The 57,671-nt window shown below is 53.5% G+C and carries 47 protein-coding genes (2 of these 47 cut by a window edge); 22 read left to right on the forward strand and 25 right to left on the reverse strand.

The genetic code is table 11. The annotated features are described in order from the left end of the window. The 7 genes from ACYVC2_RS25235 to ACYVC2_RS25265 all read right to left on the reverse strand — a co-directional run. A protein-coding gene (locus ACYVC2_RS25235) for a M16 family metallopeptidase (protein ID WP_461107016.1) crosses the window boundary here: on the reverse strand, positions 1 to 291 show its 5' portion. 2,559 nt of this gene lie to the left of the window's left edge; the window shows 291 of its 2,850 coding nt (coding positions 1–291); it begins with the start codon at positions 289 to 291; the stop codon falls past the left edge of the window. A gap of 215 nt (positions 292 to 506) precedes the next feature. Then, the gene (locus ACYVC2_RS25240) at positions 507 to 1,295 is read right to left on the reverse strand and encodes a LytR/AlgR family response regulator transcription factor (RefSeq protein ID WP_461107018.1); all 789 of its coding nucleotides are present in this window, start codon (positions 1,293 to 1,295) and stop codon (positions 507 to 509) included. Between the two features lie 139 nt (positions 1,296 to 1,434). Then, positions 1,435 to 2,484, reverse strand: a complete 1,050-nt coding sequence (locus ACYVC2_RS25245) for a sensor histidine kinase (RefSeq protein ID WP_461107020.1) — start codon at positions 2,482 to 2,484, stop codon at positions 1,435 to 1,437. Next, positions 2,465 to 3,157, reverse strand: coding sequence for an ABC transporter ATP-binding protein (locus ACYVC2_RS25250; RefSeq protein WP_461107023.1), 693 nt, complete (start codon positions 3,155 to 3,157; stop codon positions 2,465 to 2,467). Before ACYVC2_RS25250 ends, ACYVC2_RS25245 begins: the two co-directional genes overlap by 20 nt. A 98-nt stretch (positions 3,158 to 3,255) precedes the next feature. Then, positions 3,256 to 4,506 (reverse strand): ABC transporter permease, encoded by a 1,251-nt coding sequence (locus ACYVC2_RS25255; RefSeq protein WP_461107025.1) that lies wholly within the window; start codon positions 4,504 to 4,506, stop codon positions 3,256 to 3,258. A gap of 158 nt (positions 4,507 to 4,664) precedes the next feature. After that, the gene (locus ACYVC2_RS25260) at positions 4,665 to 5,762 is read right to left on the reverse strand and encodes an efflux RND transporter periplasmic adaptor subunit (protein ID WP_461107027.1); all 1,098 of its coding nucleotides are present in this window, start codon (positions 5,760 to 5,762) and stop codon (positions 4,665 to 4,667) included. 150 nt (positions 5,763 to 5,912) lie between these two features. Continuing rightward, on the reverse strand, positions 5,913 to 7,229 hold the full coding sequence (locus tag ACYVC2_RS25265) for a TolC family protein (RefSeq protein ID WP_461107029.1): 1,317 nt from the start codon (positions 7,227 to 7,229) through the stop codon (positions 5,913 to 5,915). An 836-nt stretch (positions 7,230 to 8,065) separates the two neighbouring features. Here ACYVC2_RS25265 and ACYVC2_RS25270 point away from each other — a divergent pair. Further along, complete coding sequence (locus ACYVC2_RS25270) at positions 8,066 to 8,929, forward strand: sugar phosphate isomerase/epimerase family protein (RefSeq protein WP_461107031.1); 864 nt, start codon at positions 8,066 to 8,068, stop codon at positions 8,927 to 8,929. 34 nt (positions 8,930 to 8,963) lie between these two features. Beyond that, positions 8,964 to 10,307 carry a Gfo/Idh/MocA family protein gene (locus tag ACYVC2_RS25275; RefSeq protein ID WP_461107033.1) on the forward strand — a complete coding sequence of 448 codons (1,344 nt, stop codon included), beginning with the start codon at positions 8,964 to 8,966 and terminating at the stop codon, positions 10,305 to 10,307. Between the two features lie 131 nt (positions 10,308 to 10,438). Here the strand turns inward: ACYVC2_RS25275 and ACYVC2_RS25280 are convergent, their stop codons facing one another. The 4 genes from ACYVC2_RS25280 to ACYVC2_RS25295 form a co-directional block, all read right to left on the reverse strand. After that, a complete protein-coding gene (locus ACYVC2_RS25280) occupies positions 10,439 to 11,251 on the reverse strand; it encodes a class I SAM-dependent methyltransferase (RefSeq protein ID WP_461107035.1) in 813 nt (270 codons plus the stop codon). A 281-nt stretch (positions 11,252 to 11,532) separates the two neighbouring features. Next, entirely contained in the window at positions 11,533 to 11,718 is a 186-nt protein-coding gene (locus ACYVC2_RS25285) for a CsbD family protein (protein WP_461107037.1), read from the reverse strand. Between the two features lie 59 nt (positions 11,719 to 11,777). Continuing rightward, entirely contained in the window at positions 11,778 to 12,920 is a 1,143-nt protein-coding gene (locus tag ACYVC2_RS25290) for a flavin-containing monooxygenase (protein WP_461107039.1), read from the reverse strand. Between the two features lie 57 nt (positions 12,921 to 12,977). Continuing rightward, on the reverse strand, positions 12,978 to 13,424 hold the full coding sequence (locus ACYVC2_RS25295) for a DUF2147 domain-containing protein (protein WP_461107041.1): 447 nt from the start codon (positions 13,422 to 13,424) through the stop codon (positions 12,978 to 12,980). A 170-nt stretch (positions 13,425 to 13,594) separates the two neighbouring features. Here ACYVC2_RS25295 and ACYVC2_RS25300 point away from each other — a divergent pair, with 170 nt between their 5' ends. The 4 genes from ACYVC2_RS25300 to ACYVC2_RS25315 all read left to right on the forward strand — a co-directional run bounded on the left by ACYVC2_RS25300 (position 13,595) and on the right by ACYVC2_RS25315 (position 18,386). Further along, positions 13,595 to 14,122 (forward strand): acyl-CoA thioesterase, encoded by a 528-nt coding sequence (locus ACYVC2_RS25300; protein WP_461107043.1) that lies wholly within the window; start codon positions 13,595 to 13,597, stop codon positions 14,120 to 14,122. Between the two features lie 112 nt (positions 14,123 to 14,234). Continuing rightward, positions 14,235 to 15,506, forward strand: coding sequence for a dicarboxylate/amino acid:cation symporter (locus ACYVC2_RS25305; RefSeq protein WP_461107045.1), 1,272 nt, complete (start codon positions 14,235 to 14,237; stop codon positions 15,504 to 15,506). Positions 15,507 to 15,627: 121 nt separating this feature from the next. Beyond that, a complete protein-coding gene (locus tag ACYVC2_RS25310) occupies positions 15,628 to 16,098 on the forward strand; it encodes a hypothetical protein (protein WP_461107047.1) in 471 nt (156 codons plus the stop codon). A 248-nt stretch (positions 16,099 to 16,346) separates the two neighbouring features. Continuing rightward, positions 16,347 to 18,386: a M3 family metallopeptidase gene (locus ACYVC2_RS25315; RefSeq protein WP_461107241.1), complete on the forward strand. Its 2,040-nt coding sequence runs from the start codon at positions 16,347 to 16,349 to the stop codon at positions 18,384 to 18,386. 93 nt (positions 18,387 to 18,479) lie between these two features. Here the strand turns inward: ACYVC2_RS25315 and ACYVC2_RS25320 are convergent, their stop codons facing one another. Continuing rightward, on the reverse strand, positions 18,480 to 21,152 hold the full coding sequence (locus ACYVC2_RS25320) for an MGH1-like glycoside hydrolase domain-containing protein (protein ID WP_461107049.1): 2,673 nt from the start codon (positions 21,150 to 21,152) through the stop codon (positions 18,480 to 18,482). Positions 21,153 to 21,501: 349 nt separating this feature from the next. Here ACYVC2_RS25320 and ACYVC2_RS25325 point away from each other — a divergent pair, with 349 nt between their 5' ends. Continuing rightward, the gene (locus ACYVC2_RS25325; protein ID WP_461107051.1) at positions 21,502 to 22,026 is read left to right on the forward strand and encodes a GNAT family N-acetyltransferase; all 525 of its coding nucleotides are present in this window, start codon (positions 21,502 to 21,504) and stop codon (positions 22,024 to 22,026) included. Between the two features lie 89 nt (positions 22,027 to 22,115). On the opposite strand, the gene ACYVC2_RS25330 is transcribed toward ACYVC2_RS25325, so the two are convergent. Continuing rightward, a complete protein-coding gene (locus ACYVC2_RS25330) occupies positions 22,116 to 23,291 on the reverse strand; it encodes a serine hydrolase domain-containing protein (protein ID WP_461107053.1) in 1,176 nt (391 codons plus the stop codon). A 318-nt stretch (positions 23,292 to 23,609) separates the two neighbouring features. On the opposite strand from ACYVC2_RS25330, the gene ACYVC2_RS25335 reads away from it, so the two are divergent. After that, positions 23,610 to 24,959 (forward strand): hypothetical protein, encoded by a 1,350-nt coding sequence (locus tag ACYVC2_RS25335; RefSeq protein ID WP_461107055.1) that lies wholly within the window; start codon positions 23,610 to 23,612, stop codon positions 24,957 to 24,959. A gap of 161 nt (positions 24,960 to 25,120) precedes the next feature. Next, positions 25,121 to 25,795 carry a response regulator transcription factor gene (locus ACYVC2_RS25340; RefSeq protein ID WP_461107057.1) on the forward strand — a complete coding sequence of 225 codons (675 nt, stop codon included), beginning with the start codon at positions 25,121 to 25,123 and terminating at the stop codon, positions 25,793 to 25,795. A gap of 215 nt (positions 25,796 to 26,010) precedes the next feature. On the opposite strand, the gene ACYVC2_RS25345 is transcribed toward ACYVC2_RS25340, so the two are convergent. Next, positions 26,011 to 27,522 (reverse strand): M28 family peptidase, encoded by a 1,512-nt coding sequence (locus ACYVC2_RS25345; protein ID WP_461107059.1) that lies wholly within the window; start codon positions 27,520 to 27,522, stop codon positions 26,011 to 26,013. A 96-nt stretch (positions 27,523 to 27,618) separates the two neighbouring features. Between ACYVC2_RS25345 and ACYVC2_RS25350 the strand changes: the two genes are divergently transcribed. From ACYVC2_RS25350 to ACYVC2_RS25370, 5 genes are all read left to right on the forward strand, one after another. Continuing rightward, on the forward strand, positions 27,619 to 29,178 hold the full coding sequence (locus ACYVC2_RS25350) for a serine hydrolase (protein WP_461107061.1): 1,560 nt from the start codon (positions 27,619 to 27,621) through the stop codon (positions 29,176 to 29,178). A gap of 141 nt (positions 29,179 to 29,319) precedes the next feature. Then, positions 29,320 to 30,801 (forward strand): M20/M25/M40 family metallo-hydrolase, encoded by a 1,482-nt coding sequence (locus ACYVC2_RS25355; RefSeq protein WP_461107063.1) that lies wholly within the window; start codon positions 29,320 to 29,322, stop codon positions 30,799 to 30,801. Positions 30,802 to 30,935: 134 nt separating this feature from the next. Continuing rightward, on the forward strand, positions 30,936 to 31,484 hold the full coding sequence (locus ACYVC2_RS25360; protein WP_461107065.1) for a YceI family protein: 549 nt from the start codon (positions 30,936 to 30,938) through the stop codon (positions 31,482 to 31,484). A gap of 251 nt (positions 31,485 to 31,735) precedes the next feature. Next, positions 31,736 to 34,054, forward strand: a complete 2,319-nt coding sequence (locus tag ACYVC2_RS25365) for a tetratricopeptide repeat-containing sensor histidine kinase (RefSeq protein WP_461107067.1) — start codon at positions 31,736 to 31,738, stop codon at positions 34,052 to 34,054. 117 nt (positions 34,055 to 34,171) lie between these two features. Continuing rightward, positions 34,172 to 35,869, forward strand: a complete 1,698-nt coding sequence (locus tag ACYVC2_RS25370) for an N-acyl-D-amino-acid deacylase family protein (protein ID WP_461107069.1) — start codon at positions 34,172 to 34,174, stop codon at positions 35,867 to 35,869. A 6-nt stretch (positions 35,870 to 35,875) separates the two neighbouring features. Here the strand turns inward: ACYVC2_RS25370 and ACYVC2_RS25375 are convergent, their stop codons facing one another. The 8 genes from ACYVC2_RS25375 to ACYVC2_RS25410 form a co-directional block, all read right to left on the reverse strand. After that, a complete protein-coding gene (locus ACYVC2_RS25375; RefSeq protein WP_461107071.1) occupies positions 35,876 to 38,254 on the reverse strand; it encodes a gliding motility-associated C-terminal domain-containing protein in 2,379 nt (792 codons plus the stop codon). 518 nt (positions 38,255 to 38,772) lie between these two features. Next, complete coding sequence (locus tag ACYVC2_RS25380; RefSeq protein WP_461107073.1) at positions 38,773 to 39,477, reverse strand: DUF4956 domain-containing protein; 705 nt, start codon at positions 39,475 to 39,477, stop codon at positions 38,773 to 38,775. A 483-nt stretch (positions 39,478 to 39,960) separates the two neighbouring features. Then, positions 39,961 to 40,392: a hypothetical protein gene (locus ACYVC2_RS25385; protein WP_461107075.1), complete on the reverse strand. Its 432-nt coding sequence runs from the start codon at positions 40,390 to 40,392 to the stop codon at positions 39,961 to 39,963. 19 nt (positions 40,393 to 40,411) lie between these two features. Next, positions 40,412 to 40,675, reverse strand: coding sequence for a hypothetical protein (locus ACYVC2_RS25390; RefSeq protein ID WP_461107077.1), 264 nt, complete (start codon positions 40,673 to 40,675; stop codon positions 40,412 to 40,414). A gap of 326 nt (positions 40,676 to 41,001) precedes the next feature. Then, a complete protein-coding gene (locus ACYVC2_RS25395; RefSeq protein WP_461107079.1) occupies positions 41,002 to 42,330 on the reverse strand; it encodes a DUF4270 family protein in 1,329 nt (442 codons plus the stop codon). A 12-nt stretch (positions 42,331 to 42,342) separates the two neighbouring features. Next, complete coding sequence (locus ACYVC2_RS25400; protein ID WP_461107081.1) at positions 42,343 to 42,687, reverse strand: DUF4907 domain-containing protein; 345 nt, start codon at positions 42,685 to 42,687, stop codon at positions 42,343 to 42,345. A gap of 2 nt (positions 42,688 to 42,689) precedes the next feature. After that, positions 42,690 to 43,784 (reverse strand): Kelch repeat-containing protein, encoded by a 1,095-nt coding sequence (locus tag ACYVC2_RS25405; RefSeq protein WP_461107083.1) that lies wholly within the window; start codon positions 43,782 to 43,784, stop codon positions 42,690 to 42,692. Positions 43,785 to 44,119: 335 nt separating this feature from the next. Next, complete coding sequence (locus ACYVC2_RS25410; protein ID WP_461107085.1) at positions 44,120 to 45,607, reverse strand: S41 family peptidase; 1,488 nt, start codon at positions 45,605 to 45,607, stop codon at positions 44,120 to 44,122. 431 nt (positions 45,608 to 46,038) lie between these two features. Between ACYVC2_RS25410 and ACYVC2_RS25415 the strand changes: the two genes are divergently transcribed. The 4 genes from ACYVC2_RS25415 (at position 46,039) to ACYVC2_RS25430 (ending at position 50,580) form a co-directional block, all read left to right on the forward strand. After that, the gene (locus ACYVC2_RS25415) at positions 46,039 to 46,545 is read left to right on the forward strand and encodes a gluconate 2-dehydrogenase subunit 3 family protein (protein WP_461107243.1); all 507 of its coding nucleotides are present in this window, start codon (positions 46,039 to 46,041) and stop codon (positions 46,543 to 46,545) included. A 64-nt stretch (positions 46,546 to 46,609) separates the two neighbouring features. Further along, on the forward strand, positions 46,610 to 48,322 hold the full coding sequence (locus ACYVC2_RS25420) for a GMC oxidoreductase (RefSeq protein ID WP_461107087.1): 1,713 nt from the start codon (positions 46,610 to 46,612) through the stop codon (positions 48,320 to 48,322). 12 nt (positions 48,323 to 48,334) lie between these two features. Further along, the gene (locus ACYVC2_RS25425; RefSeq protein ID WP_461107089.1) at positions 48,335 to 49,009 is read left to right on the forward strand and encodes a class I SAM-dependent DNA methyltransferase; all 675 of its coding nucleotides are present in this window, start codon (positions 48,335 to 48,337) and stop codon (positions 49,007 to 49,009) included. 248 nt (positions 49,010 to 49,257) lie between these two features. Continuing rightward, the gene (locus ACYVC2_RS25430) at positions 49,258 to 50,580 is read left to right on the forward strand and encodes a PQQ-dependent sugar dehydrogenase (protein WP_461107091.1); all 1,323 of its coding nucleotides are present in this window, start codon (positions 49,258 to 49,260) and stop codon (positions 50,578 to 50,580) included. Between the two features lie 110 nt (positions 50,581 to 50,690). Here the strand turns inward: ACYVC2_RS25430 and ACYVC2_RS25435 are convergent, their stop codons facing one another. Together ACYVC2_RS25435 and ACYVC2_RS25440 are read right to left on the reverse strand one after the other, a co-directional pair. Continuing rightward, entirely contained in the window at positions 50,691 to 52,226 is a 1,536-nt protein-coding gene (locus ACYVC2_RS25435; protein WP_461107093.1) for a DUF1593 domain-containing protein, read from the reverse strand. A gap of 32 nt (positions 52,227 to 52,258) precedes the next feature. Then, positions 52,259 to 53,503, reverse strand: coding sequence for a hypothetical protein (locus ACYVC2_RS25440; protein ID WP_461107095.1), 1,245 nt, complete (start codon positions 53,501 to 53,503; stop codon positions 52,259 to 52,261). 321 nt (positions 53,504 to 53,824) lie between these two features. Here ACYVC2_RS25440 and ACYVC2_RS25445 point away from each other — a divergent pair, with 321 nt between their 5' ends. From ACYVC2_RS25445 to ACYVC2_RS25460, 4 genes are all read left to right on the forward strand, one after another. Further along, positions 53,825 to 54,664: an alpha/beta hydrolase gene (locus ACYVC2_RS25445; protein WP_461107097.1), complete on the forward strand. Its 840-nt coding sequence runs from the start codon at positions 53,825 to 53,827 to the stop codon at positions 54,662 to 54,664. A 97-nt stretch (positions 54,665 to 54,761) separates the two neighbouring features. After that, the gene (locus ACYVC2_RS25450) at positions 54,762 to 55,487 is read left to right on the forward strand and encodes a DUF72 domain-containing protein (RefSeq protein ID WP_461107099.1); all 726 of its coding nucleotides are present in this window, start codon (positions 54,762 to 54,764) and stop codon (positions 55,485 to 55,487) included. A gap of 88 nt (positions 55,488 to 55,575) precedes the next feature. Further along, positions 55,576 to 56,466 (forward strand): sugar phosphate isomerase/epimerase family protein, encoded by an 891-nt coding sequence (locus ACYVC2_RS25455; protein WP_461107101.1) that lies wholly within the window; start codon positions 55,576 to 55,578, stop codon positions 56,464 to 56,466. An 87-nt stretch (positions 56,467 to 56,553) separates the two neighbouring features. Beyond that, complete coding sequence (locus ACYVC2_RS25460; RefSeq protein WP_461107103.1) at positions 56,554 to 57,252, forward strand: hypothetical protein; 699 nt, start codon at positions 56,554 to 56,556, stop codon at positions 57,250 to 57,252. A 94-nt stretch (positions 57,253 to 57,346) separates the two neighbouring features. On the opposite strand, the gene ACYVC2_RS25465 is transcribed toward ACYVC2_RS25460, so the two are convergent. Beyond that, positions 57,347 to 57,671 carry the end of a GH1 family beta-glucosidase gene (locus ACYVC2_RS25465; RefSeq protein ID WP_461107105.1) on the reverse strand. Its footprint extends 1,040 nt past the window's final position, so only the last 325 of its 1,365 coding nucleotides appear in the window; the start codon falls outside the window, past its right edge — the gene reads right to left on this strand; the stop codon is at positions 57,347 to 57,349.

Here is a 57,671-nt window from a genome sequence, read left to right on the forward strand (position 1 = left end):
ACCGGTTTCGCCCAGCCCCTCGTGGCGGGACCCCACCAGGTAAGTGATGTTGACGGTGATGGTGGGTTTGGAGGGATCAGGAAACAGCAGGACTTTGAGCCCGTTTTTGAGATTATACTCCGTAATCCCTTCTACAGAAGCGATTTTAGTAATGCCTTCCGGCAAGGGGGCTGTCGCTGATTTCGTTTGGGCCAGCGTGAGCGCAGCCGGGCTCAGAAGCAAGATAGCGGCCAGTGCAATCAGGCTGCGTCTAAGGGCCACAGTGGGTTTAATAGCCAAGGAATTGAACATAACCATACGAATTAGTTGGGTGAAGGAAACTATTCGTATAGTTACGAAAAAGGAAACCAAGAGCAAGTTTCGTTAGGTATTTTTAACAGCTGTAGGGTGAGTATTTTTTGCCGGTTTTACCTGGTAATCGACCTGGGCCTTCTGGTTAGCCATCCCGTAGGCCTGCTCAGTCTGGTAATGACGTTTGCCGGTTGGTGAGCGAAGGGTCGTACCAATTACCCCTCGAGCCAATGCTTAAAGGCACTGGCTTTCTCCTTGCTGACAATCAGCTCCAACGCGTCGTTCGGACTTTTCAGGCTTACGGACAGCTTAGTCGTTTCATAAGGGCGGTAGCCCGCTACAGCGTCGAGCTGAATCAGACTCTGGCGATTGGCCCGAAAGAAGCAGGCCGGGTCAACCAGTTCTTCCAGTTCATCGAGGGTTCTGTAATCGGTGATCAGTTTTTTTCCGTCGGTGGTATAGAGATAGATCAGTTCATTGCGGAGGAAATAAGCGATCCCTTCCTGAGGGACCGTAACGATTTGGCGGAGGTGATGGCCGGAAAACCGCCGTTTGAAGGCGGGGGCTGTTGCCGGAGCCGCCATGTGGGCCAGGAAATTTCGGAACTGGTCGCCAAAATCGGCCAGGCCGGGCACGGCCCATCGGTGGAATTTGGCCAGAGCCAGTTTGAGCTCGTCGCGATCGATGGGTTTGAGCAGGTAATCGAGGCTGTTCAGTTTGAAAGCCCGAATGGCGTATTCGTCGTAGGCAGTGGTAAAAATTACGGGCGTGCTCAGATTGACGTGCCGGAAGGCTTCGAAGCTGATTCCATCGGATAGCTGAATGTCGGAAATGATCAGGTCGGGATAAGGTTTCGTATCCAGCCGGTGGCTGTCGAAGTAATCACAGATTGCCTGAACACTCGTCAGCGGCCCGTCGATCACGGCGGTTGGCTCCAGCTGATTCACCAGTTTGTGCAGTTGCCGGGCAATGAGGGGCTCGTCCTCGATCAGCAGAATAGTCATTGGTTGTTATCTGAACGGTGGTTTTGTATTTAAGATGGTCTTCATTATCAGTAGCTTATCGCCTGAGGCTGCCAGTTGATGACCATGGATCGCCATAGATGACCACCCATGACGCCCGGCAATTGACCATGAATGACCATTATTGACCCAATACCAACGGTGCTTTTTCACCCGACAGCAAAGGTAAGAGAACTTGAAAATGGGTGCTCGTTTCCTGAATGGTTACGGGGCGGTCGCTCAAAAAACCGTACAGAAGTTTCAGGTTTTCGAGTCCCTGCTGGTTGGATGTTTCGACCTGTCGTTTCCGTTGAAGCGGATTGCTTACCGACAGATACCCATCCTGCGTGCTCAGAGTAACCGTCAGTGGGCGTGCTTCGCTGATGACGTTGTGTTTGATGGCATTTTCAATTAGAATCTGAAGTGTAACGGGCACAATCTGTTCGTCAAGAGCCGCTTCATCGATGTCGCAACGGATAATGAAAGCCCCATCGAACCGGGTATGCAGGAGCGAAACGTAATTTTTGATGAAGGCCAGTTCCGTTTCCAGGGGTACCAGCGCTTTTTCTTTATGCCGGAGCACATACCGGAATACTTTGGACAACTGCTGAAGAAACTGCCGGGCCAGTACCGGATTGTCGTCGATCAGACTATCCAGCGAAGACAGGCTGTTGAACAGAAAATGGGGGCTGACCTGGTTTTTGAGGCTATCGAGCTGCACCTGTACTTTTTCTTTCTCAAGCTGCGCGTTGCGCAGGGCATTTTCCTGCCAGCGTTTTAACAAATGGCTGGCAATGAAACCCAGACAAATGATGGTGTTGACCAGGAAAACCATCATGCCGATGATAATAAAGCCAAATTTGTTCAGCAGCGTTAAAACAGGCGGGAAGTAGCGAAGCGCGATAAAATAACCAGCCACGATAGCCACAGTTTTAACGATGGTCCAGCCGCCCAGGACCTGAACGATGATGCGCCAGCGTACATTTTTTTCGAAGGGCAGGCGCTGATTCAGCCACTCGTTGAATGCGTAATGGAACATCCAGACCAGGTTCAGCATAATGAACGACATGATGAACAGAAAGGTCTGCACCTGCCAGCTAATGCTGGGAACCATCCACTGGCGGGCCACCATCCCGCCCAGCGCAATCCAGAGGAGCAGCAGCTCGACGTACTTATTGAATTTTATTTTCATGGTTGCCAATGATTCTCCCGTCAGACATTTCGATGATTCGGTCGGTACCGGCGGCAAAATCAGGATCGTGCGTCACCGCGATGATCGTCTGTCCGCGTCGGGCAAGATCGCGAAAAATTGCGAAGACGTTTTCCGTATTGGCTTTGTCCAGGTTTCCCGTGGGTTCGTCGCCCATAATGATAGTCGGATCGTTGATGAGCGCCCGCGCAATGGCTACCCGCTGCTGTTGGCCCCCCGACAGTTTACTGGCCGGTTTTCGGGCGAAAGCGTCCATCCCGATCAGGCGTAGTTTTTCTATGGCCCGGTCTTCAATTTCGTTGACCGGGTATTTTCCCAGCTTAAGGCCGGGCAGCATCACATTCTGCAGAGCCGAAAATTCGGGCAGCAGAAAATGAAACTGAAAGACAAACCCCAGGTGCTCATTGCGGAAATGCGCCAGAAAATCCTGACTACGCCCACTGAGTTTCGCCCCAGCCATTTCGATCTGACCTTCATAGTCGGTATCCATGGTCGAGAGCAGATACAGTAGCGTCGACTTACCACAACCTGATTTCCCGACGATCGACAGAAATTCACCCGCCTGCACGTCGAACGTAATGTCGTTCAGGACCTGAAATTTATCCGGATCGTAGAAATATTTGTTCAGATGCTGGGCAGAAAGGACGGTGTTCATAGACTGTATAATGGATAATGTACAATGAATAATGGTTAATGGATGCGTCGATTCATTTATCGTTGTTCATTGTACATTATCCATTTTTCATTAAAAAACTATCCTCGTAAGATCGAAACCGGATCTACCTGGGCGGCTTTGCGGGAAGGGAAAAAGCCCGCCAGAACCGTGGTGATAATACCGAACAGAAGACCCAGTATGTAATATTTACCCGCAAAAATAACCGGAAAGGTCTTGATGCTCAGGAAGTCACCGGCGTCGAACGGGGTAATCGACAGCAGGTAGCTCAAGCCAAAGCCGATGGCCAGTCCCAACAGGCCACCCGTCAGCCCGATGAAAGCGGCCTGTAATAAAAAAATAGCGATGATGTCAGGGCCTTCGAAACCCGTCGCTTTCAGGATGGCAATGTCCTTGATTTTGTTGATGACCGTCATGTTCATGATGTTGTAAATACCGAATCCCGCTACCACCAGCAGCGTGATCGAAACCACGTAGGTGAGCATATTCCGGATTTTTTCACCGGCCAGAATGGCGGTGTTCGCCGTGGCCCAGTCTTCCGTGTAATAGCCGTACATGGCCCGAAGCTGCCTGCCAAAGGGAATGGCCTGCATCGGATCGATCATCTTCACGTGGATATCGGTAATGTAGCTGGGGTCTTTCTGAAGCATCTCCTGCACCGTCGAGAGGTTGGCGTAGCTCTTGGTGTTATCCACCGTTCCCACGCCGAACCCGAACGTCCCGACCACGCGCAGAATGCGGGTTCCGCCTTTAGGCGTGGTCACCGTCACTTTATCGCCCGCCTGTACGTTTAGCTTCCGGGCCAGCACCGCGCCCATGATCAGGCCGTCCGGGTTATTCTGGAGGGTGCGCAGGCTACCCGATTTAAGCCGCGACGTCAGGTTGTACAGCCGATTTTCGCGGTCGATGTTCACTCCCGAAATCGTACCCGAAAGTTGGATCGGTCCGTTGTTGTAAAACACCTGGGTGGCCACCTGGGGCGATACGCCCAATACACCCGGTGCTCGTTCGATGCGTTCGGCGATGGTCATGCCATTTTTGACGCGGGCCTGTTCGTCTTTCGGTTTCTGGTGGTGAATAACGTTGAATTTGCCCGGGTTCAACTGGTCGATCAGCGAAGGGCGCTGCGTGTTGACTTCGTTGTAGAGCCGGATGTGGGGGCTGGCATCCAGGGCTGAATCTTCCAGAAACTGGTTGACGCCCTGCATAAACGAAATCATGGTGATGAACATGGCAATGCCGAACGTAACGCCGAGCATGGCCACGAGTGTCTGGCGTTTCTTGGCCAGCAGGTGCGTTTGGGCGATCTGGGCAGCAATGCGAATATCCATAGTCGATTTTTAGTTTAAATACAGCGGCACAGAGAGCACTGAGAATGTTTTACAGCGGTCACGGGATGGCTTTCTTTTAAATAGCTGATAGTTAGTGTATTATACAGTGGGATAATTAGTTTTTACATAACAACTCTCTGCTCTTCGTACCACCGTGTTTAATCTCCTCCATTGACGACGACTGATTTTTCCGTTAATCCTCCTTTCACCTCCACCAGGTCGAAGTTTTCGGCGCCTTTCCGAAATTTTACTTTTTGGTTTTTACCACCCTCCTCGATCCAGACGCTATCGGCTCCAACGACGTAGGATTTAGGAATGGTCAGCACGTGCGGATTCTGGCTGATGATAATATTGGCTTCGACGGTGAGGCCGTAGTAGGAGGCCGGGCGTTCGCCCGTAAACTCGGCATCTACCCGAAACGACTGATCCGTGCGGTTGAGCTTGGGGTAAATCTTGCTAACCCGCGCTTTGAACACCTTGTCGGGATACACGTCGGCTTTGAGAATAACCGCCTGGCCCACCCGAAGCCGCCCAAAGTCACTTTCATCAACCGCCAGTTGCGCGTATAACTGTTGGCCGCTACCGACCAATGCCAGCTGCTCTCCCGGCTTGATAACCTCTCCCGGCTCTTTATAAACCTCATACACCTTGCCATCCACGAAACTTCGGATGCGCGTGTTTCGCCCCGCAACTTCTGAGGTTACCAACTGGCTGCGGTTGTTGGCCACGTCGAGCCGGATCTGATCGCGGCTGCGCTGGAGGGTGTTCATCTGGGCACGCAGGGTGTTGCGCGAGAGGGTATAATTCAATTCGGCCCGTTCAAGATCGGCTTTCGAGGTGGCGTTCTGGCTGTATAATTCACGGAACCGGCTGTAATTGATCGAATCATTGGCCAGGCGCGTCCGGGCGTTACGGACTTGAGCTTCCAGTTCAGCCAGTACGGGCGAGTTTGCACTCAGGTTGGCCTGCGCCTGCCGGTAGGCGTTCGCGGCTGCCTGCTGACGGGCCTGCTCGGTCGCACTTTCCAGCACGAAGAGTAACTGATTTTTCCGGATGGAGTCGCCTTCGTCGATGAGCCGCTGCTGGATAATGCCCGTGGCATCGGCCGTGACCGTGTATTCGTTGCGTGGGTACACATTGCCCGAAGCATAGACGGCCTCGGTCAGTTCGCGGTAAGCAGGCGACGTTCCCCCGGCATCCCGTTTGCAGGCCGCGCCAATAACGATAATCAGGACTATATAAACGGTGGTTTTCATGTTCCGGCTTTTTGCTTAGACCTAGTCAGTAGGTAGTCATTTTTTGTCATTGGTGGTCATTTTCATTGGTAGTCATTTATGGTCAATAGTTGTCAGAACGAACCTCTTCCCATGAATGACGATTCAATGACTACTTAATGACATTTCCGATTACTGACCGCTTCGAATTTGTAAGAGGGTCTGGTTGATAAATACGTTCGACAGGTTATTGAGGAACCGGTTCTGGGCTGTCAGCGCTTCGTTGAACACGTTCAGATACTGATCATAGGCAAACAAACCCGACCGGTATTTGACCAGGGCAATGTGCAGGTTCTGATCGCTGAGTTCGTAGTTCTGCCGGTTCAGATCCAGCGACCGCACCGCCTGGTTATAGGTATTCCGGACGTCTTCGTCGTCGGTCTGCTGCTTCGATCGTTCGTAGGCCAGTTCCGATTCGGCGAGTTTGAGTTGCAGCCGGGCTCGCGTCAGGTTGCTCGTGCGTAGCCCGCCCAGGTAAATCGGCCAGTTGAACTGTAAGCCGGCCACGCCAATTTCGAACCAGGGCTGGCTGGTATTCAAGAAGTTAAGCTGGCTACGCTGGGCCTGCTCCGTAAACCGTCCATACGCCGAAAGCGTCGGCCAGCGCTGCAGGCGTTCGCGGTTGAGCTGCAGCCGGGCCAGCTCGACCCGCGCCTGTTGAAGCGTTATCTGAGGTCGTTCGACAAATGAGCGCATTGAAGCCGCAAGGCTCATGCCAGCGGGGCGGGTCGTCAATTCTTCGGACAGGAGCAGGCTATCCGTCGGGGTGAGCCCCAGAAGCAGTTTGAGTTGATTCAGATTCCGTACGTAGGCCAGTTCATTCTGATACAGCACATCGGCTGTGGTCAGTTGTACCGACCGAATCCGGTTGTATTCCAGCGGTTCGATTACCCCTTTCTCCAGCCGTTGCCGGGCAATCTGCGTAAGCGTATCAGCCGCCGACAGGTTGCGCTGGGTAATGACAATGGCTGATCGGGTCAGCACCGCGGCATGGTAAACCCTTGCCGTTTGGGTCGACAGTTCATCCTGTAAAACCAGGTTTTGGGTGTCGGTTACGCGCAGGTTTTGTTCAACGATGCCTACGTCTGCCCGTAATGGGCGGTTGACGACCGGAACGGTCACCTCCGCACCGGCCGCCAGCACGTAGGGAAGCCCAAACTGAATCGAGCGGTATTCGCCCGGCCTGCCGCCAAAGAGCTCTGTCGGGACTAACTGCACCGGCAGGGAGTAGTTGTAATCGAAATTCGTGAAGAAACGCGCCTGTGGAAGTAGACTCGCCCGTGTAGCCGATGACTGCTGCCCCTGAATCTGCCGGTTTTGCCGGGCATTGACTAGTTCAGGGTTGCTGCGTCGGGCGAGCGTCAGGGCTTCCTGAACCGACGAGATAACCGTCTGAGCAGAAGCAGAAAGCGGAATAACGAACAGGCCAAAAAGGGCAAACCAATTCATGATATGGGCGAATGGATGCCCAAAAGAACAGGGTTTTCAACAGCCGATTTCGGCGGTTTCTACGAAGCGGCAAAAAGGATATATAAGGCCGCTATTTTCGACGGTAAAAAGCTGGAAACCCCGAGACGGCTAAGGCGTAGGCTTCGACTTTGATCGCGGGCGTTTTAAACCTGGCGGGTAAAAACGGTACGGCTTACTATCCGCATCAAACTTGTAGTATTTCCCTTCGAACCATCATGGTTGTTGGATCAGAATTCCAGTAGGGTTCGTTAATGCCTGGTTCATCATCCAAATAAACGTCGTTTTTTTTCAAGCTGTGCTTCGTACCGTTCGTGAATGTCTTTGTTGTTTGTGGCATAACAGGTGGTGATTATAGCAAACAATTTATCACAATCTTCTCGCTTTTCTAAATAAAAAACGGTGTAATAATATTTCCCCTCGTAATGGGAGACCGCAAAATATTTCTTTTTAGCATCAGCAAATTTCTGAATTAAACCATTTCCCTGACTCAGTACTTTGGCAATCTCGCCGAATGTCAGTCGGTGAAAGCGCTTATCGTCGGGCTTGCCGAGATCCTGAAGGAACCGGGTCAGGTAGTGGTCCAGATTGACCGTCTGGAAAAAGAGTTCAGCGCGGCCTTGCTCCGTATAAATGGTTCTGTTCTTGGGGCGGTGGTTTATGGAGCCGCAAAATAGGCTAATCCAATTATTTTAGCAAATGGTGACAAATTGGCCCGGCCATCAGGCGATAAACGAACCCTCAGGGCTGGGCGGCTGGCAGTAGAAATAGCCCGGTTGTCGGTTTTCTATAGGTGTTTTACCTGTAACAACGTTTTCATGAGTACACGAAGATCGTTTCTAAAACAAGCGGGCGGCAGTATGGCGCTGGCGGGTGTGGGGCCAGCGACTTTCGCGGGCAAACCCGCATTGGGCGGAACCCTGGCCAATGACGATTTATTTAAGCTGGGCATGGCCGGATTCAGCTTTGTGAATTTCAACCTGGATCAGTCGCTGGAGATGATGAAGAAAACCGATGTTCATTATCTGTGCATCAAGGATTTTCACCTGCCCTATACCAGTACTGCCGAACAGATTTCTGCCTTTCATGAAAAACTGAAAAACGCGGGTGTGACGGGCTATGCGGTGGGGCCGATCTACATGAAAACCAAACAGGAAATCGATAATGGCTTCGACTATGCCAAACGGGTGGGCGTGAGCCTGATCGTCGGGATTCCGAATCCGGAAGACCTGCCGTACATCGATAAAAAGGTGAAGGAATACAACATGCGGTATGCTATTCATAACCACGGGCCTGATATTCAGCTGTTTCCCAACGCTAAGTCCGTTTACGATGCGCTGAAAGACTTGGACCCACGCATCGGTCTCTGTTTCGACATGGGCCACGACAAACGGTATGGTGACGATCCCGTTGCTGATCTGGAAAAATATGCCAAACGAATTTTCGATATCCACCTGAAGAATGTTACGGCCGGATCGAAAGAAGGAAAAACCTGTGAACTAGGTAGGGGTGTGATAGATATCCCCGCCTTTGTGGCTATGTTGCGGAAAATCAAATACGACGGCAGTTGCAGCCTCGAATACGAAAAGGACATGAAAGACCCGTTGGCCGGTATTGCCGAGTCGGTTGGGTATTTCAAAGGCGTTTGTGATGCAACGAGGACCGGTAAACGAAAAGCCTAAAAGCAGATGCAGTAATTGAAAATTAAAAGCCTACATGAAAGATTCGCGGAGAGAGTTTATTAAAAAAGCAGCCCTGGGAACGGCAGGTGTAACATTCGGCGGGCTTGCCAACGGGATGTCGGCGAAAAGTTACGTGAAAATTATCGGGTCAAATGAACGGATCAACGTAGCGATTGCCGGACTGGGTCGGCGATTAGGGGCGTACTACGAGCCGATTTCGAAGAAAGAAAGCAACGTCGAGCTGATCTACCTGTGCGACGTGATGAAGAAGCAGCGGGAAGCGGCCGTGCAGAAATTCTCGAAGCACATCACCTATACACCGAAACTGGAAAATGACATCCGGAAGGTCATTGCCGACAAAAATGTCGATGTGCTGATCAACGCCACTCCCGACCACTGGCATGCGCCCGGTACCTGGCTTGCCGTGCAGGGCGGCAAGCACGTGTACGTCGAAAAACCATGTAGCCATAACCCACGCGAAGGCGAGATTTTGGTCGAGCTACAAAAGAAATCCGGCAAAATTATTCAGATGGGCAATCAACAGCGGTCGTCGCTGGAGTCCATCGATATCATCAATCAGATTCATAACGGAGTGATTGGCGCACCATTCAAGGCCGTTGCTTTCTACGCCACTACGCGGGGGGAGGTGCCCCTGCCGAAAAAAGCGCCCGTACCCGACGGACTGGACTGGGAGTTGTTTCAGGGACCGGCTCCGCGCACCGCCTACACCCACGATACCTGGGATTACAACTGGCACTGGTACGGCTGGACGTACGGAACCGCCGAAGCGGGCAACAACGCCACCCATGAGCTGGACGTAGCCCGCTGGGCTCTGGGCGTTGAGTTTCCGGAATACGTGTCGGTCGAAGCGGCTAAACGGTATTTCCCGGAAGATGGTTGGGTGATGTACGACACGATGGATGCTACCTTCCGGTTTCCGGGTAATAAAATCATCAAATGGGACGGAAAAAGCCGCAACGGGCATAAAACCTACGGCAGCGACCGGGGTACCATCATCTACGGAACCAACGGCACGGTGTACGTCGACCGGAACGGATATCAGCTATTCAATCGCGACGGGAAAGTCATCAAAGACAGCAAATCGAAAGGTTCGGAGGCCGGTACTGCCTTGGGTGGCGGTGGCGACATGACGACCCGGCACGTGGTAAATTTCTTCGAAGCCATCCGCGGAAAAGAGAAACAGGCGTCGACGATTGAACAAGGTGCCCGCAGTACGTTACTGTGCCACCTGGCCAATATCGCCTACCGAACAAACAAATCCTTTGCCGTCGATTCGAAAAATGGCCATATCAAAGATGCCGATGCCATGAAGCTCTGGAGCCGTCAGTACGAAAAAGGTTGGGAGCCACCCATGTAACAGTTGCGGTTGTTGCACAAATGATACCTTGACAGGCTGTCGTTTTTAAAGCGCGGTTGTGCCTAACCCAATAAACAAAAACCACTCATCGTACGATGAGTGGTTTTTGTTTATTGGCCGACATTGTATCGTCAGGGCCTGACGGTTACCCGAAGGAAGGTAGCCGGAATTTCAGTCATGTTCTCGCTGGTGCTTTTATTCTGGCTGGCAAACAGGGCTTCCAGTTCGCGTTCCAGATCGGCGGCCTTGCCATTCTTTTCGGCGGCTTCAAACGCATTCATTGTTGGGCCGTAGTAGTGTTTGAACCGGTCCAGAAATTCGGCGGGCGGAAAGGGGGCTTTGAAGGTATACGTATCTTTTTCGAAGGATATTCTCTCCCTGGGGATACCAGCCTGCTCAAAGCGCTCCACTACCTGACTCTCCACTCCCCACAACATGGGGCTGATAAATCCCTCCGGCGGGGCCGGTGTGTAGGCCGAGCTGATTTTCAGAATCTGGGCCACCAGTGTAGGATCGCCCGGTATCCAGTTGCCCATGATGATACGGCCGCCGGGTCGGGTTACCCGCACCAGCTCATGGGCCACATCGAACGGTTTGGGCGCGAACATGGCGCCAAAAATGCTGATAACCAGATCGAATGAGTGATCCTTCAGGTCGCTCAGATTGGTGGCATCGCCTTCCTGAAACGTGCAGTTGGTAAGTCCTTCGCGCTGAGCCCGCTTGTTGCCCGCTTCGACCAGATTCCGGGCGATATCGACGCCCAACACCTGAGCGCCCAGCCTGGCGGCCGGTATGGCCGTCGTGCCGTCGCCACAGCCCAGGTCAAGAATCTGTAAATCACGGGTAATCCCAAGTTTGTTGATTAGTGCGGCACCGCTGTCCCGCATTGTTTCGGCCAAGCGAGTGAAGTCGCCTTTTTCCCATAATGCTTTATTCGGATTCATCAGTTGTTGTTTGTGGTGAACAGTTCGTATTCGATATAAACGTGCACAAAGGTACTGACTTCCAGTTGCTTGCGCGTCACTGAATCCGGTGATTTGTGTGTCACTGAATTCCGTGATATTTGGGGATAGCCAGGGCAGAGCATCACTGGACGATAACTATGGAGCAGCTGTCGATACGCGAACATGGCGGTGACCCTTATGCTCAGTTATTATAAAAATGGGTGTCAACAAAAAAGCCGGAGACGAATGCCCCGGCTTTTGAAACTATACTGCCTGACTGATTACAGATCGGCAATAGCTTTATTTATTTCGTCCTTAGTTTTACCTGTTTTTTGCTGGATTTTGCCCCACATTTCGTCTTCCTGGCCTTCCTGATAAGTCAGGTCGTCGTCGGTCAGGTCGCCGTAGGCTTGTTTGATTTTACCTTTCATTTCGTTCCAGCCGCCTTTAAGTGTTGTCTCGTTCATGACTTTGGTAGTTTAACATTGAGTGATCAGTCGTAATCACCTTGATTACAGAAATAGAACTATGCCGGGGCAAAATTGTTTTCAGCGATGTGTCGGGCAATCCGGTCGGAGTCACTTTTGAGGTCATACAGGGTGCCAGTCGTTGGCGTCCGAAAACCTAGTAGATACAGACCCTGTAAAGACTTGTCGTCGAACCAGAGTTTACGGGAGTAGCCCCGTTCGTTCAGAACCTTCGTTGTCACGTCATCACCCAGCATCGCTGCCAGCGCGGGTCGGTAGCCGGTGGCCAGAATAATGGCGTCGAAGGGAAGTTCGCGCCCATCCGTAAACGAAACGGTTTTGGGATGAACTCGCTCAATGCCCGGAACAACCCCGATGGCGCCTGCTTTGATTTGATCGAGCGTACCAATGTCGATAACCGGCGTTTTGCCCCGGCGGGCGTCGTATGAGGGCGAATGGGCGGATTTACCTAACCCATAGGCCGACACGTCACCGACGGTCACTTTCTGAGAGAGCCCGACGATGAAATCGCAAAGCCAGTTGGGTAGTTTACTCAGCAGAATCGCGGTCGACTGAGCCGGATTCCCAAACACTTCCCGACGAATGATGTTGACCGGGCCACGAACTGAAATAACTGGTTTGGCTCCGTATTCAAGCAAGTCGAGAGCCAGTTCGGCTCCGGTGTTGCCCATGCCCACCACCAGCACATTCTCGTTTCGAAAAGGCGCTCCATTCCGGTATTCGTGGCTGTGCCAGATAATTCCCCGAAACGTTTGCTGACCCGGCAACTCCGGCTTGTAGGGCACCCGGTTGTAGCCCGTCGCCACTACGACCTGGCTGGTCGTGAGCCTATCTGTAGGAGTCTGAACCTGCCAGCTCCCGTCCGATGCGTTTCGGACTATACTGACGACTGGCTGATTGAACCGCGGTTGAATCTGAAAATGTTCGGCGTATCGTTCGAGGTAGTCGACAAACTGCAAGCGGGATGCGTAGGTGGGGTAGTCGGCTGGAAAGGGAAAATGCGGAAGTGCCGAATACGCCTTGACGGTGTGCAAATGAAGCCGGTCGTAATGATTACGCCAGGCGAGCCCAATGTAGTCACTGGCCTCCAGGATCGTAAACGGCAACTTACGATGGGCCAGCTGTCCGGCTATAGCCAGGCCCGCCGGACCCGCTCCGATGATAAGCGTGTGGTTGGCCATTTGCTCAGTTAGTGGTCAAGAGTAGTCATTGGTTGTCATGACAATGACCTTAATTGTTTATTTGATCCGCGTCCAGGTCTGCGTTTTGCCCAGCAGAGAGATACCGACATAACCGCGTACAAGCAGCGTATTAGGGTCCTGAAGGGTCATTTTGCAGTTATACTCTTTGCCATCTTCGGGGTTATAAATTTTACCGTCGCTCCAGACATTGTCGCCATCGTACTTAAAGTTATACATTAACAACATGTTCATCAACGGGCGGGACCGCTTCGACGCGTCGATGTTTTTTTCGTCCGTTCGGGGTTTACCCGTAGCCGGATCGTTGGGCTGACCCAGCCAGACCAGTTTGCCGAAGTAAGTACCGCCCTGTTTGTAGATCAGCACATGGCCTTTTTTGGTTCCGTTCAGCCAGGTGCCCAGTACGGCATCGGAAGTATCGGCTGACACAAAAGCGGTTAACCCGATCATTAGGAAAATCGGAAGCAGATAGCGCGCGGATTTCATATCCATTCAGGAATTGACATAAAATGATGGTTTTGTTATACGAACGTAAAGATTACAGAAAAAGTCTGAACCTGGATTCGCCGGATGAAAATCATTCACCGGATTTTGTTTAACATTGATTGCAGAAATAATTTCTCCTGGAAACAGGTTCCTGGCAACTTACTTACAGCATGTTTAAACGCGACCCCAACCGCAGTTACCCGACCGAAACCGAATCGCGGGTAATTGTCCGATTTCAGGACTGCGACCCCCTGCAGCACCTCAACAACGCTAAATATTTCGACTATTATTTCAACGCCCGCGAAGATCAGGTCGCCAAATTATATGATTTTAACCCCGGCCAGTTGTTTCGGGAGCTAAAAACCAGTTGGGTCGTTTACCAGCATCAGATTGCCTATATACGCCCGGCGCTGGTGAGTGAATGGGTCCGGATCATCTCCCGGCTCATTTATTTCAATGAAGACACCACCGTGACGGAATACATCATGACCGACGATGGCAAAACGCACCTCAAAAACGTGTTGTGGGTCACCTCGAAATACGTAAGCGTTCAGACCGGGAAGCGGATTGCACACGACGAAAGAGTGACGGAGCTTCTCCAGACGACGGTCGTGCCGAACCTCGATTTTCTAAGCATGAACTTCAACGACCGCATCCGCGAGATCAAACACCAGGTGCTGCCCGTGAGCAATTTATAGTGTATAATGAATAATGTACAATGAATAATGAGAGAGCAGGTTGCGCTCCCCATTATACATTATTCATTAAGCATTGTACATTTTCACTCTTCATTCCTGACTCCTCCTTCTCATGAAACTACTTAATAACCTCACCGTCCGCGTCCTGATCGCCATTACCCTGGGTATTTTGACGGGCTACTTTTTCCCCGAAACAGCTGCGAAGCTGAAGCCTCTGGGCGACCTGTTCATCAATCTGATCAAAATGGTCATCGCGCCCATTATTTTCCTGACCATCGTGCTGGGTATCAGCAACATGGGCGATCTGAAAAAGGTCGGTCGGGTAGGTGGTAAGGCGCTGCTGTATTTCGAGATCGTTACGACGGGCGCCCTGGCGATTGGCCTGATCCTGGCGAACGTCATCCGACCGGGGGAGGGTGTGCAGACGGGGGCCGTGAAGGGGGGCGACATCAGTAAGTATACCGAACAGGGGGCAGGCATGGACTGGACCGAATTCTTTCTGCACATCGTTCCAAGCAACGCCATCAAAGCCTTTGCCGAGGGAGATATTCTACAGGTACTCGTTTTTTCGATCCTATTCGGGGTGGGGCTGGCCCGCATGGGCGAAACCGGCAAATCCCTTATCCAGACTTTCGAGCGCTTATCGAAGGTCTTCTTCAATATTCTCGGTGTAGTGATGGTGCTGGCTCCGCTGGGCGCTTTCGGGGGGATGGCTTTTACGATTGGAAAATACGGCCTGAGCACGTTGTTACCCCTGGCTAAACTCATGGGCACCGTTTACGCAACCATGATTCTGTTTATCTTCGTCGTGCTGAACCTGATCCTGCGATACTACAAAATAAGCCTGTGGGCCGTGCTGAAATACATCAAGGAAGAACTGCTGATCGTACTGGGTACCTCGTCGTCGGAGTCGGCCTTGCCGCAGATCATGGAAAAGCTCGAAACACTGGGCTGTGCCCGATCGGTGGTGGGGCTGGTAGTTCCGGCGGGTTACTCGTTCAACCTCGATGGCACCACTATCTACCTGGTTATGGCCACGGTTTTTCTGGCGCAGGTATTTGGCGTCGATCTTTCTCTGGGGCAGGAGCTGACCATCATCGGTATTCTGATGATAACCTCGAAAGGAGCAGCGGGCGTAACGGGCAGCGGGTTTATTGTCCTGGCCAGCACGCTGACGGCCATCCAGGTGATTCCGGTCGAAGGGCTGGCGTTACTGCTGGGAGTTGATCGGTTTATGTCCGAAGCCCGTTCCCTGACCAACATCATCGGCAACACCGTAGCGACCATCTTCATTGCCAATAACGAAAACGAATTCGATCGAACCAAATACGAACGGGTGCTCCGGCAGGAGGCTGATAATCAACAGGCTGAATACAAGTATTGATTTTATACCGAAGGCTTCAGGCCTAGTCAGAAAAATTATAGCCTTTTTCAGGGAATAAATTAAACCATTTCGTGGCCGGTTGTTCCAAGGGACAAATACAACCTGAAAACAACAAACAGTCATGAAAAAAGTATTGCTCACGGCCGCTACCCTGATTACGCTCCTCTCGACCGGTGCTTTCGCTCAACGGTACGATTACCCACCGCAGTATGGCAGTAGCCAACCCGGGTATGATCAGGGGTATGGTCAGCCCAATTACAACTACGATTACGACGACTATCAGTTCGATCGGCACCTGGACTGGTGGGATCGGGAGCTAAACCTGTCGCGTCGGCAGGAGCGCGAAATTCGCCGGGTTCGGGACCGGTTCACCCAACAAACCCAGGGGCTTAATCCCCGCGATCCGCGGCAGCGCGATTTTTTCCGGCAGGCCCGGCAGCGGCAATTTTTCGATATGATGGCGGTGCTGTCGCCCGGCCAGCGCGACCGGGTCATCGAGCGCATGCGCCCATACGAACAACTGGCTGGCCGCGGCCGGGGCTACGGAAATGGGCCCAGCCGTCGGCCCGGATACAGTCCCTATGGCTATTGAGTTGAAGAAGAGAGAGATGGAAACAGCCGATCAGTTTGGTCGGCTGTTTTTTTGTGCCGTCCGTTCTTCCGTCTTGAGGCCCATTCGGCTAACAGAGCGTTGTCGGAATTTTGATAATTTCGTATTTTTCCGGGAAACTGATTGTACAATACGGAATGTTTACCCAGCAGCAGCTCAAATTAACGGGTGCAGTGCTGGCCCTGGTCGCAACGACCGCCGTGGGACAGCCTTTACACAAGCCATCGCCAATGTCGCAGAATCCATTCTTACAGCCGTATGTTACCCCGCATCAGACGGCCCCATTCGACAAAATTCAGACCACCGACTACCTGCCCGCGCTGAAGGAGGGATTGACCCAGGGCCGTAAAGAAATCGATGCCATCGTTACGAATCCGGCTCAGCCGACTTTCGAAAATACGATCGTAGCGCTCGAAAATGCGGGCGATCTGCTCGGTAAAGTTACGTCGGTCATGTTTAATCTGAATAATGCCGAAACGACGCCCGAACTGCAGAAAATCGTAAAAGAAGCGTCGCCGATGCTGAGCGAATACAGCAACGACATTACCCTGAACGAGAAATTGTTTGCCCGGATAAAAACGGTATACGACCAGCGGGCCAGCCTCAGGCTTGATCCTGAAAGCGCGATGCTGCTCGAAAAATCGTATAAGCGCTTCGCCCGAAATGGGGCCAATCTGGCAGCTGCGGGAAAAGAGCGGTTGCGGGCAATCGATAAAGAACTTTCTCAGCTTTCGCTCCAGTTCGGGGAGAACGTACTCCGGGCCACCAATGATTTTACGCTGGAAGTTACGAACGAAGAAGACCTGAGTGGTCTGCCCGACTTCGCCCGGGAAGCGGCCAGGACTACCGCTAAACAAAAAGGAAAAGAAGGCTGGGTGTTTACGTTGCAGGCCCCCAGCTACACGCCTTTTATGCAGTATGCCGACAACCGCGACCTGCGTAAGCAACTTTATATGGCCTATAACGGCCGGGGCTTCCAAGGCGATAAAAGCGACAATTCCGCTATCATTCAGAAACTGGTGAGCCTGCGTTACGAGCGGGCTAACCTGCTGGGCTACAAAACCCATGCCGATTTTGTACTGGAAGAAAGCATGGCGGGCTCGAAAGATAAAGTGCAAACTTTTCTGAATGAGCTGGTTACCTACGCGCGGCCAGCTGCCGAGCGTCAGTTGGCCGAACTGACGACCTATGCCAAAGCGCATGGGTTTACCGACGACCGGCTTCAGGCTTGGGACAACAACTATTACGCCGAGAAACTCAAAAAAGAGAAGTACGACCTCGACGACGAAACGCTAAAGCCTTATTTCAAGCTGGAGAATGTGCTCGAGGGCGTATTTACCGTGGCCAACAAATTATACGGGATCAGCTTTCAGGAGCGTCATGACATTCCGGTGTACAATCCCGAAGTACGAACCTTCGATGTTTTCGACAAAGACGGGAAGTTCCTGGCGGTCTTCTACGGCGATTATTTTCCGCGGGAAGGCAAGCGTAGCGGGGCCTGGATGAACGATGTGCAGGGGCAGAAAGTAGAAAATGGCGAAAATATCAGGCCGCACATCGTCAACGTCTGCAACTTCACCCGCCCAACCGACACCAAACCCTCGTTGCTGACTTTCTACGAAGTGACCACCTTGTTTCATGAGTTCGGGCATGGCCTGCACGGTATACTGGCGAATGGAACCTACGAGAGCCTGAGCGGTACGAGCGTGCCACGCGATTTTGTGGAGCTGCCATCGCAGGTGATGGAAAACTGGTGCTATGATCCCGAAGCGCTGAAGCTCTTTGCAAAGCATTACCAAACTGGTGAGGTGATTCCAAACGAACTGATCGAGAAGATCCGCGCCAGTCAGAATTTCCTGGCAGGTCTGGCCAATTTGCGTCAGCTGCGCTTCGGGCTGGTAGATATGTATTACCATGGGCAAAAACCCACGGGTGAATCCATCACGCAGGTAGAAGGGAAAGTAGATTCAGTAGCAAACCTGTTCCCACGGGTAGAGGGAGTCGCGTTTAGCCCGGCGTTTACGCACATCTTCGCGGGGGGCTACTCGGCCGGCTATTATAGCTACAAATGGAGCGAAGTGCTGGATGCCGATGCTTTCGAATTTTTCAAAGAAAAAGGAGGTCTGGAGAACAAGGCCGTCGCCGACAGCTTCCGGAAGAATGTGCTGGAAAAAGGCGGCAGCGAAAAGCCGATGGAACTCTACAAAAAATTCCGGGGCCGCGAACCATCTCCCAAAGCCATGCTCAGACGGAGTGGCTTACTACTTTAAAACGGCATCGGGGCAACCAGTAGTGGTTGCCCCGATGCCGTTTTAAAGCGGTTTTTATAGGCTAGTCAGTCGAAAATTGGGGCGCGTTGTTTTTTACTTCGCAACGGGCAACGCCAGGCTTTCAGGTTGATATTTATACCAGTATTCGATCAGATCGGCTACCAGACCCGTCCAGCCCGTTTGGTGGCTGGCCCCCAGACCCGCGCCATTGTCGCCATTGAAATATTCGTAAAAAAGGTACAACCCCTGGAAATGAGGGTCGTTTTGTTGCTTTGGGTCCTGACCAAAGGCGGCAATGCGACCACTGGCATCGCGCCGGAAAATATTGATGAGCCGCTCGGCAAGATGCATGGCGGCTGCCTTAAGACTCATCACCTGTCCCGAATGTGTAGGGTATTCCACTTCGAAATCATCGCCATAATACTGATAAAACTTCAGCAGCGAATCGACCAGCGGAAAGTTGAGCGGAAACCAGATCGGTCCGCGCCAGTTCGAATTCCCACCAAACATACTCATCTCCGACTCGGCCGCAACGTAGCGAACCTGAAAGATCTCGCTGTTCAGTTCGAACTGATATGGCATCTTTTCGTGGTATTTCGACAGGGCCCGAATGCCATAGTCGGACAAAAACTCCGATTCGTCGAACATCCGTTTCAGAATCATCTTCATCCGGTGCCCGCGCAGTAAGCTCAGCAGGTGCGTTTCGCCTTTACCCGGTTCGTGCCAGCGCGAAACCAGCGAGGCCAGATCGGGTCGGTTGGTGAGCACCCATTCGACGCGCCGTTTAAAATCCGGGAGTCTGGAAAGGAGAGACTCGTCCAGGATTTCGACGGCAAAGAGTGGGATCAGCCCTACCATCGACCGAATCTTGAGCAAACGGGCGTTGTGGTCGGGCATGTGCAGCACATCGTAATAGAACTGATCGACTTCGTCCCACAGGCTAATGTTCTGCTGACCGAGGTTGTTCATCGCCGATGCGATATGCAGAAAATGCTCGAAAAACTTGCTGGCCATGTCCTGGTAGCTAGGCCGCGTCAGCGAAATCTCACAGGCAATCCGCAGCATGTTGAGCGTATACATGGCCATCCAGCCCGTCCCGTCGGCCTGCTCGATGCGGCCGCCCATCGGCAGCGGCTGGCTTCGGTCAAACACGCCGATGTTGTCCAGCCCCAGGAAGCCCCCGCCGAAGATATTGTTGCCCGATACGTCTTTTCGGTTGACCCACCAGGTAAAATTCAGCAGGAGTTTATGAAAGACCCGCTCCAGAAAATTGACGTCGCCCGTACCGTTCAGGTCCCGGTCTATTTCGTACACTTTCCAGGTGGCCCAGGCATGAACGGGGGGATTCACATCCCCGAAATTCCATTCGTAAGCCGGAATCTGGCCGTTGGGGTGCATGTAATACTCCCGCAGGATAACCGCCAGCTGCCGCTTGGCAAAGTGCGGATCGAGCCGGGCCAGGGTCAGGGTATGGAAAGCCAGATCCCAGGCCGCAAACCAGGGGTACTCCCACTTGTCGGGCATCGACAGGATGTTGGCCGTATACATATGCCGCCAGGTTTCGTTGCGGGCGTAAACGCGCCCCTGAAACGGCACCGGCATCTTGGGGTCGCCCTTCAGCCATTCGTTGACGTTGTAATAATAGAACTGCTTGTTCCAGAGCATACCGGCGTAAGCCTGCCGCTGAATGGCCCGCAGTTCGGGGTCGGTCACGTTTCGCTGCAAATGCGCGTAAAACGCGTTGGCTTCGGCCAGACGCTTGTCCCAGATGCTGTCGAAGTCGGTAAACGGTTGAGTCAGTGTGGTCTGATCGCTGAAGCGAAGGCGGATGCTCATGCTCTCGCCCGCCGGAATCTTTCGGGTATATTGCGCCGAGGCTTTCGTGCCGATCTGATTCGGATTGATGTAGCTTTTCTTACCACCCGAAAGAATATAATTGTTGATGGCGTCTTTCGGATACTTGCTTATGTTGGGCCGACCGTAGAGTCGCTCGGTATTCGTTTCGTTGTCGCAAAAGAGCAGCGCATCGGCCCCTTCGCAGTAGAGCTTGTATTTGCCTAACTGCTTATGGTTTACTTCGATCTGGTTGTTGCCGATCCCATTCAGCATAGGGCGGGCATTGTACTGCTCATAGCCCCACGACCACGTATTCCGGAACCAGATGGTGGGCAGCATGGTCAGCGAAGCAGCCTTCGCTGAGCGGTTATGAGCGGTGATGGTCACCAGCCAGTCGTTCTGGTCAGCTTTGGCGTACTCGATAAAAATGTCGAAATACTCGTCTTTCTCAAAAATACCCGTGTCTGTCAGTTCAAACTCGGGGGTCTGGCGGTCCCGACGGATGGATTCGATCACCAGCCGATTATACGGAAATTCCTGCTGCGGGTATTTGTACAGCATTTTCATGTAGGAGTGCGTCGGGGTGCTGTCCAGGTAATAATACAATTCCTTGACGTCCTCGCCATGATTCCCTTCCGGTCCGGAGAGCCCAAAAAGCCGCTCTTTCAGAATATTGTCTTTATGATTCCAGAAGGCGAGCGCAAAACAGATGTGGCCTTTGTTGTCGGAGATGCCGCCGATGCCTTCTTCACCCCAGCGATAGGCCTTGGACCGGGCCATATCGTGGGAAACGAAATTCCAGGCATCGCCATACGGACTGTAATCTTCGCGGACGGTACCCCAGGCACGTTCGGACAGATAGGGCCCCCATTTCTTCCAGCCTTTGTTATCGGCTCGTTCATAAATGCGTTCGCGTTCAGCTGTACTCATATTCTATAAGAAAAATCTATTTTGCGGTAGGAACGGTAATTAGTATCAGCACCAGGGTCAAATATAGTATGCACGCTGAGGAATGTTGGTAAAAATCACGCATATTTCCCTTATTTTCAGGGGTGAGCGCGTAACGATGGTTTCGAAATTGACCTGGATCGTATCCCTATTAACTTATTCCGACGGACTGCTGTTTAGCCGGATCAGACTTTATTTACTGCCCGACTCGCTCTGTATCGTTGCGCCGTTTTTCGAAATGTCAGCCAGGCAGATGAGGAGAAATTCTGGGATTATTTCCTCAGGCGTCAGGTGATCTACTAACGAATAAACAAGGCCAAAAAACATACGTATGGAAATCGACTGTGGTCTCTGCCAACTCCGAACCTGGCGGCTTACGGACGCCGAAGGGTTGACAAAACATACCGACAACCGGGCCATTTGGATGAACCTCCGCGATCGCTTCCCGCATCCCTACACCCAGACCGATGCCGCCTGGTGGGTGCAGTACGCATCGGAAACGGCCCCTACAACGAATCTGGCCATTGCGGTTGGTGGCGAAGCGGTTGGCAGCATTGGTCTGGAACTACATACGGATATCGAGCGATGTTCGGCTGAAATCGGGTATTGGCTCAGTGAACAGTACTGGGGCCGGGGGATCATGACCGCGGCATTGCGGACCTTCACCACCTATGCGTTTGCGCAGTTCGGGCTGACACGTCTGTATGCCGTCCCGTTCGTGCGCAACGAAGCGTCGATCCGAATTCTGGAAAAAGTCGGTTATCTACGCGAAGGGCGAATGCGATGCAGTGCGATTAAAGAAGGGATCGTGTTGGATCAGTATCTCTACGCGATCATTGGTCAGTTGTGTCATTAAGTAGTCATTGATCGTCTGTACGAATGCACCCTACGCGCGATGAATGGCTACTTAATGACCACCAATGACAAAGAATAACCACTCAATGACTACTCTTTTACCGCAGCCAGGACCCGTTTGATCAGTTCGTTGGGGTTTCCGTTGTGCCAGCGCCAGACAATGACGATGTCGTGTTCCGGGTCGACCCAGATGGTGTTCGAGCCGGCACCGATGGCGGCAAAACTCGTCGCCGGGGCATCAGTCCAGGCTTTTTTGCCCGTTGAGCTTGTTCCCGTATTCAGCCACCACAAGTAGCCGTAATCAGGACCGACGGGGCTCGGGCTGGTCGCTTTTTTTACCCAGTTCGACGACACGATCTGCCGGTTTTCCCACCGCCCCTGACGCAGGAACAGGTAGCCAAAGCGCGCTTCGTCGCGGGCGCTGATCCACAAGCCCCCGCCCCAGCGCGTGCCCCCGCTAACCGATGGCATTTGTTTCCCGTCGATATCCGCCACGGCATTGGGGTAAGGAATGTATTTCCAGGTATCCGATGCACCGATGGGGTTCATGATTTCGTCGCGGACCACTTCCGGCAACGGTTTCTTCCACAGGCGCAGCAGCGACAGCGCCATTCGATTGATCCGCACGTCGTTGTATTCGTAAAAGCTACCGGGTTTCTGAAGTGCCCGGGGTTTGCGCTCGCCCCGACCGAACGCTTCCTTACCGACAAAATCGCTGTTTTTGCCCCATAATGAACCTTCCCACTCGCTGGTCTGCTGGGCGTGATGTTCCCAGGTAATCGCGCGGTTCTGTTCAGAATCGTAGCCTCCGTCGTGAATGAGTTTCGCCACCGGGTCGTGAATATCCGGAATCATACCTCGTTCGATGGTAATCCCCAGAACCGTCGACAATACACTTTTAGCGACGCTATAAGTTGGATCGACGGCCCTGGTATCGCCCCACTCGGCCACGATATAGCCATGACGAAGCACAATTCCGTTTGTTGCCGCCCGGCGGGTAGGCATCGGGCCGAGCAGTTTCCCGAAAATTTCTTCCTGCGTCGAAAAGTTAGGGGTCATCTGGCTGGTTTCCTGCGTTTTGGCGAAGGCAACGGCCTGGTCGAGCAGAGCCGCATCCATGCCTGCTTTCTCGGGAGATTTGTGCGCCCAGTTGTCGCCCCTGGGTGGAAAATAAACTGTGGTGGCGGTGGGCTGCCGATGGCAGGCGGTCAGGGTCGCCAGCAGTAACGTATAGTGGGTAAGTTTACGCAGGAAAAATGGCCTCATAAGTCGTCGATGTTGTGATTGAACCGACGGCGAAGCGTTTGCGCAATCGGCGGTCCGAAGTTAAGCCATTACGGGAGAAAATCCATTTTCAGGCCGTACAAGCCTGTTTTTCGAACCGAAAACTTTATTTTTTAACCTACCCTTAACCCGTCCTTTATCTACCTTTCAGGTTGTCTGACGACGTTTGTATAGCCAGCAGGGGCAGCATCCGATGGGGACCTCCTCGTCGCTTTTGCGAACCGGAGCTGGCGAAAACTCAACCTGATTGTAAACTGATGGTCTCTGTTACAGAGCCATTTATTTGCTACGTGATCAATCATGAAAACGCTCATTCACTCAATTCCGGCCAAACCACTGCTGCTCGCTCTCGGGTTGTTGGCTGGCGGCTGGCAATCGACGATTGCGCAGACCGCAACACCTGAGCAGCAAACGGCTCCCGCTGATGATCAGACGATTGTATCGGCCATTGCACCCTACCGGGAGGATGTCCGCCAGTCGATTCTGTTAGCCAGTGTACAACCACAGATTCTGACGAGTCTGGCTCAGCAACGCGCCAATACACAGCAGGTGTTCAATAGCATCATTCAGACGTACGGACAAACCAAGCAGGGCTGGTTTTACGACCTGTCGCGGTTTCCCGATATACTGCACGCGCTGGCTACGCTGCCCGTCAATGCCGATGAAGCATCGGTCACTGCCCTGACCAAGAATCTGGCGCCGGATCTGCAGCAGTCGGCCTGGAAACTGTACCGACACCACCATGCCGATCTGGTCCGGGTCGACAACCTGAATCAGCAGGCGCAGCAGGGGTTCGATACCCTGATCAGCCCGCTGGATGCCCCGACGAAGAAAGCATTTCGGCAACTGATCGAAATGCCCGACGTGCTGACGCAGCTTACCGACCAGATCGACAAAACGGCCCAACTGGGCGAAGCCTACCGGACCAATCCCGACCAGGTGGTTAAAGACCTGACGGCGCTGCATGACAGCCTGCAGGTTCAGAATCAGCAGGAACTGGCCGATTATCAGAATGAATTGAACAACGACCCACAAGCCCGCCAGGAACTGCAACAGGCCGGACAAGCCTACGCCCAAGCGAACGGTTACTCGACCAACGGAATCAACCCGAATCCGGCCTGGGTCAATAGTTCGTATTATTATCAGAATCCGTATCCGTTCTGGTTTGGCTACCCATACTGGTACACCTCAGCGATGTGGTATCCGTCGGCCTGGTGGTATGGTACCGGTTTCTATTCCGGACTCGGGGGCAACATGGTCCTGTTTGGTTTGCCGTCGATTGGTTTTTCGAACTGGTTCTTTACAACGGGCTACCGCACCTACCCGCACCTGTACAACCGCTTTAATACCTACTATCAGCGCAATATCGGCGAACACCGCATCTGGACTCCTGGTAATGCTGGCTTTATGACCGCGGCTCACCGCACGTTTAGCCCGACTGCTGGGCGCGCGAACTGGCTGACCAATGCCCGTCAGTACAGCCGTCCAAACACCTGGACCAACACGGGCCGTGGTGCCACGGGCCGGTATCTGGATGCGACTGCGGGGAGCTATCATACCCAGGCATGGGGCGGAGGCCGTTCGTTCGGCGGTGGTAGCTTCGGCGGATTCCACGGTGGGGGCGGTTTCCACGGGGGCGGCCGCCGGTAAATCCGACGGGTGCTGTATGATCAACTGAATCCGGTATTTCCGGAAGGACAAAGCCTCGATTTACGCCGAATCGAGGCTTTGTCGTATATTTCGGACTACTATCCTGTCGTTCGTTTACTGCACGCGCGGTTGTGACTGAGCGACGTGCTGAATACAATCTTATGCATATACTCATCGTAGAAGATGAAGCGTCGATTGCCGCATTTTTGCGGAAAGGACTGGAAGCTACGGGCTTTCAGGTTCAGGTTGCCTCCGATGGGTTGATAGGGCAGAACATGGCCCTCGACCATCCGTATGATCTGATCATTGCCGACATCAACATGCCCCGTCAGAACGGCCTGGATATGGTAGCTACCTTACGAAAGCAGGGTGTCGACACGCCGATTCTGGTACTGACCGCCTTCGGTACGACTCCCGATATTGTAGCCGGACTGGATGTAGGAGCCGACGATTATCTGGTCAAGCCAGTGCCTTTCGAGATTCTGCTCGCGCGTATTCGGGCTTTGACCCGTCGGCATACGGGCCATTTGAATGCAGAAACCATTCTCACAGTGGCCGATCTGGAATTGAACCTCGATCAGCGGACGGTCCGGCGCGGCAACCGGACGATTAATTTAACGGCGAAGGAGTTTCAGTTGCTGGAATACCTGATGCGTAACAAAGGGCACGTGGTGTCGAAAGCGGCCATCGCCGAGCAGGTCTGGGATATGCAATACACCATGAGCAGCAACTCCATTGAGGTGTATGTAGCGCTCCTGCGAAAAAAAATCGATCAGGACGGCGCTCCCCGCCTGATTCATACGGTCGTTGGCGAAGGGTACGTGCTGCGGGAGTAGTCAGTGAATAGTCATTCAGTGGTCATTATTGGTCCTTAGATCGTCAGCCCTGCAGAAAAGCAGAACAGGACTGGTATAACCCCGCCGGTTTCAACTATTTATAGTCAGAGTATCTTCCTGCAAATAGTTAAATCGAGCGGAGTCATGCTGCGGAAATTCTATTGTATGACTATAAAACGACGAGCCATGACCACTGAATGACTATTCACTGATGACTAGCGCTCCAACTTAAACCCTTCATCCAGCCTGACTCGCTGAGGCCGGTTAGCGACATCCCACCCAGTCAGGTAAATCCATTTCGCGATGCGAGTCACCTTGGCCGTATTGATCCGATCCGGCTCGTCTTTGGGTGTATGGTAATCGGCATGAAGCAGGGTCGTAAACGCAATAGCGGGCACGTTAGCGCGGGCGTAGGGAAGGTGGTCCGAGCGAAAATACCAGCCTTCCGGATGCTCAGGTTTGTCCCAGAGCGTGTCCAGCTTGAAATGCGCTTCCGACTGATTGACCGCCAGGGCGGCATTTACCAGATCCGTCGAGTTGCGGTGTGGCGGTTGCTGCCCTAGAATGCAGGCGCTGTCGGGCGCATTTCGTCCGATCATTTCTGCATTCAGGACCGCCACGATGGAATTCTTTGGGACCGTCGGTTTGTCGACGTAATAGCGTGAGCCTAACAACCCGCGTTCTTCGGCCCCATGGAAGACAAACAGAGCCGACCGCTTGCCCGGCTGCTTGACAAACGCCCGACCGATAGCCATCGTCGCTACGCAGCCGCTCGCGTTGTCGTCGGCTCCGTTCCAGATGGAATCGCCCGCCACGGCCCGCCGGACTCCGTCGTGATCCTGGTGGGTGCTGAACAGCACGTACTCATTCTTGAGCGTCGGATCGGTACCGGGCACTTTGGCGACGATATTGACCGACGGATAACTGAAACTTTCGACGTTGACGACGTTCGTAAACTGCTGACCCGGTTGTTTGATCCAGTCGAGCGCGCTGGCTGGCAACCAGACCGTGGGTGCCTGCGAAAACACCCGGGTGTTGGCCCCACCGGGTAGGTCGTAGCGGCCCCGTTCCAGGCCCGTCGTCCAGCGGTCGAAATAAAACTGCGCATCGGCATTCGAGATCCAGATCACCGCCAGGGCTCCCGCTTTGACCAGTTCTGCGGCCCGGCGGTTCATGGTTCCGGTCAGAAACCGGCGATAGCTCAACTCCGCCGGGGGCGTTCCCGAAAATTCAAGCGCTACCGCCTTGCCTTTGATATCGACCTTGGCCAGTTCTTCGGGGGTACCTTTGCCCACAAAAACCAGGGGGGCATCGACCGACGCGATGGCGGGCGCCAGAATAAACGCGTCCTGGCCGTGGGTCAGCTGGTGCGTGCCGATGGTCAGACGGCTTGTTTCGGTGATGCGCGTGCGCTGTATGTGAAAAAACTGAAAGAACGTGCCATCGTCGCCCGCCGGTTGCAACCCCATCGCCCGAAGCTGGTCGGCAATCCAGGCCGACGCTTTCAGCTCATCCAGTGAACCGCCCTCCCGACCCCGGAAATGGTCGCCCGCCAGCGCGAACAGATCCCGTTTGATGTCGCTTTCCTGAATAGCCGATAGCGCGGCAGGCGTTTTTGTGGCGGTTCCTTTCGACTGGCCGTGGCTATGAACTGGCCCGAGCAGGAGGGAAAAGCCGATCGCCGGCACAAGCCAGTGCCGAACGCTTTGTCTGTTGATGAAATTCATGGTTGTCTGGTCAAGAAATTGTCCCGAACAAATCTACGGAGCAGATAGGCGTCAACAAAGCGAGAAAATACTATCTTGGGGAAACATACAACCTCTATGAACCAAACAACTCTACGCTTCCTCTGCCTGCTCGTCGTTTGCTTCTCGTCGACGCGGTCGCTTCAGGCCCAGTCGAAAAAAACCAATCCTGACCCGGTCGGGCGCTACGACGCCTATGTGCAGCAGGCTGTTCGGGACTGGCGCATACCAGGGTTGACGGTGACCGTGGTCAAAGACGGCAAGATTCTCCTGAAAAAAGGCTACGGCATCCGTGAACTCGGCAAAACCGATCCCGTCGATACGCAGACGCTGTTCGCCATGGCGTCGACAACCAAGGCGATGACGGCTGCTTGCCTGGGTATGCTGGTCGATGAAGGAAAACTGCATTGGGACGATCCCGTAACTACTTATCTGCCCGGGTTTCAGCTCTATGATCCGGCCGTTACGCGTGAGGTACGGGTGCGCGATCTGCTGATTCACAATACCGGCGTGGGCAATGCCGATGTGCTCTGGGCGGCCATGCAGATTCCGTCGGATGAAATACTTCGGCGACTGCGGCTCGTAAAACCATCATACTCATTCCGAGCGGGATTCATTTATCAGAATATCATGTATTTAGCGGCCGGTAAGGTGATTGAAGCGGTTAGCGGTATGCCGTGGGAAACTTTCGTGCGGAAACGAATCTTCGAGCCGCTCGATATGCGCCGGACGCGGGCACTGTTTCGGGAGCTGACGGATGCCAATCGGGCAAAACCACACGCCATGCTGAACGACACCATTCGGCCGGTAAACAGCCTGAAAGAGGAAGGACTGGTGGATGCGGTCGGGCCGGCCGGTTCGATCTGGACGTGTCCCGACGACATTACGGCCTGGATGCAGTGTATGCTCGACAGTGGCCGCTACAACGGCAAGACCCTGCTCAGGCCGACGACCTGGGCTGAACTCGTCAAACCCCAGACGCTGGTAACCGACGTGGAGTTTTACCCGACGCAGCTGATTACCCGACCCGTCTGGAAAACCTACGGCTTAGGCTGGTTTCAGCACGATTACCGGGGCCATCGGATCAATTTTCATACGGGTAGCCTGACGGGCATGATTGCGATTCATGGGCAACTGCCCGATCAGAAACTGGCCGTCTATATCCAGGGCAATCTCGACCACGCCGAGCTGCGCCATGCGCTCATGTACCGGGCGTTCGATGAATTCGGGCTGGGCCTATCGCGCGACTGGAGCGCTGATTTTCAGAAACTTTACGGCGGTTTGAAAGAGAAAGCAAAGCTGGCCGAGCGAAAAGCTGACAGTACCCGGGTGCTCCACACAAATCCGTCGTTGCCGCTGACAGCTTATGCCGGTTCCTACACCGATCCCCTGTACGGAAAAGCTACGGTAACCCTCCAGGACGGCACTCTTCGGTTTTCGCTCAACGACGTCATGACGGGGAAGCTGCAGCACTGGCACTTCGACACGTTTCGTCTGCACTACGATCAGTTCTGGAACGGCCACGATCCGGTCAATTTTGTGGTGGGTACACAGGGCAACGTTTCGTCGCTGCGTTGGGGCGGTGCCGAACTGATGAAAGTGCCGGACGCAGCCGGGAAAAACACGTCCGGTCGCTAACGAATGCGGAGCGACATCCACGATTCCGTTCAAATAAGCGCTGGCCAAGACCCGTATTCCCTACATCCTCATCAACCCGATCCGACTTTTATGTTCAGAAAGCTCATCTTTAGCTTGACCCTTGTTTTGATTACCCCGCTTTTGGCTACTGCCCAATCGGCTCTGGAGGGCGTCCGGAAATACCGGAAAGCGCAGGAAACCCCTTTAATTGACGAGTACCGGCAGTTTCTGGCCATTCCGAACGTATCGACCGATACGGCGAACATCCGAAAAAATGCGGCTTTTATCCTACAGATGATGAAGCAGCGCGGTATTACGGCAACCTTACTCGACGGCCCGACGCCCGGTACCAATCCGGTCGTGTATGGCGAAGTGAAGGTGCCGGGCGCGACAAAGACGCTTGTTTTTTACGCGCATTACGACGGCCAGCCGGTCAACCCGAAGCAATGGACGGGCGGACTGCAACCGTTTACTCCGGTGTTTATCACGGCCCCCATCGAGCAGGGCGGGAAACTCGTTACCACGTATAAATCCGGCGATCCGATCGACCCGACCTGGCGACTCGCCGGACGCGGCAGCGCCGACGACAAAGCGGGCGTAATGACGATCCTGAATGCGTACGACGCGCTGGTCAACAGCCAGCATGCGCCATCGGCTACCCTTAAATTTTTCTTCGAAGGCGAAGAGGAAGTCGGCTCGACGCACCTGGGAGAAATTCTGACTAAACACCAAGATAAGCTGGCCAGCGATCTCTGGATTATTGCCGATGGTCCCCGACATGTATCAGGAAAGCCGGTCGTGCAGTTCGGGGTTCGGGGGGATGTAAATATGGATTTGACGGTCTATGGGGCCAAGCGGCCGCTGCATAGCGGTAACTATGGGAACTGGGCGCCCAACCCCGCTATGCGCCTGGCCAAATTGCTGTCCAGTATGAAAGATGACAACGACCGGGTATTGATCAACGGGTTTTACGACGACGTGGCCCCGTTGTCGGCCCGCGAAAAGCAGGCACTGGCCAGAATGCCCGATATGGAAGTGGCTTTGAAAAAAGAGCTGGGGATTGCACAACCCGACGGCAACGGCACCCCGTTTGTCGAACTGCTCATGCGACCGACCCTGAATATCAATGGCATGCAAAGCGCCAACGTAGGCAGCCTCGCGGGTAATATCATCCCGACCAAAGCAGAGGCCGTACTCGACCTGCGGCTTGTGCGTGGTAACGATGCGGCCCGCCAGGTAGCCCGCGTCATCGAACACATCCGGGCGCAGGGCTATCAGATCATCGATCATGAGCCTACCGACGCTGAGCGCCAGCAGTACCCTAAACTGATAAAAGTCATTGCCGATCCCGGGTACAATGCCCAGCGAACACCCATGGACTTACCCATTGCACAGGAAGTGATTGCCGCCGTGCAGACCACCTGCGCCGAACCCATCGTGCTGTCGCCGTCATCGGGGGGCAGTCTGCCCCTCTATGTGTTCGAAAAGGTCCTGAAGGCTAAAGTGGTGTCGGTTCCGGTCGTGAACTACGACAATAACCAGCACGCCGAAAATGAAAACGTACTGGTTAGATACCTGTGGGAAGGAATTGATATAATGGCGGCTATCATGCTGATCAAATAGGCTTTTCAGGCCCACTGTCTGATTAGGGAGGTAGGGCTGAAAAAAAGATTTCAGCCATTGGAAACATTTTTGAAAAATTAAATGTATATACATCAAATACGACAACACGTAAATAGACCTTATTCACAAAGACCATGGCAACTGAAGCAGCCACCGCTACCAAATGGGCAATCGACCCAATGCACTCCGAAGTTCAGTTTAAAGTAAAACACCTGATGGTTTCGACCGTAACGGGCTTATTCAGCCAGTACGAGGGTGAACTGGAAACTTTTAGCGACGATTTTGCAGATTCGAAAATTACGTTCTCGGCCGATGTCGCCAGCATCAGCACGGGAAATGAACAGCGGGATGGGCACCTGAAGTCGGCCGATTTCTTCGACGTTGAACAATTCCCCAAATTGACATTTACCTCGACGAGCATGACCAAAACGGGCGACGATACCTACAATCTGGTAGGCGATCTGACTCTGCATGGGGTAACTAAAACCGTGCCGCTGAAAGTCGAATACGGCGGTCAGATGCAGGATTTTTACGGACAAACCAAAGCCGGTTTCGAAGTGACGGGTACGATCAAACGGAAAGAATTTGGGTTGACCTGGGACGGGGTTACCGAAGCAGGTGGGGTGGTCGTGAGCGACGACGTCAAATTAGTTATGAATATTCAGGTTACCAAGCAGGCATAATCGTTTTTTAATACGGCGAACCAGCCCCGTCAGGAACTATACCGATCTGTTCCTGACGGGGCTTCTTGTATATACCAGATCGGTTTTATGTCTTTGGTTACGACATAAGTTACTAAAAATTTGATCCAGTTATGACCAGTAGGTCATATTGGCAACGGCGACCAATCAACCTATACCGATCGGTTAATTTTCATTAGCGATTTGGTGGCAAAATGCGTATTATTGTAGCTAAGCCTCCTCTTTTGATCCGTATGAAATACCTGTCTAACCTGATTCTTCTCCTGCTGGGGGTGCCGGTGGCTTACGCCCAAAACCCCCGGCTCGACAGCCTGAACCGACTCATCCAGCAGGCAACCAGCGATACAGCCCGCATAAACCGGATGAATACGAAGCTGATGGAGTTGGCGGAATACAATATCGATTCGGCCCTGAGCCTTGGCCTGAGAACGATTAAGGATGCGAGCCGCATTCGCTACAAAAAAGGCGAAGCATTTGCCCGAACCCGGTTAGCAATTGCTTACAATGTCAAAGGGAATTTTCCCGCTGCCGAAACCAATCTGAAAATTGCCGAGTCTATCTATTCGGGGCTGCAGGATTTCCCGGGTTTACTGAAAGTGTACAATACCTACGGAATCATGTATGGTATGCAAAGCAAGTACGACAGCTCGATTGCCTTCCTGGAAAAAGGTATCAAGGTGGCTGAGCGGCTCGATAGTAAGAAAGAGCTGGGAAATCTGTATCTCAACATCGGAATTTCCTACAATATGCTCTCGAATCAGCTCAAGAGTTTGCAGTACCAGCAGAAAGCACTGAACCTGGCGGAGGCTACCAACAACCTCAACAGTCAGGCTTACTGTCTGGTCAACATGGCAAATTCGTATAAAGTCATGGGCGACAACATCCGAGCCGAGCAGCGGTATCTGAGAGCCATTAAAATAGCCCAGCAAAAGGGAATTAAAAATGTTGAACTGTATGCCTACGCAAACCTGTCGGAAGTGTACGGGCTACTCAACGACATCCAAAAATCATACGACACGGCTATCAAGGCGGTTAATCTGAGCAAAGAGATGGGGGACGACGGCATGCAGGCAACGAGCCTGGCGAAAGCCGCGATGAACCTGGCGAAGCAGCAAAAGTTTCCGGAAGCCGAGAAACTGGCTAAACAGGCTATGGCCATCGCGGATTCCTCCCAGCAACCGCTCAATATCCACCAGACCTATTCGGCCATGGGGGGAATCCTGAAAATGGAGCATCGGTACGCAGCGGCTATTCCGTATTATGAAACCAGCTTTGCCGCGCTTAAAAACGCCGATATCTACGATTCTCAAACGGGTGATGCCTACAAGGACCTATCGGAATGTTACGAGAAAACCGGCAACTACCGACTGGCACTAAGCAACTTTAAAAAGGCCACGACGATTGCGGATTCGGTAATGGGAAAAGAGCAGATCCGCAAAGCCACGGAACTGGCTATGACCTACGAGTTTGAAAAGCGCGAGCAGGCAGCCCAGGCCGAGCAACAAAAGCAGAACGCCATTGCCAAAGCCCGGCAGTTGACGTTGCTGGCCGGGCTGGGGCTCATGGTGCTGCTGGCGTCGGTATCGTTCTATGCCTACCGGACCAAACAGAAGGCAAACACCCTGCTGCAATCCCAGAAACACCAGCTTGAAGAGCAGAAAGAACTACTCGAATTGCAGAAGCAACAACTGGAAACTACGCTGGCGGAACTTAAATCGACGCAGCGGCAACTGCTTCAGGCCGAGAAAATGGCAACGATGGGTAAGCTGACCAAGGGGATTGTCGACCGGATTCTGAACCCGCTCAATTACATCAACAATTTTGCACTGGTTGCCAAAGAATTGCTTGGCGAACTGAAGGGTGTCATCCAAAAGCACGAAGGAAACTTCCCGAAACGTGATCAGGAAGACTGGGAAGATGCCTCTACCATGCTGGATCAGAACCTGATCAAGATCAATGAACACGGTACCAGCACGGCCCGGATTCTGCAGGACATGCAGAAACTCCTCAAAGAACGATCGTCCATGATCGTCAATACCGATATCAATCAGTTTCTGGAAGAGCGGGTGAGCATGGCTCTACAGAAGACTTCCCTAACTGCATCGCCTGCGCTTCCGGTCGAACTGACTTTCGAACTGGCGCATCAGCCGCTGGAGGTGAGTCTATTGCCGCAGGAGTTCAATCAGGTGCTAACCAGCCTGGTCGACAATTCGTATTACTCGCTGCAGGAAAAAAGCCGTCGGGTGCCTGGGTTCGTACCAGAAATTCGGGTGGCCACCCAGATTTGTGGCGATCATGTTCGGATTGAAATTCGGGATAACGGCAAGGGAATCGGTGCCAAGGAGCAGGATCAACTGTTCAGCCCGTTTTTCACCACCAAGCCAACGGCGAAAGGAACGGGGCTGGGCCTGTACATGAGCCGGGACATTGTCGAGTACCTGCAGGGGCATATGACCCTGGAGTCGAAGGAGGGCGAGTTTGCCCAGATCACCATCACCCTGCCGCTGGTCAGCGTACCCGAGAACGTCGTTGCGGATGAGCCGCTTGCCTGAGGATATGACTTATCGGAGAAATAACTGCGCTTGATCGATACCGAACCGAATTAGATAACAGCCCGTCGGGAATTATAGCGTGCAGCGCTTATCTTGGGTGAACAAACCCCTGACTCTATGCACCCTACGCTACTCGTCGTTGCCGCCTGGGCAATAACCGGCCCCGGATGGGCCCAGCCCCCCAAACCGGTCACCAGCCGGTATGATATACTGATCCGCAACGGGTTAGTATACGATGGTTCCGGAAAACCACCCCAACCGAATGATGTAGGAATTCGGGGGGATCGGGTCGTGGCGGTGGGTAAGCTCTCAACGGCCACCGCAACGCTGGTTTTGAATGCGCAGGGTAAGGCCGTGGCGCCGGGATTTATCAACGTACTGTCGCATACCGGTGCCGAGCTGCTGCGGGATGGCCACTCGATGAGTGATCTCAAACAGGGCATTACCACCGAAGTGTTCGGCGAAGACTCCTGGGGACCCGTGCCGACGGATGCCATGCGCCAGCAGGTCAACTCGTACCTGAAACCCTACGGACAAACCTGTACCTGGACAACCCTGGCTGGGTTTCTGACGACCCTTCAGAAAAAGGGAATCACGCCTAACATCGCTTCGTACTTGGGGGCCGCTCAGGTTCGTCAGAGTATTCTGGGCGAGGAGAACGTAAAGCCGACTCCGGCTCAGTTGAACCAGATGCGCGCCATTGTCCGTCAGGAGATGGAAGCCGGGGCCCTGGGCATTACAACGGCGCTGATTTATCCACCCAACTCGTTCGCCGACACCGACGAACTGGTGGCGCTCTGTCAGGAAGCGGGTCGCTACGGTGGACGATATATCGCCCACATCCGCAGTGAGGGCGACCGGCTGGAAGAAGGTGTCAGGGAACTGATTGAGATCGGGCGGGCCGCCAGCGTACCTGTCGAACTCTATCACTTTAAAGCATCGGGGCAACGTAACTGGCCTAAAATGCAGTCGGCGATCGACCTGATCGACCACGCCCGGCAGCAGGGACAGAACGTAACGGCCAACATGTACACGTATACAGCGGGGGCTACTGGCCTGACGTCGTGTCTGCCGCCCTATCTGTTCAACGGCGGGTTTATGGCAGGTTGGAAACGCCTGCAGGACCCGGTTACTCGCCAGAAGCTGAAAGCCGAGGTGCAGCAGAAAAACAACGACTGGGAAAATATGTACCAGCTGGCTGGCTCGACCAACAACATCCTGCTGACCGCTTTCGAGGTAGATTCGCTGAAGAAATACAACGGGAAAACACTCGGCCAGATTGCCGCCATCTGGCATCGGGACCCGATCGAAACCGTCATGGATCTGATCGTAGCGGACAAAAGCCGGGTCGAAACCACGTACTTTCTGATGTCGGAAGAAAACGTAAAGAAAGGAATAAGCCAGCCCTGGGTGTCCTTCGGCTCGGATGCCGGCTCGCTGGCGGTCGATCGCAAAGAAGTTGGCGTCGTTCACCCACGCACGTTCGGCAATTTCGCCCGGCTACTGGGCAAGTACGTGCGCGACGAACAGGTTATGCCGCTGGAAGAGGCCGTACGTCGGCTGACCAGCTTACCGGCCACCAACCACAAACTGCCCCGCCGAGGGTTACTACAGCCTGGCTATTATGCCGATGTGGTAATTTTCGATCCGGCCACCATTGCCGACAAAGCTACCTTTGCCGATCCATTCCAGTATGCGGTCGGGGTTCAGCATGTGCTGATCAACGGGAAACTCGTGCTGAGAGACGGAGCGCACACCAACACCTTTCCGGGGCGGGCCATCTGGGGCCCCGGCCGGAAAAAGCTGACTCCCTGAACGAAGTCATCGGATCAGGACCAGGCTACCCTTCAGGACGGGTTTGCTGGGAGCGGTGCGGACGGTGTAGGCATAGATACCCCCCGGCAGCGAAACCCCGTTCAGGGTGCCGTCGAATGGGTTAGCATATCCCTTTCCAGACGAGTAGATGATTTCGCCCCACCGGTTAAAAATGGTTACGACCGCATCGGGAAAAGCTTCGATTCCCGGTAGTTCCCAAACGTCGTTCATGCCATCGCCGTTGGGCGAAAACGCGTCCGGCACCCACACGCGGGCGTAAACCGTGATCCGGATGGAATCTTTCACCGTACAGCCCGAACTATTTTTCACCTCGACGGTATACGTGATGTCGTCCTGAATATCCGTGATTTGTGGATTCGCAGCCCTGGCATTGTCTAAATACTGCGCCGAAGTCCAGAGAAACTGATTTGGATTACCGGTATAGACCGGGTCCAGTGTAAAGGTGTTTCCCTTGTAGGTAGTCATAGAGTCGGCCAGCTGAATGGTCGGAATGGGAGCAACAATAGCCAGGCGGGTCGCCACGGTGCCCGCACACTCGGGCGCGGCTTTTACCGTATAAGTAACCGAATGAGTACCTACACCCGCCTGTTCGGGACTGAAAATGCCGCTGGTAACGCCAACACCGCCGTAGTCGCCACCCGGTGGGCTGCCTTTCAGGGTGTAGGTCGGATTGTTGGGGCCACAGACATCCGGAATGGAGTCGAGCGTAACGCTGATGGGGGCCAACTGAACAATAGCCAGGGGAGCCGAAGTACCCTCACAGCCATCGGCATCCACCGCAACCACGGTATAGGTGCCGGCGGTTTGAGCGCGGTATTGAGGACCGGTACTGGAGGTTACCGCCTTTCCGTTTTTCTGCCAGATATAGTTGACTCCGCCACCGCTTTGGAGCAACAGCGAATCCTGCGGGCAAATGCGGTTCTGGCCCGAAGCCGACTGAATGGTTGCCACAACGGGGGCCGACCGAACCAGGGTTGCGGTATCCGTGTGTACGGTGCAGCCTACGGCGGTGTAGGTAAGAACTGCCCAGAACCGGCCGGCCTGAGTGGTCTGAAGCGCTGGTGTCGTTGGCGTAACCAAGGCCTGATTATCCTGATACCATTTATAGGTAACGCCCGTATCCGCACTGGCGGTCAGGGTTATCGTGCCAGTCTGAGCGCACAAATGCCCCGAGCTGGTCAGGGATGCTTTCCTGCCGATGACGTTTACCGTAATCGCTTCCGACGTACCTACTTTGCTACAGGTAGCTTTAGGCGAAACCAGTACTGTATACTGGCCCGCATCGCTGACCGTCAGCGACGACTGGCTGGCATCGGTAAGGTTGACACCGTCCCGGCGCCACTGGTAATTCCAGTCGGGGTTGACCGTGGCCTGCAGAACGGCCACATCGCCCTGACAGAGGGTCGTTACCGTCTGTTGAGGCCGGTTCATGACCTGAACCGATGGATTGGTCGTCGTCTGGGGCGGGCAGTCGATCACCAGAAACTGGAAGTCGCGCCGAACTTCTCCGATTTTCGCCCCGTTCCGGTATTCTTCGATCTTCACGGCAAAGACAAAGAGGCCTAGCTGGGTCGCCGTTACGGATAACTGGCCCGTTTGCCCGTTGACACTCAGGGTCGGACTACCGGGCATGGCGTTGGTGGCGCTGTAACCTGGTAGCCAGCTTATGTCGGGATAGGGGCCCGGCGAAACCGCTGTGGTATTGCCCCGCGCCGTTCCTTTCTGGTCGAGGGGCGTTACCATCGAATACCGCAGTTCGTCGCCGTCGGCATCCGTGCCGCCGAACGCGAACGTAAACGGATCACCGATGCAAACGTACTCTCCATTGACCGCACCAAAATGGGGCGATGAATATGAAATTGGCTGACCGTTCTGCTGCAGAGCGGGAAATTCCAGGTAGAAGGTAAACCCCACCTGATCGGGCGTATTGATGTTGTTGATGCCCGCGTTACGGTTCCGGGTCTGGTAAGAAATGTAATACCCCTGCGGATCGGCGTAGGAAGCGGGAGCCAGCTGAATCGTAGCTTCGTAGGTCCAAACCACGAAGTGCAGGTTTCGCTGGGATGCACAAAACTCGTTGGCGTAGATGATCGGCGCTTTAACCCCGGTTTGCTGGACAGTGAAGGTCGTCATCTGGACATTGTCGCGGAGTCGAAAAATACCTACGTTTCCAGTGCTGGCCTGCCGGGAAATGCCCTGGGTGCCGTCTTCGAGGTAGTTGGTAACAACGATCCTATAATGACCCGGCACGTCGCCAATCGCCTGCATCTCCAGATGGCCTCCCACCTGGTGAGTCGCCAGGAGGGGCAGGGGCAGGCTCAACGCTACTAACCAAAATATAGTCCGGAAGGTAGATGTACGCATAAATAAGTCGTTCTAAATCGCCTGCTCGTTCACTCGTTACGACTAAAGATTGTACTGTCCTTTTAAAAAATTATTTGTCGCTTACTCGTCACGTGTTTAGGGTCAACGCATCGAGTGGTTGTTTTCCAGGTAAAGAACGTAAGCGGGTTTACCTACGCATCAGCCCAATACGATAGCCTTGTTTTTGTGCTCTTGTATCGTCCGACCACCGGCGGGCTCCGGTGATTGTTTCCGTGTCGACCTCTACTAACAACCCGTGTGGTCTGTAATTATTCGTTAGTACGCCAGATCGCCATAATTCGTTGCGTACCGAACTCCGTACTTTTACTTAAAATCAGCGGCTGGAATAAATGGCCATTCAATCAGTTCGATCCACGTAGATGGGTTGTATTTCGGGAAGGTTTCCAAACCTCCGATCGCTGTGATCGGCTGGGCATCCGGCGTGCCGTACAGGCAAAAAAAACAGCAGACCCACTGAAGGACCCGCTGACACTGATTCAGGAATTATACTAACGATTTTAAAGAGGGTTCGTAGGGCTCAGGGCCATATCGGCTGCACTTTCAAGGGGAATAGGCGCCGGTTGCGATGTAGGTTGAGTTGCCCTGACCAGGTTGGGGTGATAATACACAATCAGCTGGACCTGTTCCTTACGAAAATCGATATGCTGAATTTCTACCCGGTGCACGGGCAGACCCATCCGCAACTGAAGTTCGGCCAGCAGCGCCGGTTGTTCGTCGGGCCGTATGTGATCGATCCGGTCGTAAAGCACCGATTTCGACGCTTCCCGCTTAAACAGATAATTGCCTTCCAGTAACTGCACGATCGTCAGGATCAGCCCGTAAATAAGAATCAGCGGTAACCAGCCACTCTGGCTAATGGCCGTGATCAACCCGATGGCAATCACCAGAAACAAATACGTCATGTCTTTGGCGGGTATACCCTGGGTTCGGTAGCTCAGCATCGAGAAGACCGCCAGTAGCCCGAAGGCGGCCCCAATGGACATCTGCACGTGATTGAGCAGATAAGTGATCAGAAAAATGACAAAGTTGAATCCAAAGAACATCAGAAACAGGTCCGAGCGCCGGTAGATGCGGTAGTAAATCAGCCTGATCAGGATGCCAACGGCCGCTACGTCCAGGACCAGGCGGATCATCAGATTTCCGGAAGACGTAATCAGATCAGGAAGGTCGGCCAGAGCGGAGATAGGTTGAAGTAGGATCATAACAGTTGGACGAAGGTTTAACTATACGCACCGATAAATTACTGCCTGATGATAGCGGACCAACAAGGGGAGAAACCAGTGCTTCTCCCACCTTTGCAGGTTTAATTATAAACCAAAGTTTCTTAATTGTTGTACTAATGTTTAATTATTTTGTGATATGCCAATTAAAACAGGCTCAGAACAGCGCATTACAGTATAGCGAGTCACGGTCGGGTGTTGTAAGCAGAAACCTGCCTCCACTGCGATTGTTCGCGTGTTAACGACTATTTAACCGGGTAGCATCCAGCCACTATACCGGCTGAAGGCTACCCGAATGTGATACTATGGTTAGAATGCAAATGCAAACCATAGTATCACATTCGGGTAGCCTTCCTGACCTGATCAGTCTTGAAATGCCATCGGCTACTAAATCCCTATGTATCGACAGCTTACCTCAGAACGACTAGATTCGTTGCATATAGATCTCAGGACCGGGCTAAGCGCTCAGGAAGATAGGGGTGTCGGCTGTGAGTGTCGTAACAGCCACCGACTGGCTTCCTGCTGACCGGTAAAATACCGACAGGATAAGTGCGGATTCACCGCCATCGACTCCCGGATGATCAGGTCCGAGCCAAGTTTGCCGAACTGGTTGACATCGTTGAGAATAATGGCAACCTGGGCGGTTGGGGTTAAACCAGCACTGGCCTGTGGGAGCCAGTGTTGTACGAACCAATGTAGGTCTACGGGGTTGAACAGGCGTAACTGCCGCAAATCGACTTGCCATCGTTTAATCTGGTGCCGTTTGGCCAGGGCCAGTATAGCCAGCGAGGCATCCCGGAAATGGTCACTGCTGGGCAGCCCAACCCAGGACTGCTCCAGCAAATGTATACTGCATTCGACACGCACCTGCACGTGTTCATTCCGATACGTTTTCATAAAGGACAATACCGTGGGATTAGCGTGTACTTAAACCTGGACCTTCAGGAACCTGACTGGCAAACGCCTGCTGCAGTTCCAGTTCGGCGAATCGGTACGCATACATGAACTTGTCGTTTTCCTGCTGAATGATTCCCATATCTTCTAACTGAACCACCTTGTTCCAGATGCGCTGGAGACTGCCGTAAAACTCATCTCCCGACTGGGCCAGTAAAACCTGAAGGCCTGGATTTGCAGCCGGTGCCGGCCGGTTTGTGTCGGTGTGCAGGGGTGTACGTTTCATGCGCTGGCGTATTCAGTTTAACCGCTGTTTCACGGGGTAATAGGGTAACGTACAACTGCTGCATCAGGAAGTCAGAAAGAAAAGGATTTGTTCATTAGTGGTTTTTAAGCTCTTTTAACACATTCAGCGTGTAACACCAGGGTGAGCATTCTCCAGAAATTAGCTCGTTTTAAGCGCCGGAGGCCACTAAATAGCCATTTTAGCCCCGTTTGCCTGAATAATAACCTATACGTGTGTGGGGCGGGTTTTGTGGCGGGGGAGGTGCACATAGAAAGAGCCGGCCTGATGCGACAGGCCGGCTCGAAAACCGTTCGTCAAACCGGATGTTAACTACCGGAGGTCAGAAAAAGCTTCAATTGCATCTGGTCACCGGTTCGATACGCGTTTCCCAGTGCTACTCGTTGCGCCAGTACTTTCATCAGGCCCGAGCTGGGAGTCAGAGTAGTCAGCAACAATGGCTCATTCGAACTTTTGCGTTTAAGGATCTGCCCAATGTAATACGTCAGGTCGAAGGTATAGGCATCGGTAAAAATTTCGGCCTGGGTATTGGCAAAATAACCCGCTGCCGCCGACGAGGCTCCGGACTGTATGATGCCGGTGGTACCATCGGGTACGACGGCAATGGCCTGATTCAACCGGTTAGTCTGAAACAGCTGAATGGGTGATGGGGGCGTGGCATTGTCGCGTAACGAACGCCGGGTCGTATTAATGACCAACAACGCTTTGTTAACGTCCGCAAACTTATCCGGTAAGGCAAACTGGCCCAGATACGGAAATTCAATCCGGGTTTGCAGGAAAGATCCCAGCGCGATGAATGAGGTGTTGTCCGTCAGTCGGCTGTTCACGGCGTCGGACCGGCCTTTCAGCGCACTCAGGGCCGTACCGCTGCGGTCGTTCTGGAGTTGCGTGAAATGAAGCGACGTAACGGGATATTTAACGTTCAGGGCGGTTTGCGGATCGTCGGTCGTATGGTAATACAGGGTCAGGCCGCTAGGAGTCGTACTGGCCGAGAAGCCCGCCAGAGTATTGTTGGTCGAATTACTGACAAACGCAAAGCCCGGTAAAAATCGGCCCAGCGACGTATAATCGGTGATCTGGTTGGTGAGCAGACGATTGTAGAAATCCTGCGCCAGATTGTCAGACATTCGGAACCGGATCTGCCTGCCCCGGCTCAGCGGGCGCGGCTGAACAACCATGCGGGCCATGGGGGTCGCATCGTAATCGAGCGAATTGGTGCTGTAATATACCTGAGGAACGATGGCCTTTTTGAGCGGATAAATGCTCATGTCGAAAAGCGAGGTCGAATCGCCGTATACGAACGAGTAGTTCATTTCGAAAACGAGCGAATCCAGCCGCAGATTCGTTTGCCCCCCAATAGGGTTCGACGAAAAATCGAGAGCACCGAAGGCCTTCGCGGTCAGTGTGCCGGTTTGCGAATCCGTCCAGCGACCAACCATTATATCGGTATCCGTCGACGTCGCAAACGAGTCGACCTTCAGTACCGTCGAGGTCTGAATCGTCACGGTGTCGATCGATTGGATCACCAATTCCTGCGGATTGATAACCGACTGACCTACGTTGAGGTCACCCGTTTGGCAGGCAAACAGCACGATACCAGTTAGCAAAAGCCAACCGGCGTACCAGAAAGTGCGCATAAGCAAAAGAATTCAGGGAATGTGTACGCCTAACTGGCGTAGTTCGTCACTCGTAAGCGTAGGCAGGGCCTTCGTTTTTTGTATTTTTTCGACCACCCACTCACCGACCCGCCGGGCCTGCTTCTGACTGGTAAAACCAACCATACCAGGTTGGCCTGGTATGGTTGGCTGGTGGATCACTACGTTGCCACGGTTCAGAATGTCGTAGCCCCAACCAGTTGAGGTAGAAAATACCTGAACCTGATACTCCGGTCGGCCAAACAGTTGGTAAACCGTCAGTGAAGCCAGACCCAGCAGAATCAGAACCAGTATCAGGCGAATGGAACGAGCGTTTGATCGGGACCGGGTTTGGTGCATGCTTATTCGATAACTTGCTCAACCGTTGGGCTAAAGTCCCACAGGTCGTCGAAGCGGGAGGAGCCGTTGCTTCCCGTCGTCACGTACCCTTTTCCGTTGATGGCAAACGCCACCGCGTAATTCCGGGTAGCCCCTTCGAAAACACCCAACGACGTCCATAGATCGGTGGTTGGATCATATTGCCAGACAACCGTCGAGTTGGTGGCCGAACCCAGGGTGATGTAGCCTTTTCCGTCGATGGCAAAGCCGACGCCGTAGCTGCGGGCAATAGTCGACTGGTCGGTGGTGAAATCCAGCTTCTGGGTCCACAGATCCTGCGACGGGTCATACACGTACCAGTCTTTCTGCGGAGTGGCGTTGTTGTTGCCCGTGCCCATGTAGGCCATGTTGTTGATCACGAAAGCTACCGCGCCTTCCCGCTTGGCACCGCCGTAGCTGGCTACTTTAGTCCAGGTACCGGTAGCTCCGGCTGCCGGATCGAACGCCCACATGTCTTTCAGGTAGTTGCCGTCGTTGCCGCAGGCTACGTACCCTTTGTTGTTGATGGCAAATGCGGTTGCACTCGTGCGGGCAGTACCGCCAAAATCCGCCACAGCCCGCCATTTATCGGTGCTTGGGTCGTACTCCCAGAAGTCTTTCAGTTTGTCGGTGTTGACGTTGTTACCGGTTCCGAGGTAGCCTTTGTTGCCGACCGAAAAACCGACCGCCAGGTTACGCGCCTGTCCCGGAAAATTAGCTTTCTGTGTCCAGGCGTTTTTTGCTGGATCGTAAGCCCAGAAATCCTGTAGCAACTGGCTTTTAGTATCCAGTCCGGTACCCATATAAGCGATGTTGTTGATCACGAAACTCGATGCTCCCGACCGGGCCACGCCTTCAAACTCCGACTTTACAGTCCAGTCGCCCAGGGTCGTAACGGTCGACGAGCCACCGCAGCCGATCAGCAAACCACTCCAGCCGAGGCAAATCAGGCCCAAAGCCCAGTTGATGCGCTGTTGCTTTTTTGTATGCGTAGGAGCGGTAGAAAAAGAGTGCTCAGCAGATACAGATGTCGGCTGTGGGTTTTTCGCCGAACCAAATCGAAATGGTAAATGAATCATGAAAAAAGAGCGTAAACGAACGAATAGAAACGTAAAGGTATAGCAATTTGAGTTAAGTACGATAGGTTTGCCACGCCGGTAAGGGTAACCCCACTCCTGACGAAGCCGTTATGAATTGCTGAAAAAACGGCATTGGCTGGTAGAACAGGGCCATCGGCTGGTCCGATTCATCGGACAAAATTACACCAAACACCCATTACTTACCAACGCCGGGGATTCATAAAAATTCTTAATTCGACCCCTAATTGTGAAACAATCGCGATTAAAACGAAACGACTACGTCACAAAGACCCCCTTCGTGACGTAGTCGTTGGAAAGCCAACAAAATTTAATCTCTACAATTTCAGGCTTTTAAGCGCCCGCACCATCGAGTAGCCACCCGCCTTACGCTGTAGCGAAGAACCCAGCGCCGGCAGTTTGTTTCCAGCCACAGCACGCTGCCGAAGGTTCGCCGTTCCACCCGCAATCTGCCCCAGGGCCGTGTTCAGCAGGGCTTCGTTCGTATCACCCAAAGGCAGAAGGTTGATTGGTTCGTCGACTTCGACGTTCGGGGTAAATCCGGTGGCGTAGTCCGACTGCCCCAGGCTATTGTACGAGCGGAAAACGATGGGTTGCATCCCCCAGGTAATCTTGCCGGTATCGTCGGTGATGGTAATGGAACCAACGTTTTTGCCGACGGTTGTCGTTCCGATGGTCGTTACAGTCATGTAGGGGCGCAGGCCGTTGATAATCAGTTCGCTGGCCGACGCCGTATGGTCGGAGGTCAGCACGAACACCCGCGAAAGATTCGTACCGATGTTCTGCGATTTATCCAGGAAGTTCTGAATGAAAAAGCTCGATCCGTATGCCTGCTGCAATTCGGGGGTAACCGTACTGTTCCATTCCTCACGGAAATACAGCTTACTCGAACTGATGCCTTTGCCAATCAGGCTGGCCAGGTTGGCCGACGACGAAGTGTATCCGCCCGGATTGTAGCGCAGATCGAGTACCAGCTCATTGACGCCCTGGGCTTTAAAATTACTGAAGATCGCATCGACCTGTGCGTCGTATTCGTTGGTGTTGCTGCCATTGGCCCCCGGAACGAACTGGTTATAAACCAGGTAGCCCACTTTTTTGCTACCAACAGTATAGACCGAATCCAGAAATACCGGGTTTTCCTGAAATGTCGTAGCGGTTACGTTGACCGTTTTATCCGTATCGATCAGGGTCGAGCCGCTGACGGAAGCAAATCCGTACGTATAGGTTGTACCCGAAAACAACAGGTCAGAATAGTTGGTCGTGGTAATCGATTGCCCGTTTACTTTCGTAATGATGTCTCCGCGCTTAATCCCCGCCAGTTGCGCGGGCGAGTTCGGCAGTACGTATAAGACCTGCGCAATTACCGCCGTCGAGCCCGACGCCCGCAGGTACAGGTTAAACTCCATGCCCGTCGTCGTCGATTGACCGCTCAGTTCCGCTTTCAGCGTAGACGCGTCTTCGATCCAGGAAAACCGGTCGCCGGTCGGGTTAGTCGTAGCGTCGTATTTGTTCAGTAACGAATCGAAAAATTTGTCGGGAGCGAGGGTTGTGTCGGGGTTAGCCGGAATCTTATCGTTCCAGTAATATACTTCCCGCATATTTCCCAAAATCCAGTCGTTGATGGCCTGATTGCCGCTCGAACTGGTGGTGATTCCCGTTTGGGGGGTAACGACATCGGCTGCTTTTTTACAGGATGCCAGGGTTGATACGAAGCCGACGATCAGTACCCATTTCAGTGTCGTCAGGCGAAATTGTAGCGGGCTGACGAAGTTTTTCAACGGAAGAGTCTTTACGTAATTTTTCATCTGTGCTTGTTGTAATTGACTTGCTTAACTATTCATCGTACGACCGGATGAAGTCGATTGTTGCAGCGCCGACAGCCGGAGCGGGAGATTTAACGGCAGTTTAATGCATTGAATCGACGGATGGGCGGATTGAATCGATGAACCAGAAAAAAGTAATCGGTACGTCTCAGCGTGGCAAAACCACGGGTTATTCAGCTAGATAAATAACGCCCGCCGACAGGGGAACGTTCGAAAAATACGCCTTTTAGTAGATAAATTTTATAGAAATAATAGGGTTTGTTCCTGCCTTAGGGAAATCCCCAGAATTGACAGTATAGGGGCAAAATCTGCCGGGTACTGTACAGATTCGTGCCCGTTTGTTTTGTATCTTTGACAGAATAAACAGAACTGTAGTAAGTACTCCTGTGGAAAGACGTAATGCGTTAAAAACAATGGCCGGTGCCGTTGGCGGGCTCATCAGCCTGCCCGCCTGGGCCAACGGCTGGACAACCGAAACGACCCGCCTGACCCGGCAACTGCTGTCGGCAGGGCAGACCGATCTGCTGGCGGATATGGCCGAAACCATTATCCCGGCAACCGATACGCCCGGTGCGAAAGCCCTGAACGTTCATCAGTTCATTCAGAAAATGGTCATGGACTGTTACGACAAAAAAGCGCAGGATTCGCTGAAAAATGGCCTGGATTCGCTCGATGGCCTGGCACAGAAAGCGTTTAACAAGCCGTTTCACGAAGGCGACGCGACCCAGCGGACGGCGCTGCTCACCCAACTGGCCCAGGACCCTGCCCAGAAGGATTTCTACGGTCTGGTGAAGGGGTTGACCATTCGTGGCTACATGACCTCGGAGTACGTGATGACCAACCTGACCCATTACCAGTTCATTCCCGGTCATTATCACGGCTGCGTTCCCGTTTCTAACAAGCAGGCTAAGAGCCACTAATCTTTATCAGTACGGTAACCGGGCGACTTTCGGTTATCGACTGGTAAGTATCGACGACTTTCTCATGTCTTACCTCAATATCGACGCTCAGGCGCAAAATACCTACGATGCCATCGTCATCGGCTCGGGCATCAGTGGCGGATGGGCCGCTAAAGAACTCACCGGTAAAGGGCTCCGGACCCTCGTTCTCGAACGCGGCCGCGACGTCCGGCACGTAACCGACTATCCCACGACCAACATGCAGCCGTGGGAGTTCGAACACCGCAACCAGCTCCGACGGGAAGTGCGTGACGCCAACCCGATCATCAGTAAATGTTACGCCTTCTACGAAGGCACCGAACAGTTTTTCGTGAAAGATGCCGAGCATCCGTACGTGCAGGAAAAACCGTTCGACTGGATTCGGGGCTACCAGGTCGGCGGTAAATCGCTGATGTGGGCACGTCAGACGCAGCGCTGGAGCGATTTTGATTTCGGCGGTCCTGCCCGCGACGGCTATGCAGTCGACTGGCCGATCCGGTACGCCGACATTGCACCCTGGTACAGCTACGTGGAGCGATTTGCGGGGATTACCGGCAACAAAGACGGCCTGGCAACCCTGCCCGACGGTGAGTTTCTGCCCCCGCACGAGTGGAACTGCGTCGAGAAACATTTTCAGCAAAAAATAGCGGCTAAATACAAAGACCGGCACGTGATCATGGGCCGGGCGGCTCACCTGACCCAACCCCAGCCGATTCATTACCAGCAGGGGCGGGCGCAGTGCCAGCATCGTACCATCTGCGAACGGGGTTGCCCATTCGGTGGGTACTTCAGCAGCAACTCCACGACCATTCCGTGGGCGGCAAAAACGGGTAAAATGACCCTGCGACCCAACTCCGTCGTGCATTCGATCATTTACGACGAGCAGAAAGGGCGGGCTACGGGCGTTCGGGTAATCGATACCAACACCAAACAGATGCAGGAATTTTATGCCCGGGTAATTTTCCTGAATGCGGCTGCGCTGAACTCGAACCTGGTGCTGCTGAACTCTACCTCGCACCGGTTTCCGAACGGGCTGGGTAACGACAGTGGGGTACTGGGCAAATACGTGGCCTTCCACAACTACCGGGCTGGTATCTCAGGCGAATACGACGGTAACCTCGACTCGACCACCGACGGCCGACGACCCAACAGCCCGTATATTCCTCGCTTCCGGAACGTGCTGAAGCAGGAAACGAATTTCCTCCGGGGTTATGCTGCCGGCTTTTCGGCCGGCCGTTCGTCGCATTCGGATCAGAGTGGGCTTGGTGCGGATCTGAAAGACAGCCTGCTGAACCCGAAACTGGGCGGCTGGTACGTCGGCTCGCACATGATGGGCGAAACGATTCCGAAAGAAACGAATTACGTAGCGCTCGACAAGAGCCTGAAAGACCCCTTCGGGATACCGCAGCTAAAAATTTCCATCGAATACGACGATAACGACGATAAGATGGTGAAGGACTATCAGGAGCAACTGACGGAGATGTTTACCGAAGCCGGTTTTAAAAACATCCGCGTTCGCGACGACAAGCGCAATCCGGGCCTCGATATTCACGAGATGGGGGGCGCCCGGATGGGTAAAGACCCGAAGACGTCTATCCTGAATAAATGGAACCAGATGCACGCCGTGAAAAATGTATTCGTGACGGATGGCGCCAGTATGACTTCGACGTCTACGCAGAATCCGTCGCTCACCTACATGGCCTTCTCGGCCCGCGCTGTCGACTATGCGGTGAAGGCGATGAAGAAAGGACTGGTTTAATCGAAGCAATCCATGAAAAAGGCATCTGCAAAATCAGATGCCTTTTTTCGTCATCAGAAAACCAACCACCTGAATCAACATCGAATGGGTACCGACGATCACCAAATTGGCGAAGTCTACGAAGCCATCGCTGACTGGTTCGACCAGAACCGAACCAAAACCCTGCTCGAAAAACCGTGGCTGGATGCGCTGCTCGATCAAATTCGGCCTAACCCGTCGGTGCTGGACCTGGGCTGCGGAACCGGCGAACCCATTGCCAGCTATCTGATCGAGCGGGGTTGTCAACTGACCGGCGTCGATGGCTCGTCGAAGATGATTGCCAGGTGCCGGGAGCGGTTCCCGGATCAGGTGTGGCTCGTTGCCGACATGCGGACGCTGTCCCTTTCCCGGACGTTCGATGCCGTCATTGCCTGGGATAGCTTCTTTCACCTCGACCACGAGGCCCAGCGTTCGATGATGGATGCCTTTGCGCACTACACCAGCAGTGGGGGCGTGGTGCTATTCAACTCCGGGAGTGAACATGGAGTAGCCTACGGGGAAATGAACGGGCATGTCGTATACCACGCCAGTCTCGACGCGGCAGATTACCGATCCATCTTGAATGAACATGGGTTTACCGTACTACGCCACACCGTCGATGACCCCGAGTGCGGAGGGCGCACGGTCTGGCTGGCAAAAAAAGATTGAGGTATCGCGGACTTTAGTCCGCTTGGTCGTTGTCAGAAAAGCGGCCTGAAGTCCGCGATATCAGTCCGCTACACAAGTATACATCCGTGTATGAGTAGAAGGCTAAGGATCTTCGGTGAATTCGTCCCTGATCCCTGGGACGAAGAAAAAAGTCATATGAACGCCGGAACCGGCCCGAATCAGTAGTATGTACGGCGAATGAAACGCTTTTATGGGCGGGAGAACACATACCCTTTTTTGAGCAACCAATGAATAAACAATCGATTCACCTTGCCTGCCTGCTCGCTCTGTTGGTCATCCACGACGGTTTTAGCGAAACGAATCCAGGCAAGCCCCCGGTATCAGCAACTCATCAGTCAAAACAGGCGATTGCCCCCGCCGATTTAAAATTGCCTTCTGGCTTTTCGGCTACCATTGTGGCCCAGGAACTGGGGGCTGCCCGCCATATTGTCGTTAGTAAAACCGGCGATATCTACGTAAAACTGGCCAAGCTGAAAGACGGGAAAGGCATCTACCGCCTGCGCGACACCGACAACGATGGCCTCATCGACGAACGGGTCGGCTTCGGCGATTATCCGGGAACGGGCATTCTGATCAAGAATGGTTACCTGTATGCCTCATCGAACAACAGCATCTTCCGTTATCCACTCAACGACAAACAGGAAGTTATTAATCCGGATCAGCCCGAAAAGCTGGTGTCGGGTTTGCGGGAAACCGACCGGGATAAATCGAAATCGATTGCTGTCGATAATCAGGATAATATTTACGTCAATATCGCGTCCGATAACGATGCGTGCCGGGTGGCTGGTACCGGAAAAGGCATGATGCCCTGTCCGCTGCTGGATTCGGCGGCAGGTATCTGGCGGTTCAAAGCCAACGTGCCCGACCAGTCGTTTTCGAAGGGCGCCCGGTTTGCCACAGGGTTGAAAAACGTAGTGGGGCTGGACTGGAACCCGAAAACCAACTCGCTGTTTGTCATGCAACACGGTCGGGGAAAGTTCGATGATTTCTACCCCCAGTATTACACGCCCCAGCAGAGTGCCGAACTGCCCGCCGAAACCATGTATGAGGTACACCAGGGCGACGATGCCGGCTGGCCATATATTTATTACGACCAAAAGCAGAAGAAGAAAATCATGGCGCCCGAGTACGGTGGCGATGGAAAAAAGACGGGGGGCGAAAAAGCCATCAACCCGGTGGCCGCTTTCCCGGCGCACATGGGACCTAATGCGCTGTTGTTCTACACCGGCACTGCGTTTCCGGAGCGTTACCGGAACGGCGCGTTCATCGCCTTTCATGCCCAGTCGCAGGAGCTGCACAAAGGGTATCTGGTCGGGTTCGTGCCGTTTAAGAACGGGAAACCGTCGGGCCCCTGGGAAATCTTCGCCGATAATTTTGCGGGTATTGATCTGCTCAAACCAACGGGCCCGGTTCAGCACCGGCCCTGTGGACTGGCGCAGGGACCCGACGGCTCGCTCTACGTAACGGACGACCTAAACGGGACGCTGTTCCGGATCAGCTACGCCGGAGCCGCATCGGCTAAAAAAATGACGGCCTCGCAAAAGAAATAGGTCAAACAAAAACGGATGCGTCCCGACCCTGTGGCTGTGCTGCGATGGGGTCGGGACGCATCCGTTTGATAAATAAACTGGTCGCCAGCGATGGACAATCGTTGGGGGAATCAGTTGGGCGTCACCTCGACGATGACTCGTTTGTAGCGGCTCAGCGCAGGGCTGCCCTTATCCGTTACGCGCAGGATAAAATGAATCGTCTGGGGTTTGTCTACCGTTGGGGCCGTTACGGGCAGGTCGTATAAATTGGCTGCGTACGGGCGAAAACTGACCAGCCCCGGGAAGGTTCCCGCTTCGGGATACTGAAACCACAGGTAGCTCATGGAATCGCCGTCTGGATCGGTGGTGCCTGCTGCGTTCAAATGAAACAATTCGCCTGATTTTACCCGCAGATGGTCGGAATGAGCCAGAGCCGGCCGGGGGGGATGATTTACGTCATTATACGGTTTGATACACCAGTCCATTCGGGCAGCAAAATCGTTCTGAAAATCGGATCGCCACCGCCAGATCGTGGTTTCGATACTCCTGGGAGGCTGCGGCTCGGCGGGTTCCATGTAGGATTTGCGGGGCAGGGCACTGCTGTAGAGTGAGTCGGCCGCATTGGTCCAGATCGGGCGGGTTTCGAGCTCATCCTTCGGGAAGTCCGGTCGCGAAAAGCGACCGCGCGGGGGCAGTGAGGTCGGCTGATAAAAGGTGTAGCGGCCGCCCCAGCCGCCGTAGTCCGGATGTTCCGGCTCGTTCAATCCGTTCGGAATCAGCCCCAGGTAGGTGGGTGTGTCACCTTCCATGCCGTAGGCGACATCGGGATAAAGTGCCCCCATCGGGCCGTGACCCTGCTGAATATGTTGCGCCAGCCAATCGCTGCTGATCGATTCGGGATGGGTGCCGGGGCTGGTGATATTAATGCCCCGCCAGGTAGCCTGCTCGTAGCCGTATCCCGGACTGCAAACGAAGAAAATAGCAGGAAACGTTTTGCGAATCCACGGTCCCGAATCATCCTGGTCCGAAATGGTGTAGACGCGCAGTTTGCGGTATGCTTTTTCGGCTTCCTGGGGCGAACGGGTCTTTTTGATTTTCCACAATGCCTGGGCCAGGGTGTTGGGCCCGCCCCAGACCGAAACCCAAAGCGGGCGCGGGTCGGCTTTGTCCAATTGATTGATGATCCAGTCCGATCCTTCCGAATCGTGCCCTTCTCCTACACCAGCCATGCCATAGACGGCCAATCCTTTTTTAACGACCGCTTTTAGCTGACTAGCCGTGGGGTAGCCGGACTCGTGTTTCAGTAGATTCGGTTGAATTTTCCCATAAGCGTCCAGAATCTGGTGAATGGTTTCGGGCGCTACCCGGCTTTTCTGATGAATGGAAGTCGTGGCGATGAGTCCCTCGGTATCCCATTGATTGGCGTAGGTAAGGAACCGAACTAATGACTGCGAATCGTCGGGGTCGGCTTCGATATCGGTCAATACCAGCACGCGCCGTTTGGGCTGAGGCTGCCCGAAGAGGCTGATCGACAGGGCGAGCCCGATGGACAGCATAACGAATCGGTTGAACAGGTGTCGGGTCATGGAGGGTTTCGTGAGCGTCGCCGAAAAATAGGCATTTATTGGGATGATATTACCGGCCGGCAGGATTGCCAGACAAATCATACACCCAGGCCGACTAAACAGCGAAAAAAGCCTTACTTAAACCCAAAGAGAAACGGAAACAGAAACGTCACGATCATGGTCCATAAAGCGTAAAGGGGCAGGTAGGTAGCAATGGCTCTTCCGACAGTCGTCAGGTCCGCTTTGCGGAAGAGGACGCTGAAAAGCTGCGCTGTAACCAGCAGCAGGTTCACTAAAATCAGCACATTACCTCCCAGTACGGCAGCTCGGTTGGGGGTGATTCCCCACTCGGAAATCCGGAACAGAATGGCCGATAGGGCAATACCGTTGAGGAGAATGGTAACGACGGAGAGCAGAAAAACAACCCAGATTTCGCCCCTGCTTTTCGGCGCTTTGGTCGTTTCGGCAATGGAAAAGAAAATGATGGCCATCACGCCGATGAGCAGGGCATTGAAGATCAACAGAAAATCCCGGTTGTTATATGGGTCTTTACCCGAGTAAATAATGGCCACCAGGTAAATGACCAGCATAACGAGCACCAGCGGGCTGAAAATGCGGGCCAGCACCGGCGACACTTTACCGACCAGTTTTGGATTGCTTTGGGTCAGATAGGTACCGACGATGGGAGCGGCCGGCAGCCCAAAAACGACTACGTTTTCGAAGTAGAACTTTTGAATGTGAAAACCGATCAGCTCGAATAGCCCGATGGTCAACCCGGTCATGATACCACCGGCGATCAGGATGAGGGTAGTCATAACGATCAGCTCGCCATTGTACCGCAAATAACTAAGCCGGTTCAGGGCATTCATTTGGCCCTCACCGATAAAAGCAACGCCCAGAATACACCAAAGGAACAGGACAAGGTGAATACAGGATAGAATCAGGGTGTCGCTTTTGGGGGCATTGGGCAGGAAATTGATAAACAGTAAACCCGCCAGGGTTAGGCCCGTGATCAGAGCGATCTTGCCGGTTGCCACGTTGTTTTTCCAGATAAAGTAGGCCATCAGCGCCGGAAAAAGGATAAAACCAATATTTCGGGGGTAGAAATATTCAGGATTTATCGATAAAAATGTCGGTAATCTGGCCACTAAACCAGCCATCAGGGCTGCTAGGATGACCACGCCCAATTCCTGGCTGGTGCCCCACTGAATGTCATCGTTTTCGTAGGCCAGCCGTTCGTTCCAGAAGTCGGCGAGTGGGTTGCCCTTCAGGTCCGGATAGAGCATGCTGAACTCCCGTTTAAAAGGAGCCTTGTTGCGTCGATACATTTTTTCGAGCTGCCGGGGGTCGTTTAAATAGGCGAGTATGTCTTCTCTCATGAATATAATGGGTTATACGCTTAACCGGTTAAAACCAGACCTATACAAACCATAAATAATAGCAATGTCCACAAAGCACCAAACCGGGTTCCTGATACTGCTCAAGAATAGTCTTTTTTAAAAGTACTTTGCGTTTCAAAGTTAAATAGAAATTATCAGGATGCAAGTACTGCCAGATTTTTTTAGGGGGCTCTCCACTGACTGTTTTCCTGGACAGACACGCGTGTCATAAGGCAATCTGTGGCCAGGGAGGTTAACATTTCTTAAGAGCGAACCTAACGTCCGATCGCTTAGCTTTGACCCCAACGAATTCGGGCTAAGATGGTACCAAAACGTAGATGGCGGAAAAGGCTCTGGATCGGGCTGTCGATCGGCTTTATCCTTTATAGTGGGGTGTATCTGTTTCTGTATGCCAGCAAAGATGAGCAGACAAACCGGTATCGGTCTACGGTACTACCGGACGAATTCCGGTACAGCTTTCCTCCGCCGGTCGAGGAGTTGACCGTGCAAACTCCGCACGGAGGTTTGTTGAATGCCCTGCTCTTTAAAGTTCCTGAAGCCAAAGGAGTGGTCTGTTTCTGGAAGGGCAATGGGGGAACCTTAGCCAACTGGGGGGCTATGGCACCTACATTTCTTCGATCAGGCTACGATATACTGATTACCGACTACCGGCAGCACGGTAAAAGTAAAGGACCCATCAGCCTGGCGAATTTCTACAGTGACGCCCAAACGGTGTACGATTCCCTGACGCATCGGTATCCAAAGACTAAGATCGTTATTTGCGGCTACTCACTGGGGGGGCGGGTCGCTGCTCACCTGGCCGCTACCAATCGTCCCCGATGCACGCTACTGATCGATCCGGCTTCGGCTGGTGGCGATTTCAGTGATCGGTTTACGGATCTGGTATATTTTCCGTTTCCCTCGGTAAATGGGTTCGTATTTCCTACCGAAACCGACGTGCAACAGGCTCCGCATCCGGTTGTGGTGATCAGCACAGACAACGTCCACAGTACGGCCTATACGCTAAAAAATTATTTAACCGCTAAGGATCGGTTTGTTGTTTTGCCGGGCACTACCCATGAAACGATTTTAACCCACCCCCAAACCCTGAAGTGGATCGAACAACTGTTGGTAAACGCCGGAGCTGGTAAGCAACGATAGCACCCGGCTACGGTAACAATAACCCAGTGGGTTACCTGATTCTGTAAGGTTCCGCTGCTTCTCCAAACAATCGGCTTCGCCTGAAGTCATGTAAGGTATGAGCATTCACATTGGCACCTCGGGCTGGAGCTACGACCATTGGCAGGGGGTTCTGTATCCGCCCGGCACGCCCGTTCACGACCGGCTGGGCTATTACGTGCAGCGGTTTCAGACCGTCGAACTGAACAGCAGTTTCTACCGCTGGCCGAAGCAGTCTACCTTTGCCGGCTGGCGACAACGGTTGCCCGACGGGTTTCGGCTCACCGTCAAGGCTCCCCGCGGACTTACCCACGCCAAGAAACTGTACGCCCCCGAGGTCTGGATGGAGCGTATTAAAACCTGCTGGCACGAACTGCGCGAAAAGCGGGCCGTGCTGCTGGTGCAGCTTTCACCCAATCACAGCTACGACTACGACCGGCTGGGTTATTTCCTGGATCAGATTCCGCCCTGGATGCAGACGGCCGTCGAGTTCCGTCATCCGAGCTGGCATACCGAAGCCATTTTCACGCTGCTCGAGCAGCGCCAGGTAGCCTACTGCATTATGAGTGGCGCACAGTTGCCCTGCATTCTGCGCGCGACGGCCCCGTTTGTGTACGTGCGGATGCACGGCCCCGATACGGAACACCTGTACGGCGGCTCCTATTCGGATGCGGACCTGCGCTGGTGGGCCGACCGTATCCGCGAGTGGGCAGGTTCAGGAAAGGAGGTCTTCGTCTATTTTAACAACGACGGCGGGGGCCATGCGGTGCGTAATGCCGAAACCCTGCGCTGGCTTGTCGGGTAGGGGAACAGTATACCGAATCGTTCCCCGGCTTTAGCCACTACAGGCGCGGGTACGTTGCCCGCTGTCCAGGAAGCTACCTATGCATTCTATGAATCACTCCCCCAAGATTACCCGTAAAGAGTTTCTTAAACTTGGCGCTCTGGCCACGTCGGCCGCCTTTCTACCGCAACTGGATGCTTTTGCGGCCTCGCCCAAAAAAGTGGGCCTGCAGCTCTACACCCTGCGCGACCTGATGGCTAAAGACCCCGACGGCACGCTTAAAAAAGTGGCTCAGATAGGCTATAAAGAAGTCGAATCATTCGGCTATTCGGATGGTAAGTTCTTTGGCAAAACGCCGAAAGCCTACGCCGATTTTCTGAAAAGCCTGGGCTTGTCGGCACCGAGCGGGCACTACACGACCGGTAAAACGATGCCCAAAACCAAAGGAACCCTGACTAACGACTGGAAGCGGGCGGTAGACGATGCGGCTGCGATCGGGCAGAAATACATGGTCTGCGCGTATCTGTTTCCCGATGAACGGAAGAAACTGGACGACTATAAGGCATTTGCGGACCTCTTCAACAAATCGGCTGAGGTTTGTAAAGCTGCCGGGATTCAGTTCTGTTACCACAACCACGACTTCGAGTTTAAGGAAATGGACGGTAAACTGCCGTACGACGTACTGGTGAATGGCACCGACAAAAACCTGGTTAAACTCGAACTCGACCTGTACTGGGCAACTTTTGCCAAGCAGGACCCCGTAGCGCTGTTCAAAAAACACCCGGGTCGGTTCCCGCTCTGGCACATCAAAGACATGGAAAAAACACCCGAACGTGCTTTCGCCCCCGTTGGAACGGGCTCGATCGATTTCCAGCGTATTTTCGATGCACAGAAAACCGCCGGTCTGACGCATTACTTCGTCGAACAGGACGTCTGCAAACTTCCCCCCCTGGAGTCGATCGCCATCAGCTACAAAAATATCGAGAAAATGAAGGTTTAGCGGGTAAGGGCTGCGGGCGTGGGGTACCTGGTTTTTCTGCTACCCCACGCCCGCAGCCCTTACCCCTTACCCCAACCCGAAACGAACATGAAAATCTGTTTATGCGTAATCATGTTTTTCGCTGGAATCATGGCTGGCTATGGTCAACACACCGAGTTTTCGGTGCGGGTCGGTACCGGGCTGTTTTCGTACCGGGGGAACTATGCGGCCAGTGAGACTAAGCTTAATCTCATGGATGCCTACGTGTCGAATCCGTATGGCCGGGCGAGTAGGTTTAGTTATGGTGTGAACGGCCAAGTCCAGCAACTCACGAAACAGGGGTTGATTTACGGGGGGCAACTGGGATATGAAAGACTAAGCAGCCGCGTGGCAATAACCGCGCTCATGGGCGATTTTGGCCCGATTCCGGCCAATGGCCGCGCCGTTCTCAAAACGGATTTTATCAACGTCAACCCATTCATTGGCAGGCGGTTCGGTTCCGATGACTTTTGTGTAGATGCCACAGTCGGGCTCGATGCCGCTATCGGACTTAACAGCCGGGTTTGGGGCAGCCTCGTCCTGGATCAACCATTGGTTCGTATGGAAACCAATTCGCGATGGCCCATGCCCGACGTAGACATTCGTCCGCGTCTGAACCTGACGGGGTATTGCCGGGCGTTTGGGCTGAGCATTGGGTACTCCCACGGGCTGTCGAACTACGCGGGTACCCGCTTCAGCGACGATGCAAAAATCTATTCCCAGTTCTGGCGCGCATCCCTGACCTATCGGCTTGGTAAACGGCCCTAATGGTCTTTCTCTGCCACCCCCGCTCCCTGCCATCCTTCCCCACAACATAACTTTTCCCTGCAATCCTTGCCCCTTTGCCCTCATCCCTACGCCCTTACCCATTCAGCAACTGCTGAAACCAGCGCCCCGACGCCTTAATAATCCGCTTTTGGGTTCGGAAATCGACATAGACAAGCCCGAAGCGGGGGCGATACCCTTCCGCCCACTCGAAATTGTCGAGGAACGTCCAGGCAAAATAGCCCTCGACCGGAAGGCCTTCCTGTTTTGCCCGCAGCACTTGCCGAATGTAATTCTGGTGGTACTCGACCCGGGCGGTATCGTTGACCACTCCCTGCACAACCGAATCATAAAAAGCGGCCCCGCTTTCGGTGATGTACAACTTCCGGATGCCGTCGTACTGACTGAATTGTCGAATGATC

This window comes from Spirosoma koreense, assembly GCF_054777875.1.

Bases quoted from the DNA above. Each gene is read 5' to 3' on its own strand.
- ACYVC2_RS25240 (WP_461107018.1), bottom strand. From the start codon at position 1,295: ATGACTATTCTGCTGATCGAGGACGAGCCCCTCATTGCCCGGCAACTG.
- ACYVC2_RS25245 (WP_461107020.1), bottom strand. From the start codon at position 2,484: ATGAAAATAAAATTCAATAAGTACGTCGAGCTGCTGCTCCTCTGGATT.
- ACYVC2_RS25250 (WP_461107023.1), bottom strand. From the start codon at position 3,157: ATGAACACCGTCCTTTCTGCCCAGCATCTGAACAAATATTTCTACGAT.
- ACYVC2_RS25255 (WP_461107025.1), bottom strand. From the start codon at position 4,506: ATGGATATTCGCATTGCTGCCCAGATCGCCCAAACGCACCTGCTGGCC.
- ACYVC2_RS25260 (WP_461107027.1), bottom strand. From the start codon at position 5,762: ATGAAAACCACCGTTTATATAGTCCTGATTATCGTTATTGGCGCGGCC.
- ACYVC2_RS25265 (WP_461107029.1), bottom strand. From the start codon at position 7,229: ATGAATTGGTTTGCCCTTTTTGGCCTGTTCGTTATTCCGCTTTCTGCT.
- ACYVC2_RS25270 (WP_461107031.1), top strand. From the start codon at position 8,066: ATGAGTACACGAAGATCGTTTCTAAAACAAGCGGGCGGCAGTATGGCG.
- ACYVC2_RS25275 (WP_461107033.1), top strand. From the start codon at position 8,964: ATGAAAGATTCGCGGAGAGAGTTTATTAAAAAAGCAGCCCTGGGAACG.
- ACYVC2_RS25280 (WP_461107035.1), bottom strand. From the start codon at position 11,251: ATGAATCCGAATAAAGCATTATGGGAAAAAGGCGACTTCACTCGCTTG.
- ACYVC2_RS25285 (WP_461107037.1), bottom strand. From the start codon at position 11,718: ATGAACGAGACAACACTTAAAGGCGGCTGGAACGAAATGAAAGGTAAA.
- ACYVC2_RS25290 (WP_461107039.1), bottom strand. From the start codon at position 12,920: ATGGCCAACCACACGCTTATCATCGGAGCGGGTCCGGCGGGCCTGGCT.
- ACYVC2_RS25295 (WP_461107041.1), bottom strand. From the start codon at position 13,424: ATGAAATCCGCGCGCTATCTGCTTCCGATTTTCCTAATGATCGGGTTA.
- ACYVC2_RS25300 (WP_461107043.1), top strand. From the start codon at position 13,595: ATGTTTAAACGCGACCCCAACCGCAGTTACCCGACCGAAACCGAATCG.
- ACYVC2_RS25305 (WP_461107045.1), top strand. From the start codon at position 14,235: ATGAAACTACTTAATAACCTCACCGTCCGCGTCCTGATCGCCATTACC.
- ACYVC2_RS25310 (WP_461107047.1), top strand. From the start codon at position 15,628: ATGAAAAAAGTATTGCTCACGGCCGCTACCCTGATTACGCTCCTCTCG.
- ACYVC2_RS25315 (WP_461107241.1), top strand. From the start codon at position 16,347: ATGTCGCAGAATCCATTCTTACAGCCGTATGTTACCCCGCATCAGACG.
- ACYVC2_RS25320 (WP_461107049.1), bottom strand. From the start codon at position 21,152: ATGAGTACAGCTGAACGCGAACGCATTTATGAACGAGCCGATAACAAA.
- ACYVC2_RS25325 (WP_461107051.1), top strand. From the start codon at position 21,502: ATGGAAATCGACTGTGGTCTCTGCCAACTCCGAACCTGGCGGCTTACG.
- ACYVC2_RS25330 (WP_461107053.1), bottom strand. From the start codon at position 23,291: ATGAGGCCATTTTTCCTGCGTAAACTTACCCACTATACGTTACTGCTG.
- ACYVC2_RS25335 (WP_461107055.1), top strand. From the start codon at position 23,610: ATGAAAACGCTCATTCACTCAATTCCGGCCAAACCACTGCTGCTCGCT.
- ACYVC2_RS25340 (WP_461107057.1), top strand. From the start codon at position 25,121: ATGCATATACTCATCGTAGAAGATGAAGCGTCGATTGCCGCATTTTTG.
- ACYVC2_RS25345 (WP_461107059.1), bottom strand. From the start codon at position 27,522: ATGAATTTCATCAACAGACAAAGCGTTCGGCACTGGCTTGTGCCGGCG.
- ACYVC2_RS25350 (WP_461107061.1), top strand. From the start codon at position 27,619: ATGAACCAAACAACTCTACGCTTCCTCTGCCTGCTCGTCGTTTGCTTC.
- ACYVC2_RS25360 (WP_461107065.1), top strand. From the start codon at position 30,936: ATGGCAACTGAAGCAGCCACCGCTACCAAATGGGCAATCGACCCAATG.
- ACYVC2_RS25365 (WP_461107067.1), top strand. From the start codon at position 31,736: ATGAAATACCTGTCTAACCTGATTCTTCTCCTGCTGGGGGTGCCGGTG.
- ACYVC2_RS25370 (WP_461107069.1), top strand. From the start codon at position 34,172: ATGCACCCTACGCTACTCGTCGTTGCCGCCTGGGCAATAACCGGCCCC.
- ACYVC2_RS25375 (WP_461107071.1), bottom strand. From the start codon at position 38,254: ATGCGTACATCTACCTTCCGGACTATATTTTGGTTAGTAGCGTTGAGC.
- ACYVC2_RS25380 (WP_461107073.1), bottom strand. From the start codon at position 39,477: ATGATCCTACTTCAACCTATCTCCGCTCTGGCCGACCTTCCTGATCTG.
- ACYVC2_RS25385 (WP_461107075.1), bottom strand. From the start codon at position 40,392: ATGAAAACGTATCGGAATGAACACGTGCAGGTGCGTGTCGAATGCAGT.
- ACYVC2_RS25390 (WP_461107077.1), bottom strand. From the start codon at position 40,675: ATGAAACGTACACCCCTGCACACCGACACAAACCGGCCGGCACCGGCT.
- ACYVC2_RS25395 (WP_461107079.1), bottom strand. From the start codon at position 42,330: ATGCGCACTTTCTGGTACGCCGGTTGGCTTTTGCTAACTGGTATCGTG.
- ACYVC2_RS25400 (WP_461107081.1), bottom strand. From the start codon at position 42,687: ATGCACCAAACCCGGTCCCGATCAAACGCTCGTTCCATTCGCCTGATA.
- ACYVC2_RS25405 (WP_461107083.1), bottom strand. From the start codon at position 43,784: ATGATTCATTTACCATTTCGATTTGGTTCGGCGAAAAACCCACAGCCG.
- ACYVC2_RS25410 (WP_461107085.1), bottom strand. From the start codon at position 45,607: ATGAAAAATTACGTAAAGACTCTTCCGTTGAAAAACTTCGTCAGCCCG.
- ACYVC2_RS25415 (WP_461107243.1), top strand. From the start codon at position 46,039: ATGGCCGGTGCCGTTGGCGGGCTCATCAGCCTGCCCGCCTGGGCCAAC.
- ACYVC2_RS25420 (WP_461107087.1), top strand. From the start codon at position 46,610: ATGTCTTACCTCAATATCGACGCTCAGGCGCAAAATACCTACGATGCC.
- ACYVC2_RS25425 (WP_461107089.1), top strand. From the start codon at position 48,335: ATGAAAAAGGCATCTGCAAAATCAGATGCCTTTTTTCGTCATCAGAAA.
- ACYVC2_RS25430 (WP_461107091.1), top strand. From the start codon at position 49,258: ATGAATAAACAATCGATTCACCTTGCCTGCCTGCTCGCTCTGTTGGTC.
- ACYVC2_RS25435 (WP_461107093.1), bottom strand. From the start codon at position 52,226: ATGATTTGTCTGGCAATCCTGCCGGCCGGTAATATCATCCCAATAAAT.
- ACYVC2_RS25440 (WP_461107095.1), bottom strand. From the start codon at position 53,503: ATGAGAGAAGACATACTCGCCTATTTAAACGACCCCCGGCAGCTCGAA.
- ACYVC2_RS25445 (WP_461107097.1), top strand. From the start codon at position 53,825: ATGGTACCAAAACGTAGATGGCGGAAAAGGCTCTGGATCGGGCTGTCG.
- ACYVC2_RS25450 (WP_461107099.1), top strand. From the start codon at position 54,762: ATGAGCATTCACATTGGCACCTCGGGCTGGAGCTACGACCATTGGCAG.
- ACYVC2_RS25455 (WP_461107101.1), top strand. From the start codon at position 55,576: ATGAATCACTCCCCCAAGATTACCCGTAAAGAGTTTCTTAAACTTGGC.
- ACYVC2_RS25460 (WP_461107103.1), top strand. From the start codon at position 56,554: ATGAAAATCTGTTTATGCGTAATCATGTTTTTCGCTGGAATCATGGCT.